Source organism: Pseudoxanthomonas sp. 97-1-1 (assembly GCF_057773125.1).
Window position 1 is genome coordinate 110,826 of record NZ_JBYMTJ010000002.1, and the last position, 56,686, is coordinate 167,511.

Annotated in this window: 51 protein-coding genes and 2 pseudogenes (2 of these 53 only partly in view); 29 read left to right on the top strand and 24 right to left on the bottom strand. The window is 66.3% G+C overall.

Features of this window, described 5'->3' with window-relative positions:
* The 8 genes from hutU to AC3DET_RS07710 form a co-directional block, all read left to right on the top strand.
* A protein-coding gene (hutU, locus tag AC3DET_RS07675) for a urocanate hydratase (RefSeq protein WP_488391232.1) crosses the window boundary here: on the top strand, positions 1-1,291 show its 3' portion. Its footprint begins 377 nt before the window's first position; the window shows 1,291 of its 1,668 coding nt (coding positions 378-1,668); its start codon lies beyond the left edge, outside the window; its stop codon occupies positions 1,289-1,291.
* Between the two features lie 193 nt (positions 1,292-1,484).
* A complete protein-coding gene (locus tag AC3DET_RS07680) occupies positions 1,485-1,856 on the top strand; it encodes a YciI family protein (protein WP_488391233.1) in 372 nt (123 codons plus the stop codon).
* Between the two features lie 246 nt (positions 1,857-2,102).
* Positions 2,103-2,720 (top strand): TetR/AcrR family transcriptional regulator, encoded by a 618-nt coding sequence (locus AC3DET_RS07685; protein WP_488391234.1) that lies wholly within the window; start codon positions 2,103-2,105, stop codon positions 2,718-2,720.
* A gap of 68 nt (positions 2,721-2,788) precedes the next feature.
* On the top strand, positions 2,789-3,892 hold the full coding sequence (locus AC3DET_RS07690; RefSeq protein WP_446538738.1) for an efflux RND transporter periplasmic adaptor subunit: 1,104 nt from the start codon (positions 2,789-2,791) through the stop codon (positions 3,890-3,892).
* Positions 3,889-6,987: an efflux RND transporter permease subunit gene (locus AC3DET_RS07695; RefSeq protein WP_488391235.1), complete on the top strand. Its 3,099-nt coding sequence runs from the start codon at positions 3,889-3,891 to the stop codon at positions 6,985-6,987. Before AC3DET_RS07690 ends, AC3DET_RS07695 begins: the two co-directional genes overlap by 4 nt.
* Before the next feature lie 43 nt (positions 6,988-7,030).
* Complete coding sequence (locus tag AC3DET_RS07700; protein WP_488391236.1) at positions 7,031-7,834, top strand: oxidoreductase; 804 nt, start codon at positions 7,031-7,033, stop codon at positions 7,832-7,834.
* Positions 7,835-7,911: 77 nt separating this feature from the next.
* Entirely contained in the window at positions 7,912-8,559 is a 648-nt protein-coding gene (locus tag AC3DET_RS07705) for a TetR/AcrR family transcriptional regulator (protein ID WP_488391237.1), read from the top strand.
* A 94-nt stretch (positions 8,560-8,653) separates the two neighbouring features.
* A complete protein-coding gene (locus tag AC3DET_RS07710; RefSeq protein ID WP_488391238.1) occupies positions 8,654-10,210 on the top strand; it encodes a GH39 family glycosyl hydrolase in 1,557 nt (518 codons plus the stop codon).
* A gap of 334 nt (positions 10,211-10,544) precedes the next feature.
* Here AC3DET_RS07710 and AC3DET_RS07715 read toward each other — a convergent pair whose 3' ends face one another.
* Positions 10,545-11,384: an SDR family oxidoreductase gene (locus AC3DET_RS07715; RefSeq protein ID WP_488391239.1), complete on the bottom strand. Its 840-nt coding sequence runs from the start codon at positions 11,382-11,384 to the stop codon at positions 10,545-10,547.
* Between the two features lie 28 nt (positions 11,385-11,412).
* On the bottom strand, positions 11,413-12,405 hold the full coding sequence (locus AC3DET_RS07720; RefSeq protein WP_488391711.1) for an aldo/keto reductase: 993 nt from the start codon (positions 12,403-12,405) through the stop codon (positions 11,413-11,415).
* A gap of 317 nt (positions 12,406-12,722) precedes the next feature.
* Between AC3DET_RS07720 and AC3DET_RS07725 the strand changes: the two genes are divergently transcribed.
* Positions 12,723-13,652 (top strand): AraC family transcriptional regulator, encoded by a 930-nt coding sequence (locus AC3DET_RS07725; RefSeq protein ID WP_488391240.1) that lies wholly within the window; start codon positions 12,723-12,725, stop codon positions 13,650-13,652.
* Positions 13,653-13,883: 231 nt separating this feature from the next.
* Here the strand turns inward: AC3DET_RS07725 and AC3DET_RS07730 are convergent, their stop codons facing one another.
* The 5 genes from AC3DET_RS07730 to AC3DET_RS07750 form a co-directional block, all read right to left on the bottom strand.
* Complete coding sequence (locus tag AC3DET_RS07730) at positions 13,884-14,885, bottom strand: NADP-dependent oxidoreductase (RefSeq protein ID WP_488391241.1); 1,002 nt, start codon at positions 14,883-14,885, stop codon at positions 13,884-13,886.
* Positions 14,882-15,082, bottom strand: a complete 201-nt coding sequence (locus AC3DET_RS07735) for a hypothetical protein (protein WP_488391242.1) — start codon at positions 15,080-15,082, stop codon at positions 14,882-14,884. Before AC3DET_RS07735 ends, AC3DET_RS07730 begins: the two co-directional genes overlap by 4 nt.
* A gap of 180 nt (positions 15,083-15,262) precedes the next feature.
* Positions 15,263-16,084 carry an SDR family NAD(P)-dependent oxidoreductase gene (locus AC3DET_RS07740; protein WP_488391243.1) on the bottom strand — a complete coding sequence of 274 codons (822 nt, stop codon included), beginning with the start codon at positions 16,082-16,084 and terminating at the stop codon, positions 15,263-15,265.
* A 1-nt stretch (position 16,085) separates the two neighbouring features.
* The gene (locus tag AC3DET_RS07745; protein ID WP_488391244.1) at positions 16,086-16,874 is read right to left on the bottom strand and encodes an SDR family NAD(P)-dependent oxidoreductase; all 789 of its coding nucleotides are present in this window, start codon (positions 16,872-16,874) and stop codon (positions 16,086-16,088) included.
* Between the two features lie 89 nt (positions 16,875-16,963).
* Positions 16,964-18,055 (bottom strand): alkene reductase, encoded by a 1,092-nt coding sequence (locus AC3DET_RS07750; RefSeq protein ID WP_488391245.1) that lies wholly within the window; start codon positions 18,053-18,055, stop codon positions 16,964-16,966.
* Between the two features lie 183 nt (positions 18,056-18,238).
* On the opposite strand from AC3DET_RS07750, the gene AC3DET_RS07755 reads away from it, so the two are divergent.
* On the top strand, positions 18,239-18,820 hold the full coding sequence (locus AC3DET_RS07755; RefSeq protein ID WP_446538733.1) for a TetR/AcrR family transcriptional regulator: 582 nt from the start codon (positions 18,239-18,241) through the stop codon (positions 18,818-18,820).
* Positions 18,821-19,512: 692 nt separating this feature from the next.
* On the opposite strand, the gene AC3DET_RS07760 is transcribed toward AC3DET_RS07755, so the two are convergent.
* Both AC3DET_RS07760 and AC3DET_RS07765 read right to left on the bottom strand, forming a co-directional pair.
* The gene (locus tag AC3DET_RS07760; protein ID WP_488391246.1) at positions 19,513-20,379 is read right to left on the bottom strand and encodes an MBL fold metallo-hydrolase; all 867 of its coding nucleotides are present in this window, start codon (positions 20,377-20,379) and stop codon (positions 19,513-19,515) included.
* On the bottom strand, positions 20,376-21,197 hold the full coding sequence (locus AC3DET_RS07765) for an MBL fold metallo-hydrolase (protein ID WP_488391247.1): 822 nt from the start codon (positions 21,195-21,197) through the stop codon (positions 20,376-20,378). Before AC3DET_RS07765 ends, AC3DET_RS07760 begins: the two co-directional genes overlap by 4 nt.
* Positions 21,198-21,329: 132 nt before the next feature.
* Here AC3DET_RS07765 and gcvA point away from each other — a divergent pair, with 132 nt between their 5' ends.
* The gene (gene gcvA / locus AC3DET_RS07770) at positions 21,330-22,250 is read left to right on the top strand and encodes a transcriptional regulator GcvA (protein WP_488391248.1); all 921 of its coding nucleotides are present in this window, start codon (positions 21,330-21,332) and stop codon (positions 22,248-22,250) included.
* Positions 22,251-22,316: 66 nt separating this feature from the next.
* Here the strand turns inward: gcvA and AC3DET_RS07775 are convergent, their stop codons facing one another.
* On the bottom strand, positions 22,317-23,213 hold the full coding sequence (locus AC3DET_RS07775) for an AraC family transcriptional regulator (protein WP_488391249.1): 897 nt from the start codon (positions 23,211-23,213) through the stop codon (positions 22,317-22,319).
* A 99-nt stretch (positions 23,214-23,312) separates the two neighbouring features.
* Between AC3DET_RS07775 and AC3DET_RS07780 the strand changes: the two genes are divergently transcribed.
* The 3 genes from AC3DET_RS07780 to AC3DET_RS07790 all read left to right on the top strand — a co-directional run bounded on the left by AC3DET_RS07780 (position 23,313) and on the right by AC3DET_RS07790 (position 25,578).
* Positions 23,313-24,053, top strand: a complete 741-nt coding sequence (locus AC3DET_RS07780) for an SDR family oxidoreductase (protein ID WP_488391250.1) — start codon at positions 23,313-23,315, stop codon at positions 24,051-24,053.
* Between the two features lie 84 nt (positions 24,054-24,137).
* Positions 24,138-24,473 carry a hypothetical protein gene (locus AC3DET_RS07785; RefSeq protein WP_488391251.1) on the top strand — a complete coding sequence of 112 codons (336 nt, stop codon included), beginning with the start codon at positions 24,138-24,140 and terminating at the stop codon, positions 24,471-24,473.
* 181 nt (positions 24,474-24,654) lie between these two features.
* Positions 24,655-25,578, top strand: a complete 924-nt coding sequence (locus tag AC3DET_RS07790) for a DUF2268 domain-containing putative Zn-dependent protease (protein WP_488391252.1) — start codon at positions 24,655-24,657, stop codon at positions 25,576-25,578.
* Between the two features lie 358 nt (positions 25,579-25,936).
* Here AC3DET_RS07790 and AC3DET_RS07795 read toward each other — a convergent pair whose 3' ends face one another.
* The 9 genes from AC3DET_RS07795 to AC3DET_RS07835 form a co-directional block, all read right to left on the bottom strand.
* Positions 25,937-26,611, bottom strand: a complete 675-nt coding sequence (locus AC3DET_RS07795; protein ID WP_488391253.1) for a class I SAM-dependent methyltransferase — start codon at positions 26,609-26,611, stop codon at positions 25,937-25,939.
* 78 nt (positions 26,612-26,689) lie between these two features.
* Complete coding sequence (locus AC3DET_RS07800; protein WP_488391712.1) at positions 26,690-27,187, bottom strand: lipocalin family protein; 498 nt, start codon at positions 27,185-27,187, stop codon at positions 26,690-26,692.
* 34 nt (positions 27,188-27,221) lie between these two features.
* Complete coding sequence (locus AC3DET_RS07805) at positions 27,222-28,304, bottom strand: cyclopropane-fatty-acyl-phospholipid synthase family protein (protein WP_488391254.1); 1,083 nt, start codon at positions 28,302-28,304, stop codon at positions 27,222-27,224.
* Positions 28,301-29,098, bottom strand: coding sequence for a DUF1295 domain-containing protein (locus AC3DET_RS07810; RefSeq protein WP_488391255.1), 798 nt, complete (start codon positions 29,096-29,098; stop codon positions 28,301-28,303). Before AC3DET_RS07810 ends, AC3DET_RS07805 begins: the two co-directional genes overlap by 4 nt.
* Positions 29,095-30,345: a class I SAM-dependent methyltransferase gene (locus AC3DET_RS07815; RefSeq protein ID WP_488391256.1), complete on the bottom strand. Its 1,251-nt coding sequence runs from the start codon at positions 30,343-30,345 to the stop codon at positions 29,095-29,097. The genes AC3DET_RS07810 and AC3DET_RS07815 overlap by 4 nt, the downstream gene beginning before the upstream one ends.
* Positions 30,342-31,118, bottom strand: a complete 777-nt coding sequence (locus AC3DET_RS07820) for a DUF1365 domain-containing protein (protein WP_488391257.1) — start codon at positions 31,116-31,118, stop codon at positions 30,342-30,344. Before AC3DET_RS07820 ends, AC3DET_RS07815 begins: the two co-directional genes overlap by 4 nt.
* Entirely contained in the window at positions 31,115-32,398 is a 1,284-nt protein-coding gene (locus AC3DET_RS07825; RefSeq protein ID WP_488391258.1) for an NAD(P)/FAD-dependent oxidoreductase, read from the bottom strand. Before AC3DET_RS07825 ends, AC3DET_RS07820 begins: the two co-directional genes overlap by 4 nt.
* Before the next feature lie 2 nt (positions 32,399-32,400).
* The gene (locus AC3DET_RS07830) at positions 32,401-33,354 is read right to left on the bottom strand and encodes an acyl-CoA desaturase (RefSeq protein ID WP_488391259.1); all 954 of its coding nucleotides are present in this window, start codon (positions 33,352-33,354) and stop codon (positions 32,401-32,403) included.
* Positions 33,355-33,423: 69 nt separating this feature from the next.
* Complete coding sequence (locus AC3DET_RS07835; protein ID WP_488391260.1) at positions 33,424-34,215, bottom strand: hypothetical protein; 792 nt, start codon at positions 34,213-34,215, stop codon at positions 33,424-33,426.
* A gap of 146 nt (positions 34,216-34,361) precedes the next feature.
* On the opposite strand from AC3DET_RS07835, the gene AC3DET_RS07840 reads away from it, so the two are divergent.
* The 9 genes and pseudogenes from AC3DET_RS07840 to AC3DET_RS07880 all read left to right on the top strand — a co-directional run.
* Positions 34,362-34,988 (top strand): sigma-70 family RNA polymerase sigma factor, encoded by a 627-nt coding sequence (locus tag AC3DET_RS07840; RefSeq protein WP_488391261.1) that lies wholly within the window; start codon positions 34,362-34,364, stop codon positions 34,986-34,988.
* Positions 34,985-35,659: a ChrR family anti-sigma-E factor gene (locus AC3DET_RS07845; protein WP_337731203.1), complete on the top strand. Its 675-nt coding sequence runs from the start codon at positions 34,985-34,987 to the stop codon at positions 35,657-35,659. The genes AC3DET_RS07840 and AC3DET_RS07845 overlap by 4 nt, the downstream gene beginning before the upstream one ends.
* Positions 35,660-35,923: 264 nt before the next feature.
* Positions 35,924-38,131 (top strand): TonB-dependent siderophore receptor, encoded by a 2,208-nt coding sequence (locus AC3DET_RS07850; RefSeq protein ID WP_488391262.1) that lies wholly within the window; start codon positions 35,924-35,926, stop codon positions 38,129-38,131.
* A gap of 37 nt (positions 38,132-38,168) precedes the next feature.
* Positions 38,169-38,480, top strand: a complete 312-nt coding sequence (locus AC3DET_RS07855) for an iron uptake protein (RefSeq protein WP_446538714.1) — start codon at positions 38,169-38,171, stop codon at positions 38,478-38,480.
* 10 nt (positions 38,481-38,490) lie between these two features.
* On the top strand, positions 38,491-40,158 hold the full coding sequence (locus tag AC3DET_RS07860; RefSeq protein ID WP_488391263.1) for a PepSY-associated TM helix domain-containing protein: 1,668 nt from the start codon (positions 38,491-38,493) through the stop codon (positions 40,156-40,158).
* Positions 40,151-40,480 (top strand): DUF3325 domain-containing protein, encoded by a 330-nt coding sequence (locus tag AC3DET_RS07865; protein ID WP_488391264.1) that lies wholly within the window; start codon positions 40,151-40,153, stop codon positions 40,478-40,480. Before AC3DET_RS07860 ends, AC3DET_RS07865 begins: the two co-directional genes overlap by 8 nt.
* A 263-nt stretch (positions 40,481-40,743) precedes the next feature.
* A complete protein-coding gene (locus AC3DET_RS07870; protein ID WP_488391265.1) occupies positions 40,744-41,526 on the top strand; it encodes a hypothetical protein in 783 nt (260 codons plus the stop codon).
* Positions 41,527-41,746: 220 nt separating this feature from the next.
* Positions 41,747-42,997 carry a putative DNA modification/repair radical SAM protein gene (locus tag AC3DET_RS07875; protein WP_488391266.1) on the top strand — a complete coding sequence of 417 codons (1,251 nt, stop codon included), beginning with the start codon at positions 41,747-41,749 and terminating at the stop codon, positions 42,995-42,997.
* Between the two features lie 9 nt (positions 42,998-43,006).
* Positions 43,007-43,819: pseudogene (locus AC3DET_RS07880) on the top strand (TIGR03915 family putative DNA repair protein); the annotation flags it as partial.
* Positions 43,820-43,906: 87 nt separating this feature from the next.
* Here the strand turns inward: AC3DET_RS07880 and AC3DET_RS07885 are convergent.
* Entirely contained in the window at positions 43,907-46,477 is a 2,571-nt protein-coding gene (locus tag AC3DET_RS07885; protein ID WP_488391267.1) for a TonB-dependent receptor plug domain-containing protein, read from the bottom strand.
* Positions 46,478-47,125: 648 nt separating this feature from the next.
* On the opposite strand from AC3DET_RS07885, the gene AC3DET_RS07890 reads away from it, so the two are divergent.
* On the top strand, positions 47,126-48,055 hold the full coding sequence (locus AC3DET_RS07890; RefSeq protein WP_446538708.1) for a TolB family protein: 930 nt from the start codon (positions 47,126-47,128) through the stop codon (positions 48,053-48,055).
* Here AC3DET_RS07890 and AC3DET_RS07895 read toward each other — a convergent pair.
* Together AC3DET_RS07895 and AC3DET_RS07900 are read right to left on the bottom strand one after the other, a co-directional pair.
* On the bottom strand, positions 48,016-48,405 hold the full coding sequence (locus AC3DET_RS07895) for a DUF1428 domain-containing protein (protein WP_337731904.1): 390 nt from the start codon (positions 48,403-48,405) through the stop codon (positions 48,016-48,018). The two genes, AC3DET_RS07890 and AC3DET_RS07895, sit on opposite strands and share 40 nt — an antisense overlap.
* Positions 48,400-48,753: pseudogene (locus AC3DET_RS07900) on the bottom strand (DUF1428 domain-containing protein); the annotation flags it as partial. The gene AC3DET_RS07895 and the pseudogene AC3DET_RS07900, both read right to left, overlap by 6 nt.
* A 139-nt stretch (positions 48,754-48,892) precedes the next feature.
* Here AC3DET_RS07900 and AC3DET_RS07905 point away from each other — a divergent pair.
* A complete protein-coding gene (locus AC3DET_RS07905; RefSeq protein ID WP_337731194.1) occupies positions 48,893-49,621 on the top strand; it encodes a hypothetical protein in 729 nt (242 codons plus the stop codon).
* A 9-nt stretch (positions 49,622-49,630) separates the two neighbouring features.
* Here the strand turns inward: AC3DET_RS07905 and AC3DET_RS07910 are convergent, their stop codons facing one another.
* Positions 49,631-50,731: a DUF1615 domain-containing protein gene (locus AC3DET_RS07910; protein WP_488391268.1), complete on the bottom strand. Its 1,101-nt coding sequence runs from the start codon at positions 50,729-50,731 to the stop codon at positions 49,631-49,633.
* Positions 50,732-50,836: 105 nt separating this feature from the next.
* On the opposite strand from AC3DET_RS07910, the gene AC3DET_RS07915 reads away from it, so the two are divergent.
* Positions 50,837-51,511: a GNAT family N-acetyltransferase gene (locus AC3DET_RS07915; protein ID WP_488391269.1), complete on the top strand. Its 675-nt coding sequence runs from the start codon at positions 50,837-50,839 to the stop codon at positions 51,509-51,511.
* 20 nt (positions 51,512-51,531) lie between these two features.
* Here the strand turns inward: AC3DET_RS07915 and AC3DET_RS07920 are convergent, their stop codons facing one another.
* Positions 51,532-52,569 (bottom strand): GlxA family transcriptional regulator, encoded by a 1,038-nt coding sequence (locus AC3DET_RS07920; protein WP_488391270.1) that lies wholly within the window; start codon positions 52,567-52,569, stop codon positions 51,532-51,534.
* 99 nt (positions 52,570-52,668) lie between these two features.
* Between AC3DET_RS07920 and AC3DET_RS07925 the strand changes: the two genes are divergently transcribed.
* From AC3DET_RS07925 to AC3DET_RS07935, 3 genes are all read left to right on the top strand, one after another.
* Complete coding sequence (locus AC3DET_RS07925) at positions 52,669-53,427, top strand: sterol desaturase family protein (RefSeq protein ID WP_488391271.1); 759 nt, start codon at positions 52,669-52,671, stop codon at positions 53,425-53,427.
* Between the two features lie 68 nt (positions 53,428-53,495).
* Positions 53,496-53,879, top strand: a complete 384-nt coding sequence (locus tag AC3DET_RS07930; RefSeq protein WP_192201622.1) for a SpoIIAA family protein — start codon at positions 53,496-53,498, stop codon at positions 53,877-53,879.
* Positions 53,880-54,136: 257 nt separating this feature from the next.
* Positions 54,137-56,686, top strand: partial view of an NHL domain-containing protein gene (locus AC3DET_RS07935; RefSeq protein ID WP_488391272.1) — the 5' portion only. The gene runs 180 nt beyond the window's last position; the window shows 2,550 of its 2,730 coding nt (coding positions 1-2,550); its start codon is at positions 54,137-54,139; the stop codon falls past the right edge of the window.

The following is a 56,686-nucleotide window of genomic DNA, read 5'->3' on the forward strand; positions in this document are numbered from 1 at the left end:
GATGATGTACGGCCAGATGACGGCCGGTTCGTGGATCTACATCGGCAGCCAGGGCATCGTGCAGGGCACGTACGAGACCTTCGTGGAAATGGGGCGCCAGCATTACGGCGGCAATCTGACGGGCAAATGGATCCTCACCGCCGGCCTCGGCGGCATGGGCGGTGCGCAGCCGCTGGCTGCGGCGCTGGCCGGTGCCAGTTCGCTCAACATCGAGTGCCGGCAGTCCAGCATCGACATGCGCCTGCGCACGCGCTACGTGGACGAGCAGGCCAGCGACCTCGATGACGCCCTCGCACGCATCGCGAAGTACACCGCGGCGGGCGAAGCGAAGTCCATCGCGCTGCTCGGCAACGCCGCGGAAATCCTCCCGGAGCTGGTGAAGCGCGGCGTGCGCCCCGATGCCGTCACCGACCAGACCAGCGCGCATGACCCCGTGCACGGCTACCTGCCGATCGGCTGGACGCTGGAACAGTGGCTGGCCGAGCAGAAGGTGGAGCCCGAGCGCGTGCGCGATGCCGCCAAGCAGTCCATGCGCGTGCACGTGGAAGCGATGCTGGCCTTCCAGAAGATGGGCGTGCCGACGTTCGACTATGGCAACAACATCCGCCAGATGGCGTTCGACCAGGGGCTGAAGAACGCGTTCGACTTCCCCGGCTTCGTGCCCGCCTATGTGCGCCCGCTGTTCTGCCGCGGCGTGGGGCCGTTCCGCTGGGTCGCGTTGAGCGGCGACCCGGAGGACATCTACAAGACCGATGCCAAGGTGAAGGAACTGATCCCCGATGATGCGCACCTGCATCGCTGGCTGGACATGGCGCGCGAGCGCATCAGCTTCCAGGGTCTGCCGGCACGCATCTGCTGGGTCGGCCTGGGCCTGCGCCACAAGCTGGGCCTGGCCTTCAACGAGATGGTGCGCAACGGCGAACTGAAGGCGCCGGTGGTGATCGGCCGCGATCATCTGGACAGCGGCAGCGTGGCCTCGCCCAACCGCGAAACCGAGGCGATGAAGGACGGCAGCGACGCGGTTTCCGACTGGCCGCTGCTCAACGCCATGCTCAACGTCGCCGGCGGCGCCACCTGGGTCTCGCTGCACCACGGTGGCGGTGTGGGCATGGGCTACTCGCAGCACTCCGGCGTGGTCATCGTCTGCGACGGCTCGGAGGAAGCCGACAAGCGCATCGCGCGCGTGCTGTGGAACGACCCGGGCACCGGCGTGATGCGGCATGCGGATGCGGGCTACGACATCGCCGTGCAGTGCGCGAAAGAGCAGGGATTGAAGCTGCCGATGGCGTGATGGCGCGATACCCATGTCGCCACCAGACGGCCCGCGATCGCGGGCCGTCTGGCATGTATCTGCTTCGGCGACGGGTCTGCTTGCGACATGAGGCTGGCGGGTTGGCCGGACCCCAGGGAGAGCCGTGTCAGAGTGCGGTCTGTTTCCGGTCATCAGCTTCGTCGCCCACATATCCCTGCCCAAAGGAACTCCAATGAAATACCTCGGCCTTGCCTACTTCACCCCCGGGAAGTTCGCCGCGATGAGCCCAGGCGACATCGAGGAACTGGTGAGCCAGTGCCCGGCACTGGACGAGAAGATGCGCGCTACCGGCAACGTGCTGGTTTCCGCGTCACTGGGAGACAGGGACGGCTGGGCGACGCTTCGCCCGCGCGATGGCAAGACCCTCGTCAGTGACGGGCCTTACACCGAATCGAAGGAAGTGGTGGGTGGTCTTTTCATCATCGAGGCGGACAGCCGTGACGAGGCGTTGCGCATCGCGTCCATGCATCCGGCTGCCATGTTGGGCGAAGAGGGTGGATGGGCCGTCGAGCTCATCCCCATGGATTTCTTCCTGGCGCGGTGACGGCCTGGGCGCGCGTGCAGGCGTGTTCTGGCGCCCGAACTCCATCCGCTCAACCTGGGTTTCACGAAGAGTCGCGGTGATGTCCGCTGCCGACTGCGGAAGCGGACAGTGGTGCATGACCGTTCTCTGGAATCCCCAATGAGGAACGGTTCGACGCTAGACGCACGAGGCTACTCTCCCGTCGGTGACCAATATCTCAACGGGTTACGCGTTGATGGTTCAGAGTGTCCCCGGTAAGCTCGCCGCATGAATACCTCCATCGCCCCAGCTGCGGCCAGTCGTGGGCCGGCCACGCATGATGTCCGCGACCAGATCGTGGTCGCGGCGACCGAGCACTTCAGCCACTACGGATACGAGAAGACCACCGTTTCGGATCTGGCCAAGGCGATCGGCTTCTCGAAAGCCTACGTCTACAAGTTCTTCGAATCGAAGCAGGCCATTGGGGAGATGATCTGCGCCAATTGCCTGGCCAAGATCGAACAGGAGATCCTGCAAGCCATTGAGGGCGTTGACCCGCCAGCAGAGAAGCTGCGCAAGCTTTTCAGGGCTTCGGTGGAGGCGAGCCAGCGGCTGTTCTTCCAGGATCGGAAGCTTTACGAGATTGCGGAGTCCGCAGCGGCCGAGCGCTGGCAATCGGTGCTGGCATACGAAGAGCGGTTGCGTGCGCTTCTCCAGCAGATTCTCCAGCAGGGCAGGGAGTGCGGTGATTTCGAGCGGAAGACGCCTCTGGACGAGGCCACCAACGCCGTCTATCTCGTGCTGCGCCCCTATCTGAACCCGCTTCTGCTGCAGCACAGCCTGGACTACACCGAGCAAGCGCCCGCGCTGCTCTCGAGTCTTGTGCTTCGGAGTCTGTCTACCTGATAGTGACTATTGACTATTTTAGTCACTAGGCCCAGAGTGCCCGTCCAGACTGGATCGACGGGACTCCTATGCGCCACGTTGTTAAAAAAACATTAGCGATTGCTCTGGTGGGCGGTCTGGCAGGCTGTGGGGCCGAAGCCCCTGCTGATCCCAGGACAAAGGCTCCCCTGGTACGCACGGCGACGGTTGTCGGAGATCGCGCTCTTTCCCGCGCATTTACCGGGACGGTGGCAGCTCGGGTCCAAAGTGACCTTGGGTTTCGCGTTCCAGGCAAGGTGGCGCAGCGGCTGGTGAATGCAGGCCAGAAGGTCCGGCGCGGTCAGATCCTGATGCGCATCGACCCGGCCGATCTGCAACTGTCGGCGCAGGCGCAGCAACAAGCCGTCGTGGCCGCGCAAGCACAGGCCAGGCAAGCGATCGCGGATGAGGCGAGGTATCGCGCTCTGCGGGGTACCGGCGCAATCTCCGCCTCGTCATACGACCAGAGCAAGGCCGCAGCCGACGCGGCTCGTGCCCAGCTCAGCGCGGCCAAAGCCCAGGCCCAGGTAGCCAACAACGCCACGCGCTACGCCGAGCTTCTCGCCGATGCGGACGGCGTAGTGATGGAAACGCTGGCCGAGCCCGGGCAGGTGGTGAGCGCCGGCCAGCCTGTTGTGCGCTTGGCTCGTACAGGAGAGCGCGAAGCCATCGTGCATCTGCCTGAGACGCTGCGCCCGGCGCTGGGCTCGGTCGGGCAGGCGATGCTCTATGGCAGTCACCAGGCTCCAGTCCCCGCCAGGCTCCGGCAGCTCTCGGATGCAGCCGATCCCCTGACTCGGACCTACGAAGCCAGATATGTCCTCGATGGTGCGCTCGCAGAGGCACCCCTGGGTGCCACTGTCACGATCGACATCGCCGATGGCACACAGTCCACGGCAGCGTTGCAGGTCCCGATCGGCGCCTTGTTCGATCCCGGGCAAGGGCCCGGCGTCTGGGCGCTGGAGGGTAAACCCGCCAAAGCCGTCTGGCGCCCCGTCCAGGTGCTGGGACTCTCGGATGACACGGCGCAGGTCAAGGGCAACCTCCGGGCAGGTCACCGGGTGGTGTCGTTGGGCACGCACCTACTCAAGGACGGCCAGATCGTTATCCCGATGGCTGGGCCGAAGGAAGCCTTCTCCGGGGCCCGGCCATGAGCGAGGGGCGCTTCAATCTTTCGTCGCTCGCCGTCCGCGAGCGTTCGATCACCGTGTTCCTTCTGTTCCTGATCTCGGCGGCGGGCGTCCTTGCGTTCTTCCAGCTGGGTCGCGCCGAGGACCCGCCCTTTACGATCAAGCAAATGACGGTCGTAACGGCATGGCCGGGAGCGACGGCGCAGGAAATGCAGGACCTGGTCGCCGAACCACTGGAAAAGCGGCTGCAGGAGCTCAGGTGGTACGACCGCTCCGAGACCTATACGCGTCCTGGCCTGGCTTTCACGATGGTGTCCTTGCGCGACGCCACGCCGCCTTCGCAGGTACAGGATGAGTTCTATCAGGCGCGCAAGAAGCTGGGCGATGAGGCCAAGAGATTGCCCGCCGGCGTCATTGGGCCGATCCTCAACGATGAATACGCGGACGTGACATTCGCACTCTTCGCCCTCAAGGCGAAGGGTGAGCCGCAACGACTGCTGGTGCGTGATGCCGAAGCGCTGCGTCAGCAGCTGCTGCACGTGTCCGGGGTCAAGAAGGTCAACATCATTGGCGAGCAGCCCGAGCGCATCTTCGTCTCGTTCTCCCACGACCGACTGGCCACCGTGGGCGTCAGCCCGCAGGAGATCTTCACCGCACTCAACAGCCAGAACGTGCTGACCCCCGCGGGCTCCATCGAGACCCGTGGACCGCAGGTCCTCGTTCGCGTCGAGGGTGCTTTCGACAGTTTGGAGAAGATCCGCCAAACACCGATCGTAGCCCAGGGACGCACGCTGAAACTCTCGGATGTGGCCACCGTCGAGCGTGGTTACGAGGATCCGGCCACCTTCCTCGTCCGCAACAACGGCGAGCCGGCGCTCCTGCTGGGGGTCGTCATGCGCGACGACTGGAACGGCCTGGATCTGGGCGAGGCACTGGAAGCGGAGGTCACCAAGATCAACGCGCAGCTGCCCTTGGGTATCTCGCTCACCAAGGTCACCGATCAGGCCGTGAACATCGGTTCAGCGGTCGACGAGTTCATGGTCAAGTTCTTTGTCGCGTTGCTCGTGGTGATGGTGGTCTGCTTCATCAGCATGGGTTGGCGCGTCGGCATCGTGGTTGCAGCTGCCGTTCCCCTCACCCTGGCCGCCGTGTTCGTCATCATGGCGGCCACTGGCAAGAACTTCGACCGCATCACCCTGGGCTCGCTGATCCTGGCATTGGGACTGTTGGTGGACGATGCCATCATCGCCATCGAGATGATGGTGGTGAAGATGGAGGAGGGATACAGCCGTGTCGCCGCCTCGGCGTACGCCTGGAGCCATACCGCCGCGCCCATGCTGTCGGGGACGCTGGTCACCGCCGTCGGGTTCATGCCTAACGGCTTCGCACGCTCCACGGCCGGCGAGTACACCGGCAACATGTTCTGGATCGTGGGTATCGCCCTGATCGTGTCCTGGGTGGTGGCGGTGGTATTCACGCCCTACCTGGGCGTGAAGCTGTTGCCGGACATCAGGAAGGTCGAAGGTGGGCACCAGGCCATCTACAACACCCGCAACTACAACCGCTTCCGCGCGTTGCTGGGGCGGGTGATCGCGCGCAAATGGGTAGTGGCGGGTGCAGTGGTCGGGTTGTTCGCGCTGGCTGTCGTCGGCATGGGCCTGGTCAAGAAGCAGTTCTTCCCCACCTCCGACCGACCGGAAGTGCTGGTCGAGGTGCAGATGCCCTATGGCACCTCCATCCAACAGACAAGTGCCGCGGCGGCGAAGGTCGAAGCCTGGCTTGCGAAGCAGGAGGAAGCCCGCATCGTCACGGCCTACATCGGGCAGGGCGCTCCGCGCTTCTTCCTGGCAATGGCGCCCGAACTGCCCGACCCGTCGTTCGCCAAGATCGTCGTCCTGGCTGGCGATGACAGGGAGCGGGAAGCCCTGAAGTTCAGGCTGCGCGAGGCGATCGCCGACGGGCTGGCACCCGAAGCGCAGGTGCGTGTCACCCAGATCGTATTCGGCCCTCCTTCACCGTTTCCTGTGGCATACCGCGTCATGGGGCCGGAAATCGGCAAGTTGCGCGAGATCGCTGAAGAGGTCAGCGGCGTCATGCGTGCCAGCCCGATGATGCGCACGGTCAATACGGATTGGGGCCCTCGTGTACCCACGCTGCATTTCGTGCTGGATCAGGACCGACTCAACGCTGTGGGCCTGACCTCCAACTCGGTGGCGCTGCAGTTGCAGTTCCTGCTCAGTGGCGCACCGCTTACCGAAGTGCGCGAGGACATCCGCTCGGTGCAGGTGGTCGGCCGTGCCGCAGGCGACACGCGCCTGGATCCGGAAAAGATCGCGGACTTCACGCTGGTCGGCGCCGCCGGCCAGCGCATCCCGCTTTCCCAGGTGGGCACCGTGGAAGTGCGCATGGAAGACCCGATCCTGCGGCGCCGCGACCGCACGCCCACCATCACGGTGCGTGGCGACATCGCCGAGGGGCTGCAACCCCCGGATGTGTCCACGGCGGTCCTGAAGCAACTGCAACCGGTGATCGAGCGGCTCCCGCCGGGCTACCGCCTTGAGCAGGCCGGTGCGATCGAGGAATCGGGCAAGGCGACTACGGCAATGCTGCCGCTTTTCCCGATCATGATCGCGCTCACGTTGCTCATCATCATCCTGCAGGTGCGATCCATCGCAGCGATGATCATGGTGTTCGCCACCAGTCCGCTGGGACTGATCGGCGTGGTGCCGACATTGATCGTCTTCCAGCAACCATTCGGCATCAATGCCCTCGTCGGACTGATCGCCTTGTCAGGCATCCTCATGCGCAACACGCTGATCCTGATCGGGCAGATCCATCACAACGAGCAGGAGGGTTTGAGCCCGTTTGATGCCCTTGTCGAAGCCACGGTACAGCGGGCGCGGCCGGTGATCCTGACCGCGCTGGCCGCGATCCTGGCCTTCATTCCACTAACGAGCTCGGTTTTCTGGGGAACGCTGGCTTACACCCTGATCGGCGGCACCCTGGCGGGAACCGTCCTGACGTTGGTTTTCCTGCCGGCCATGTACTCGATCTGGTTCAGGATCAAACCGTCCTCCTCCATCGACACGGACGAGCGCGCGCTCGCCGCTGCGCACTGACGCACCCCAAGCACGTCGCATCAAGACCACCAAGGAAGCAAGCATGGAAAAGAAGACCGTTCTCGTCACCGGCGTTTCGTCCGGCATCGGCCGTGCCAGTGCCAGGGCGCTGGCGGATGCGGGCTGCAAGGTGTATGGCAGCGTACGCCAACTCGAGCGCGCGGAGCCCATCAAGGGGGTAACGCTGGTACAGCTGGACGTTCGCGAGCAGGCAAGCATCGACCATGCCGTTGCCGGGATCGTTGCGGTTGAAGGCTGCATCGATGTGCTGGTGAACAATGCAGGTCAGAACCTGATCGGGTCCGTCGAAGAGACAGCGATCTCGGAAGTCGAGTCGCTGTTCGACACCAATGTGTTCGGCATGATGAGGACGATCCGTGCCGTGCTGCCCCATATGCGTGCGCGCCGGGCCGGGCGGATCATCAACGTCAGCTCGGTGTTGGGGTTCCTGCCGGCGCCCTACATGGGAGCCTACGCGGCGAGCAAGCACGCAGTGGAAGGCCTGTCCGAGAGTCTGGATCACGAACTGCGGCAGTTCGGCGTGCGGGTCACGCTGGTGCAGCCTTCCTTCACCAACACCGGCTTCCAGACGAACACGCAGTTGGTGCGTACGACGGTTTCCGACTATGACCGGGAGCGTGACCTTGCGCTTGCTGCAGTGATCCGGGCATCCAATGACGCCGCTGACGCGGCGCCGGTGGCCGACACCATCGTCCAGGCCGCACTCGGCAAGTGGAAGATGCGGCGTGCTCCCGCCGGACAAGCGTCGTTGCTGGCGAAGCTGCGCCGCTACATGCCTTCCGGTCCCGTCGACGCAAGCCTGCGCAAGACGTTCGGGCTCGCCTGAGCACAGGGGCGTGAGATGAGACGCCGTGCTGCAAGAGGCGCAACCGGTCCCGTCGTCGAATCGATCCGGCGATGGGCATGAGCGCATCGTCCAGGCGCTGGGAGCGCGTGCGCGCCCACACGCGGGCCTGCTTGCTGGAGGCGGCGGCTCAGGCGTTCGAGGCGTCCGGCTATGACGACACCTGCATGCATCGGGTCGCGGAGATTGCAGGGTTCACGAAGGCAACCGTCTACGCGCACTACCGGGACAAAGCCTGCCTGTTCGCGGCCGTCATGGAGCTGCACGCTTCGAACTTTCCGTTGTCCATCATTCCTTCCCAGCCACTGCCCGGCCTGAAGGATGAGTTGGCGTATGTCGCGCTCGAAATTCAGAAGCTGGCCCAGGTGAATGCTTGCCGGCGCTTCTGCGCGACGCTCCAGCGGTCCGCTGGCGGGGTAGCGTTCTATGCCGAACTCTGGAACGCGTATCTCGCCCCCTACCGGGCGTACGTCTGCGCGGCCCTGGTCCGCGAAGGCGTCGAAATGGCCGCGCACCATGCCGACCTCTATCTGCAGCTCATGCTGCAGGCGAACTCGCTGCAGGTCGCACAGCCTGCCGGGCCGAGCGCAGACGCAACGTTGACGTTGTTTCACCAGGCGTTTTCCCGGACACGCCCTGTGCGCGCGAATCCGTCTGTTGTTGGCACAGGCTCCAGCCACTGGCCAGGCAGTACCACGGAGCAATAGCGTTACCGGCATAGCTCGGGCACATATTCGAATAGCTCCCGCATGGGATGCGTCGCTATGCTCGAAAGCCCCAGAAGACTCCGGATCCTTCGACATGCGTCGAGTACTCCTTGCGATGTTCCTCGGCATCGCGATGCCCTGCGCGGCTGCCGACCAGACTTCACGCAGGATCGAGTTGGATGTCGACAAGGCCGTCGAGCCGGTGGATCGATTCTTCGCCCTTTCGGTGGGTTCGGACTACCCGGGAACATTGATCCGCGAGGACTCACAGGCCCACCTGGCGGTGGCAGCCGACGAGCTCGGGTTCGAGTACCTGCGTTTCCACGACCTGTTCCACGACACGCTGGGTACGGTCCGTCACGTTGACGGTGCGATCGTCTATGACTGGACCAGGATCGATCAGCTGTACGACGCGCTGCTGGCCAAGGGAGTCCGCCCATTCGTGGAGCTCGGCTTCACGCCCGCTGCGCTGAAGACATCCGATCAGTCGCTCTTCTACTGGAAGGCCAACACATCGCACCCCAAGCCCGCCATGTGGCGCCATCTGATCGACGCATACCTGCGGCACGTGATCGCCAGGTATGGCGTCGATGAGGTGCGCAGCTGGTATTTCGAGGTGTGGAATGAGCCCAATCTGAAGGACTTCTGGGAGGGCGCCGACCGGGATGCATATTTCGAGCTCTATGCCAATACGGCCAGAACCCTGAAGGCGGTGGACTCCCGATTGCGTGTGGGCGGTCCATCCACGGCGGGCGCGGCTTGGATCCCGGAGTTTCTGGCATTCTGCGATGAAGAAGAGGTGCCGATCGATTTCGTCACCACGCATACCTATGGCGTCGATGGCGGTTTTCTGGACGAACAGGGCGGGCAGGACACCAAACTGCTGAGTTCGCCCGGTGCGATCGTTGCGGATGTGCGCAGGGCACGGAAAGAGATCGATGCGTCGGCCTTCCCGGGCCTGCCCCTCTATTTCACGGAATGGAGCAGCAGCTACAGCCCCAGGGACGTGGTGCATGACAGCTACATCAACGCCCCCTATGTGCTGACCAAGTTGAAGCAGGCGAGGGGGCTGGCCCAGGGCATGAGCTACTGGGCCTATACCGATCTTTTCGAGGAGGCGGGCCCACCCCCGGCATCCTTCCACGGGGGATTCGGTCTCATGAATCGTGAGGGGGTGCGAAAGCCGACGTGGTTCGCCTACAAGTATTTGAATCAGCTCACGGGGCGCGAAATTCCCACGAACGATGAGTTGGCATGGGCATCCGTGGATGAAAGGAAGATCACGATACTCGCCTGGGACTGGCAACAACCCGTCCAGGACGTCAGCAACAGGCCGTTCTATACCCGCAAGCTGGTCGCCAGACCGGCGGTACCGCTCTCTATCCATCTGAAGAGCATCCAGCCGGGGAGCTACCGGTTGAAGGTGCATCGCACGGGATACCTCAAGAACGATCCTCTGTCGGCTTATATAGACATGGGCCTGCCGTCGGACGTGAGTGCAGTGCAGCTGAACGCCCTGAAGTCCGCTACTTCCGATCAAGCCGAGCAGGACAGGATGTTGCGTGTAGGCAGCGACGGACTTCTCGACCTCGATCTGGCGATGCGAAGCAACGACGTAGTCCTGGTCACTTTGGAGCCCCTGGAGAGATAGGCTGCCCCTGCGTTCATGCGCTCTTCGCCCTCATGTTGACGTTGGCTCAGATGACAACGTTGGCGCCCTTACGAAGGCGATCGAGGATTCGCTGCAAGGACCGGTAGCTCCATGTCAGCTCATGGGTCGGAGCAGACATTCGGCGTGCAAGGTCTGGCCCGAGAATCGTCACTCTTCGCGATGCAGTCGGCGCCAGTTGCCCGCGACTCCTTGAGTCCGCCCGCTTCTTCAACGCGCCGGCACAGCTCCCCCTGGAAGCTGGAAGGCCGGGCGTTCGCAGTGGGAAAGCAGAACCATGTCCGTGTCCGGCCACATGGAACGTTGGATCAGCGGGTCAGGGATCCGGGAACCCGAGGGACGACGACAATCCACGATGGGCCGCGGCCTGCGCGAGCAACGTGTTGGCCTTGGCTTCGAATACCTGGATCGCGTCCGTGCCCGCCGCAAACCTTCCCGGAGGGTCATCATGACGAGCGAGTTGCACCAGCGCCTCGGCGAGTCTCGTCGGGTCTCCGCCCTGCTTGCCATTCATGCCGGTCCAGGCGGCTACCGTCTCGGCGGTGCGCGCTGCGTAGTCGTCGATGGATCCTGCGGCGTATGTGGTCGACTCCGCCGTCAGCAGCTCGGTGCGGAAGAAGCCCGGCTCGACAAGCATCGATCGGATACCGAACGGTGCCACCTCCAGCGCCAATGACTCGATCCACCCTTCAACGCCGAACTTCGCGGCGGCATACGCCGAGCAGAACAAACCACCGGCGATGCCCGCCGTCGAGGAAATCGTCAGCAGCAAGCCCGCGCGTTGCCTGCGCATCACGGGCAGCGCCGCACGGGTCACGTTCATCGGGCCGAACAGCAGGGTCTCGATCTGGCTCCGGACCTGGGCAGAACTGAGTTCCTCGAAGAAGCCCGCAAAGAAATTGCCTGCGTTATTGACCAGCACGTCAATGCGACCAAATCGCTCCACTGCACTGGCTACTGCGTCCCGTGCCTCGGCCTCGCTGGTCACGTCGAGGCGGACGCAATGCAGATCCGGGTTCGGCCCTATCGCGACCTCGACTTTGCCAGCATCACGGCCCGTGGCGACGACGGCGTCGCCCTGCGCGAGTGCCGCCCGGGCGATCTCGAGGCCGAGGCCGCGGCCCGCCCCGGTGATGAACCAGATCCTGCTTGTCATGAGGCGCTCCAATGATTGGGTTTCGTTGTCAGATCGTGCTGGCGGGCCATCCGTCGATCGCTCGCATGTGCGCCTCGCCCATCCGGAGCCCATGCACCGTCATCAGGGCGTACGCCGATTCCAGTTCGTGGAGGTCGGCCGGCGACAGGCTGACATCCAGAGCCGCCAGGTTTTCCTTCAGGTGATCCTCGCGACGAGTGCCGGGAATCGGGACGATGAACGGCTTCTGGGCCAATAGCCACGCCAAGGCAAGCGCGGCAGGTGTCGTGCCTTTGCGCGTTGCGACGCGCTGGATCAATGCGAGCACGGGCAGGTTCTTCACCCGGTTCTCCGCCGTCAGCCGCGGGAACTGCGAGCGAAGGTCCTTGTCAGGATCGAAGCGGACGTCGGCCCCCAACTTTCCGGTCAGGTACCCTTGTCCCAGCGGACTCCACGGTACGAAGCCGATGCCCAGGTCCTCGCAGGCTTTCAGGACGCCGTTGCCCTCCGGTCCGCGGAACCAGAATGCGTACTCGCTCTGCACCGCGGTAACCGGCTGCACGGCATGCGCTCGGCGGATATGGGGGGCGCTTGCCTCCGACAGGCCGAAGTGCAGCACCTTTCCCTCGGCAATCAGATCCTTCACCGCGCCCGCGACATCCTCGATCGGCACCGACGGGTCGACGCGGTGCTGGTAGTACAGGTCGATGCGATCGGTGCGAAGGCGCGCCAACGAGCCTTCGACGACCTTGCGGATATGCTCAGGACGGCTGGTAACGCCGCCTTTCTCCAGGTCGAAGCCGAATTTGGTCGCGATGACCACTTCGTCGCGGAACGGCGCGAGCGCTTCACCGACCAGGCTCTCGTTGGTGTACGGGCCGTAGACCTCGGCGGTATCGAAGAAGGTCACGCCCTGCTCGCGCGCGGCGCGAAGCGTCGCAATGCCCTGCGTGCGGTCCGCGGGCGGTCCGTAGTTGGCGCTGATGCTCATCGCGCCGGCACCCATCGCCGAGACGTGCAAGGTCCCAAGCTTCCTCGGCATCTTCCTGGAATGCGCGGCAGCGGCCTCCGATTTGGTGGCACTGGCGCTGGCGGTGTAGGCCGTTCCGAGGGACGCAACCGCCAAACCAGCGGCAGCCAGGGTGGAGTGGGCCAGGAATTCCCGGCGGTCGAGGTTGCAGGTGGGATAGCTCATGGGGGCACCTTTGCTGACGGATGCTGGACAAGGGCCGCCAGTGTCCGCCCCCGCCATCCGGAGGGATTGCCGGATCTGCCGGCGGTATTGCCTGGAATGACGAATCCCGATCAGGACGGGCATCCGGACGACGGAGGGCATGTACGCTTGGGCGGAAGCATCGAATGACGGAGATCCGCATGAGAACGCTGGAAGCAGAGACTTCTGCGTCACTGGCCGACCCGGCACGACTGGCCAGGGCCATCGAGCGGGTTGCCCGATGCGATGGCGACCACGTGACGGCTATTCCCTGTCTTTCGCTGCACCGTCGCAGCGCGCCCACCGAGCCGCTGCATTGCGTCTATGGCCTGGGCGTCGGCGTCGTTGCCCAGGGCAGCAAGCAGGTGCTGATGGGCAGCGAGGTCATCGACTACGCCCCCGGACAATCGATGCTCACCACCATCGATTCACCCGTCGTGTCGCACGTGGCGCACGCCTCCAACCGGGAGCCGTTCCTCGGTCTGTTCCTGACCCTGGATATCAGGCTCATCACGCAGTTGGCTTCCGATTTGGAGCTGCCGCCGCGCAAGCGAGAGCGCGCCTGCCGGTCCATCTCGGTCGAAACCTTGGAGGCGGCCCTGGTCGATGCGCTGGTTCGCCTCGTAGGATTGCTGCATGAGCCTGCGCTGGTGCAGGCGCTTTCGCCACTGATCCAGCAGGAGATCACCGCCCGGCTGCTGGCCGGCCCTCATGGCGGGTACCTCCAGGATCTGGTGGCGACCGGGTCGCCCAACCAGCAGATCGCCAAGGCCGTCGCGTGGTTGAAGCGCAACTTCAAGCAGCCCTTGCAGGCCGACGCGCTAGCGAGCCGGGTGCACATGAGCCCTTCGACGTTTCGCCAGCACTTCCGTGCCATCACCGGTACCAGCCCGCTGCAGTTCCAGAAACAGCTCCGGCTGCAGGAAGCGCGGCAGTTGATGCTCAACCAGAACCTCGACGCCAGCAATGCGAGTGGGCTCGTGGGCTACGAGAGCCCGTCGCAGTTCAGTCGCGAATACAGCCGTCTCTTCGGCGAACCGCCCCAGCGCGATGTCAAGCGCATGCGTTCTGCTTGATGGAGTGTCCGCGTCTGTCCGTGGATTCGGCTGATCGATGCAACATGCGGAACGCTGCGCAGGCAGCACGAGTGTTGCAGATGACGTGCAGGAAGAGGACCTGTTGCACCGACAGCCAGAAGGCAGTGATGTGGGGCCGCAGGCCCGTGCTTTCGCCTGTGGAGGCCCTTGGATCGTTCCCCTGTCGTTTGAAGCGACAGGGAATTCCAGGGCCGGACTATTCGCGGGCCGCTACAGCATCTGCACCACGACCTTGCCCTTGGCGCGCCCGCTTTCTGAGTAGGCCAGGGCTTCGCTGGTGTCCTTGAACGGGAGCACCTTGTCGACGACGGGGCGGATCGCGCCAGATTCGATGAGCGCGGAGATCTCGCGCAACTGAGCCCCATCGGCGCGCATGAAGACGAACGTGTACTCGACATTCTTCTGCTTGGACTTCTTGCGAATGCCTCGGCTCAACAGGCGCATCACCTGCTTGAGCGGCCATGCCAGTCCGCGCGCAGTGGCGAACGCCGGGGTGGGCGGACCGGATATCGAGACGAGATGCCCGCCCGGCTTGAGAATCCGGAGGGATTTGTCCAGTTCATCGCTGCCGAGGCTGTTGAGCACCACGTCGTAGTCATGGAGCGCGGCGGCGAAATCCTGCTGCTTGTAATCGATGACGACATCCGCGCCCAGGGCCTTCACCCAGGCGACGTTGGCCGTACTCGTGGTCGTGGCGACGAATGCGCCAAGATGTTTGGCAAGCTGGATGGCGATGGTGCCAACGCCTCCAGAGCCGGCCTGGATAAAGACTTTCTGTCCTCTCTGCAGCTTCGCTGTCTCGACCAGCACCTGCCATGCCGTCAGGGCTACCAATGGCAGGGAGGCGGCCTCGACCATATTGAGATTCTGGGGTTTCAGAGCTACCGACGATGCTTTGATGGCAATGAACTCGGCGAAGGTGCCGATGCGGTCATCGTCGGGGCGTGCATAGACTTCGTCGCCCGGCCTGAACTGGTGGACACGGGCACCGACGCGCACGACCGTGCCAGCCACGTCGTTACCGAGGACCAGGGGAAAGCGGTAGGGCAGGATCAGCTTGAACTCGCCACTTTTGATCTTGGAGTCCAGCGCGTTGACACCAGCGGCATGGACCTTGATCAGGACGTCATCGTCGCGTAGATCCGGCTCCGGCATGTCGCCGATGCGGCCGGTTTCTTTCTTGCCATAACGGTCGATGATGAAGGCTTTCATGATTTTTTTCCGATGAGAAGAAAAGCCAGTGCGAGCGCGATTTCCAGCAGAGTGGCGGTGAGGATTCCGGCCCCCGCATGGCCTGCGGCCAGTTCGAACACGCCAGGCGTTGCCAGCGAGCAGGCGGTGACCATGCCTGCCGCCAGCGCCGCGAGGGCTGGCGATTGCTCGGCGCTCCTTGCCATAAGAAGCATCATCCCAAATCCCGTATACAGGGCCGCCGCGCGCCGGCCAACCAGCTCGGCTGGATGGGAACGCGCAGCGTTCCCGTTGGTCAGCATAGGGTCAGGCATAAACATCGATCTGGTCGCGAGGCCGAAGGACAGGAACGAGGCCAGGATCGCAAGCTGGCGAGATTTGAGCGATATGCCTGCTCCTCATGTGTTCAGCAGGCGCGACAGGACGGCCTGATGGAGCCAGCGTGGGGTGGCCCACATGAAGGCGACATTCAACTTGTTGGTGAGCCCCGGGACAACGCTGATCCGTCCGGCATCCAGGGCGCGGATGCCCGCTGCGACGACCGGCGGCGTCTGCATCATGAATGCCTTCAGCCGAGGCGAGATTCTTTGCTGTGCAACGCTTGCGAAGCCGGTATCCGTTAGCCCTGGGCATAGCGACGTGACCGTCACACCATCATGCTTGAACTCACGGTGCAGCGCTTCGCCCAGCCGCAGTACGTAGGCTTTGGCTGCGGAATAGGCCGCGAAGTTCTCCACGCCCTGGTAGGCCAAGAGGCTGGCAACCTGCAGTATTTTTCCGCGCTTGCGCGTCCTCATGTCCTGACCGAACAGATGGGTCATGGCCGTGAGGCTGGCAATGTCCAACTGGATCATCGACAGCGCCGACTCCAACGGGCTGTTCAGGAACGGACCTTGAAGCCCGTGCCCGGCGTTGTTGATTAGAACGTCGACTTCAATGCCGCGCTCATGGAGCCGTGCATGCAACTGGCGTACTGCGCCGATATCCGACAGGTCAACCTGCTCCACCATGATCTCGACCTGATGCTGCTTGCGCAACGATTGCGCCAACGCTTCGAGCCGATCCAGGCGGCGGGCCACGAGGATGAGCGGGTGGCCGTGTTGCGCATACTGCCGGGCAAACTCCTCGCCAAATCCGCTGGAAGCGCCGGTGATGAGTACCCATGCTCCACGAGTCTGGTTCATTGGCTTCCCTTCGACGATGTTGTGGGGCTGCGCCATCTCAGCGGGCTACCCGGTAGCGCTCGGCGGCCTGCGCCTGGCGGATGTCGGTGAGCAAGGCCTGGCGCGTGGTGTCCAGGGTGTCCCAGCGTGCGGCCACATGCAGGGGAGGAATGGTGACGGCTTCGCGGCGATCGAATCCGACCAGCGCCGCATCGACCAGTTCGCCCACATCCATCACCTCGGGCAATGTGTTGATGTCGATACCGGCACGCTCCCAGATTTCGGTGCGGGTGGCCGCAGGGAGGACTGCTTGCACGTAAACCCCTTTGGGCGCCAGTTCCAGGCTCAGCCCCTGGGACAGGAACAGCACGAAGGCCTTGGTCGCGCCGTAGACGGACATGCCGAATTCCGGTGCCAGGCCCACGACGGAGCCGATGTTCACGATCGCACCTTCGCCGGCCTCCACCAGCCGCGGGGCGACGGCGGCGGCCAAGCGTGTCAGCGCGGTCGTGTTCAAGGTCACCAGCCGCTCGATGCTGTCGGCCGACTGGTCGATGAAACCACCGGACTGCGCGACGCCTGCGTTGTTGATGAGGATGCCGATGGCGGCATCGTCGCGCAGGCGCGCTTCGACCGCGGCCAGTTCATCGCGGCGGGTGAGGTCGGCCGGCAGCACCTCGATGGCGACGCCCGTTTCCTGGCGCAGGCGAGCGGCGAGTGTTTCCAGGCGCGCGTTGTCGCGTGCGACAAGCACGAGATCGTGGCCGCGTCGCGCGAAGCGTTCGGCATAGGTGGCGCCGATGCCGCTGGAAGCGCCGGTGATGAGGGTGGTGGGAAGCACGGTCATGATGGCTGTCTCTGGGGGTAGGGATGTGGGTCAGGGGGCAATGCGCCGGGCCAATCGGATGAGGCGGCAAAGCAGCGGCGTGCGCGGCCTTACTGTGCGTGTGCGTCGGCCAGGGTCGGGTAGTCGATGTAGCCCTGGGCGCCGCCGCCGTACAACGTGGCCGGGTTCAATGCGGCAAGGGGCGCACCGGTCATCAGACGCTCGACCAGATCGGGGTTGCTGATGAAGGCACGGCCAAACGCAAACAGGTCCGCCTTGCCCTCGCCGAGGCGGGCATTGGCCAGTGGCAGGTCGTAACCGTTGTTGGCCAGATAGGTGCGCGTGAAGCGGCGGCGCAGGCCATCGAAGTCGAACGGCGCCACCTCGCGTGGACCACCCGTGGCGCCTTCCACCACGTGCAGATAGACGATGCCGAGTGCGTCGAGTTGTTCGACGATGTAGTCGTACTGCGGCTGCGGATCGCTGCTGGAAATGGCGCCGGCCGGCGACACCGGCGAGATACGTACGCCGGTGCGGTCGGCACCGATTTGCTTGACCACCGCGGCGGTGACTTCCAGCAGCAGGCGCGCGCGATTCTCGATGGAGCCTCCGTAGGCGTCGGTGCGCTGGTTGGCGCCGTCCTTGATGAACTGTTCCAGCAGGTACCCGTTGGCACCGTGGATCTCCACGCCGTCGAAGCCGGCCGCGATCGCGTTGGCGGCGGCCTGGCGGAAGTCGTCGACGATCCCCGGCAATTCGTTGATGTCCAGCGCACGCGGCTCGGAAACATCGGCAAAGCCGTTGTTGACGAAGGTCTTGGTCTGCGCGCGGATGGCGGAAGGGGCGACAGGCGCGGCGCCGCCGAGCAGATCGACATGGGAGATGCGGCCAACGTGCCACAGCTGCGCGAAGATGCGCCCGCCTTGGGCATGCACGGCATCCGTTACCTGACGCCAGCCGTCGATCTGGTCCTGCGTGTACAGGCCGGGGGTGTCCTGGTAACCCTGGGCCTGCGCCGAGACCTGGGTGGCCTCGGTGATGATCAGTCCGGCCGAGGCGCGCTGCGCGTAGTAGGTGGCGGCAAGCGCGCCGGGCACCAGGCCGGCACCGGCGCGGTTGCGCGTCAGCGGTGCCATGACGATGCGGTTGGCGAGGGTCAGCGGGCCGAGTGGGTAGGGTTGGAACAGCGTGGTGTCGGTCATGTCGTGCCTGAGGTGTGAAGGTGGATTGGATGGCCGGGTAGAGCGCCTCTCCCGGATCCCGTCCTGGTCGAAGCATCAATGATGATGACCGTAATCATTGGTGTCAATGGTTTGATTATGAGCGTCATCTATCAGTGGTATAGTGCCGACCTTCCGCAGGCGGGACATCCAGAGACACGGGTCATGAAGGTCACCAAGCAACAAGCGCAGGCAAATCGGGCGCGCATCGTCGAAACGGCGTCCACTCTGTTCAGGGAGCGGGGTTACGACGGCGTGGGCGTCGCGGACCTGATGGCCGCCGCCGGCTTCACCCATGGCGGCTTCTACAAGCATTTCGGCTCCAAGACCGACCTGATGGCAGAAGCGGCAGCCTGCGGCCTGGCGCGCTCCGCGGACGCCGCGATGAGCGGCGGTCCGGCTGACTTCATGAGCTACTACATTTCCCGGGAACACCGGGACAACCCGGGCAGTGGCTGCACGATGGCCGCGCTCTGCGCGGATGCCGCGCGCCAGCCGGAATCGGTCAAGGCGGCGTTTGCGGCAGGCATCGAGCATCAGTTGTCGGCGCCAGCGCGCCAGGAGCAGGCTCCGGGTGACAACGAGAGCGACGAGGCGCGTGCGCGCCGGATCGTCCTGATGGCCCAGGCCGTTGGAGCGGTGGTGTTGTCGAGGTCCTGTCCCGACGATTCACCGCTGGCGGACGAAATCCTGGAGGTCTGCCGGGCGCACGTCCTGGCGCGGCTGCCGACTGAACGGCCTGCCTGAGCCCCCTCCCTCGTGAAGTGCCATGAACCTCACCGAGCAGTACTGCGCTCTATGAGCGCTTGCTCGATCCGGTGGGAACCTGATGCCGCTGTGGGGCGACTGGTCGCTGCATGGCCTCCAGGCAAGCCCCGGCACGCACGGGCGCTTCGACGAACGTCCGTGTCCGGCTGAACGCGCCCGCAGCCCCACAGCGGATCGAGCCGACCCCATCCGCACCCCACGGAATGTCGCCGGCAACCTACCGCTTCCCGACGCTGACCTGCCTGCGCCTTGCACGCGACATGCAGAGACGTGCGCGCGAGTGCGGGAGCGTCGGAGGCGCAACCCTCGAACACCCGGTCGCAGAATCTGCAGGCTCGGCCGCAGGCTTCGGATATCCGCGCGTCACCCAGTGAGCCTCGTCGGCGACGGGTCGAGGCTTGCAGCGGCGCGTGTTTCTCCCTTGCCCGCGAGCCGCCGAGGGGCGTCGGCGAGTCTTTGTGCCTTGCGCGCAGGTGTTTCCGGTCCAGTGGTCATGCTGCGGACCTGGCGGGCGAGTTTCCCGGGCTTGCCGAAGGGATGAAGCGGACCGCATTGCGCTGTCGCTGACGGCCATCAGGCTTCCCGAGGGCCAACGCCGCCGTCGCGATGCTGGAAGCAGTGCGAGCGTCAGGCTGCACATGGGCATGCTGCATCGTCGCGTCGGCATCGGGTCAGGGACGCCAGGCCACCCAATCGCCGGGGGCCACCTGTTGGACGTCCATCGATCTCTCGTGCGCCGCTTCGCGCAGTCGACCCGGCGCGTCGTCCGCTTCCACGTATTCCTTCATGCCGGTGATGCCGTAGTGGATGGGCACCAGCGTGCGTGCACCCAGGATGGTGGCGGCGGCGACCGCCTGCTCGGGCGTCAGCACGCCCGGCTGGCCGCTGACGGGCTGTCGCCAGCCGAATCGCGCGCCGTTGATCGGGAGGAAGACCGCATCGAACGGCCCGAACTGGCGGCCGATGCGCCACCAGTGGCCGTGCCACAGGGTGTCGCCCCCATGGAAGATGCGGCGTCCGCCGGCAGCGACCACCCACGACACCTGGGTGTCGCCATACCCGTCCGACGCAGGTACCGGCGTGGCGGTGAAGTCACCCAGCAACTGGGGTTCCCACAGCGCGCTCGGCCTGGCGCGTGCGCCGGCCGGCATCGGCAGCGGCTGTGTCCCCGCTGGATAGGCGAGCACACCGCCACGGCCGAGCGCATCCGCCACGGCGTGTGCATCGAAGTGGTCCGAATGGGTATGGGTGATCAGCACGCTGGTTTCGCCCACGCCGTCATCCACCGGCACCAGCCGGTCGCCGAGCGCGGTTCCCCAGGCGTCCGGGTTGACCAGCGGATCGATGAACAAGGTCGCTTGCGGCAACTGCAGGCGGATGCCGGCCCACGCCAGGCGCTGGACGCGGAGCATAGGCGCGGGGCCTGACGCCAGCAGGCTGCCCGACGGCAGCAGCGCAGCGGCGGATGCGCCCACGCAACCCGCCAGGAACCGCCTGCGGCCTTCCATGGGAGGACGTGCTTCCGGATCACCGTTCATGCGTGCATCTCCCGGGATGCGAGGGAGGCATCCAGCGCGAAGATCGCCTGCGACGTGATGACCTCGAGATTATGGCCATGCCACGCGCGTTCGAACGCCGTCGGCACCACGCCCGGTGCGAGGCAATCCTCGATGCGGATCGTCGCGATCCGGTCGTCGGTTTCCACCGCCGATACCTGCATGCGGCAGCGGACCACGGCATCCCGCAGCTGGTCGAGATAGTGCAGGGCATTGTCGAGCACCACTGCGTGGAACCTGCCGATGTGTCCACCGATCACCGTTCCGCGGCCGAACTGGCGCATCCGCCCGATGGCGACGCGAAGCAGGGCGGGATCGGCCTTCGACAGGTAGACGATGTTGCCGACGATGTTGTCGCCCGCGCAGACCAGGTCCGCCGTGGGCACGTCCACACTCAGGTGGTCCATCGTCTTGCCCGGGTTGTGGAGGAAGCGCAGCGCATGCGCGCCCCAGCGGAGGGCCATGTTGTCGAACACCATGTCCGGCTCCCGGTAGAGCGCATCCACGCGGCGGTTCTGCGACAGGTAGGCATGGCGATGGTGCCGGTGGGCCATCGTCAGCGCGTCGGGAAACAGCGACATGCCGGCGATGTGATCGCTCATGAAATGGGTGGCAGCGAGCAGGCGTACGGTCTTGCCCAACTGCCCGCACAGCACGTCGCGCAGGTGGCCTGCGTCGTGCGCACTGCCCAGCGAATCGACCAGCAGCACGTCATCGCCATCGATGAACGCGGTGGCGACGGATTGCACGTCGTCGCCGACGAACATCAGCACGTCGGTATGCACTTCTTCGAATTTCACGAGGGTCGCCTTGCCGTGGGTGGCGACATGGTGGCCAACGCCCTCGGTGGCGACAAACGAGTTGTTTTGTCGTTCGCTTCAGAAAAAGTAACGCGATACGATGCCGGCCGGCCCCCCTCCGCCCAGGTGCTCGTGAAGCCCCGTCATCCCGCGCCACTCAATGCGCTCCGCACGTTCGAAGCGGCGGCACGGAACCTGAGTTTCAACACGGCCGCACAGCAGTTGTTCGTCACGCCGGCGGCGGTCAGCCATCAGGTCAAGCACCTCGAGACGTATCTGGGCGTCACCCTGTTCCATCGCGGCAATCGCTCGGTGGAACTCACCGTCGAAGGCAAGGCACTGGCGGCCGCGCTGGGCGACATCTTCGGGCAACTGGATCTGGCGCTGGACCGCGTGACATCGCACGCATCGGCGGATCTGCGCATAAGCACGCTGGAATCATTCGCCGCCAAGTGGCTGGCGCCGCGGCTGCACCGCTTCCATCACGCGTTCCCCGATATCCGCGTGCGTATCGAAACCGGCAACGAGCCGGCCGACTTCGCGCGCGGTGTCGATGTCGCCATCCGCTACGGACCCGGTGGGTATGCGGGCCTGCATGCGGAACGGCTGATGGAGGCGCCGGCATTTCCCGTCTGTGCGCCATCGTTGGCGCTGTCGCGGTTGGACGATCTGCGACAGCAGACGCTGCTGCACGACGAAAGCGCGCTGGGCCGGCCCGGCGTGCCCCAGTGGGCCGACTGGCTGGAAGCCGCCGCTGTCGAGGGTGTCGATGCAGGTCGCGGCCCGGTCTTCGCCAGCATCTACCTGGCGCAGGAAGCGGCCATCGCCGGCCACGGCATCGCGCTGGGCATCGCGCCCCTGGTGAAGGAAGACGTGCTCCACGGCCGCCTGCTCCTGCCCTTCGAGCGCAGCCTGCCCAACGCATACGCCTTCTGGCTGCTGCGACGGGACGATGCGCGCCCACGCGCCGCCGTCAACGCATTCTGCGGATGGCTGCAACAGGAAGCGGGCGACGATGCCGCATTCTGGGAAGCGCGACGCACAGGTCGGTAGGGGTGTCGCGGCGACGCGGTTCGTACGCCGGTCCGAAGCAGATGCATTTCCCTGTGCCTAGGCGCTTCATGGCCCGCCTGCATACCGGCTGGGCGGTTCGCCCACGTGCCGGCTGAAGGCCACGCTGAACGTGCTGGTCGAACCGTAGCCGACGCGCTCGGCCACTTCGGTCACGCTGAGGCCGTCGCGCCTGAGCAATTCCTTCGCGACTTCCATGCGCCACGCCAGCACGTATTCCATCGGTGGCACGCCGACGGCGCGGGTGAAACGTTCGAAGAACGTCGAGCGTGAGAGCGCGGCGGCCTTCGCCAGCTCGCCCACGGTCCACCCATGCGCGATGCGCGCATGGATCTGCTTGAGCGCCATCGCCAGCCGCTCATCGCCCAGTCCGCGCAACAGGCCGGGCGGCGCGTTGCCTGCAGTGGTCGAGCGCATGGCTTCCACCAGCAGCATCTCCACCAGCCGGGACAGCATGTATGCATTGCCCGGCTGCTGCTGCGCGTACTCTTCGCCGACCATCTGCACCAGTTGCATGAGCCGCTGCGACCCCTGCACATGGACGACCGTGGGCAGCAGCGAGACCAGCAGCGCGGCGTCCCGGGTGTCGAACAGGAACGCGCCGCCCAGCGAGCGCATGTCCGGCGGTCCGTCGGGATCGCCATGACGCAGTTCTCCTTGCCCGCCCGGTACGACGCCGGGGTCGATGAAGACCGGTGGCGCCGGCACGAAGCCGGAAAGCGTGAAGGCGGGCGTGGTCGGCAGCAGCACGAAGTCGCCCGCACTGATGGTGATGGGGGCGTGCCCATCCACGGCCAGCCGCGCGCTGCCTTCCAGCACGATGCAGAAGCCGGGCTGGCCGTAGTCGGCATACCGCACGGCCCAGTTGCCCTTGCCGCTGATCACGTTGGCAAAGACCGCCTGCGGATGCAGCAGCTGGACGACGTCGGAAAGTGGATCCGCCATTCCGGACTCCGGCTAAAACAAACAGGACGATGCGCTATCGATCATCCGGAAAGGCTGGCCTATCGTTCCCGCCGAGTCAACTCACCCTCGGAGAACGAAATGAAGACCGTCCTGATCACCGGCTGCTCGTCCGGTTACGGCCTGGAAACCGCCCGCCACTTCCTCGCGCAGGGCTGGAGCGTCATCGCCACCCAGCGGCATCCGCGCGAAGACCTGCTCCCCGCTTCACCCCATCTGCGCGTGCTCGCGCTGGACGTCACCCGGCCGGACAGCATCGCCAGCGCCGTGGAGGCCGCGGGTCCCATCGACGCGCTGGTCAACAATGCCGGCATCGGTCTGTTCGGTGCGTTCGAGGCCACGCCCATGGACACCGTGCGCGAGGTATTCGAAACCAATACGTTCGGACTGATGGCCATGTGCCAGGCCGTCATCCCGCAGTTCCGTCAGCGCAGGGCAGGTGTCATCGTGAACGTCACCTCCAGCGCGACGCTGGCGCCGTTCCCGCTGGTGGCGGCGTATACCGCCAGCAAGACCGCAGTCGAAGGTTTCACCGCATCGCTGGAGCACGAGCTCAAGGCCTTCGATGTGCGGGTCAAGCTGGTGGAGCCCGGCTATGGTCCGTCGACCCGGTTCACCGCCAATGGCCAGCAGCGCATGCAGGGCCTGATCCCCGAGGCATACGAGCCCTTCGCCCACAGCGTATTTGCCGGACTGGGCAGCATCACCGCGGTGACGGCCGAGTCCGACGTCGCCGAAGGCGTGTGGCACGCCGTGAACGACACCACCGGGCAACTGCATTTCCCGGCGGGTGCGGATGCGGTGGCACTGGCCGTGCGGTGAGGCTGGGTTGCACGCGAGGCGGACGCGCATCCAGCGCCCTGTGAGCCGACGCTAGACTGCGCCAGTGTCCAAAGGAGTGAATGCTTGCTCACGTCAGGAGCACAACGCCATCACCTTGCTGCCCGGGTCGCAGTCGTTGTGCTGCTGGCGGTGTATGGCGGCCTCAGTCTTGTGGCCTTCTTCCGACCCGACTGGCTTCCCGTCAAGACCATCTGGCACGCGGGGCTACTCGGGCCACCGGCTCTTCTGGTCTGGGGTGGGCACATGCTCGTCGCCTACAGCGCGTGCACCGTGGTCGTCGTCCTGCTGCTCGCATGGGGCGCGGTCGTCCGCTCCGACGAATTCAGGCTCATCGCGGCCATGGCAGCGTTCGCCGTGTGGACGGGAGCGGGCTTCTTCTCTGCGTTGTTGTCCGTCTAGGGATTTCGCCATCGCAGCGCGGTGACCCGTTGGCCGGAGGCGGGCCCAGCGGTCAGAATCGGCACACGAAATCGAAACGGGACGGGAACCGATGCGTGTGGCACCCCAGTGGGACTTCATCAGGATGATCCAGCGCAGTCCATTGCCAGGATTCGCCTTCACGCGTATGCGGGCCGTTGCCATGCTGTTGCTCGCAGTGCTGGGCACGCAGGCAGGCCTTTCCGCTGCAGCGGAAATGGATGCATCGACCGCCGCCACGGAAGGCGCCGTCGTGCAGACCGATGACGTGGCGCTGTTCTACCGCGTCTACGATGCGGCGGGCGGAAAGCCGACGGCTGCGCAACTGCAGCGCCATTACCTGGAGCAGGGTTCGGAAGGACTGCGCCTGTTCGCCCGTCTGCGCAACACCACGGGGCAACGCATCGCGGATGCCGTGGCCCGCGATCCCGCGCTCTATGCCGATGCGCGCCGCTGCCTGGCCGTACTGCCGCAGGCGCGCGCGCGGCTCGAGAAGGCCCTGCGCGACCTCGGCGGGCTGTATGGCGAGGCGCGCTTCCCGCCGGTGACCATCGCCATCGGTCGCGGCAAGCCGATCGCCATCGGCGCCCCTGATACCGGCATCCAGGTGGGCCTGGAGGCGCTGTGTGACGCGGACTGGCTCAATGCCGACCCCGAGGACAGGATCGTCTACGTGCTCGCGCACGAATACGTCCATGTGCAGCAGGTCAACGCGCACAAACTGAGCGACAAGCCCGCGCCGACGGTACTGGAAATCTCGCTGCTCGAGGGCATCGCCGAATTCGTCGGCGAACTGGTGGCGGGCGAGATCGCCTACGGCCGCACCGCGGCGATGGCGGCAGGTCGCGAGCAGGAAATCGAGACCCGCTTCGCCGCCGACATCGACAAGACCGAGCTCAAGGACTGGGTCTACAACACCACCCCGGAGCAGCCGGGCGATCTCGGCTACTGGGTCGGTTACCGGATCGCCAAGGCCTATTACCGCAACGCGCCCGACAAGCGCCAGGCGCTGCGCGAGATCCTGGAGATGGACGACGCCCGCGCCTTCCTGGCCCGCAGCGGCTGGCATCCCGGCATGGCGCTGTAGGCGGGCAGGAGGGTTCCCGCGCGAGCGCTATGCCTTGCGTCGGCTGACCCCATGCAGCCTCACCTCCCTGGCGCCCCGGATGTGTCATGCTCCCGGCGGTCGCAACGACCATGGGAGTACACGTGATGGCCAAGGGCCTGGACAAGAAGAAAGAGCAGAAGAAAAAGCCGGCGAAGACGATGAAGGAAAAGCGCGCCGAGAAGAGCGAGAAGAAGGCCACGCGCGGTTTCGCGCCGACCTGATCGGCTGTTGTTGCTGCAAGTGAATCCCGGGCGAGCGCCGCGAACCCGGGATACGTTCCGGAAACGCGAGCCCCGCTGGCCATGTGCCATCCCTGCCTGGGTCGCACGTGGCATGTCTAGCCAGGGTTGCGCATGACCCAGCCGCGGAACGTGAACCCGGCATAGAACAGCTCGATATCGACAAACCCCGCCTCGTCCAGCAGCGCTTCGTCCTGCGCGGGCGACAGCAGCGGCAGGCGCGCGTTGATCGCGGCGGCAGCGCTGACCATGCTCGTGGCAGGCACGCCGGATGCGACGGCAAAAGCGGCGTAACGGGAAAGCCAGCGCTCGCGCTTGTCCGTGGCGTCGTCCACGCTGTGGTGGGCGACGATGAACGGTGCGCCGGGGGCGAGCCGTCGACGCACTTCGGCCAGCGTATGCAGGCGCTGTTCCGCTGGCAGGAAGTGCAGGGTGAGCAGGCAGGTCGCGCCATCGAAGGGGCCCGTCGGCGCATCGTCGATGTAGCCTTCGACCAGCGCCGCGCGCGACGCCAGCGGCCCGAGGGTGGTGGTGGCCAGCTTCAACATCTCGGCCGACGGATCGACGCCGGTGAAACGCCAGCCGGGCTGCGCGTCGGCGAACGCTTTCAGCTCCAGCCCGCCCCCGGCACCCAGCACCAGTACGTGGCCATCGTCGGGCACGCGTTCGGCAAGCAGGATCCGCGCCATCTGTTGCATTCCCTGGAATCCGGGCACCTGCCGGATGGGACCCTGGGCGTAGCGGGCGACGGCGTCTGGATCCGAGAACGACATGCGGTGTTCCGTTGCGGCGGGGCCTCCATGCTAGCGTGCGATCCGTTCGCGAATCGTTGCAGCGGAGCCGGCGGCTGCTCAGTGCGGTACGCGCCGCAGCTTGGACACGTCGTAGCCCAGCGCTTCGATCTGGCGGACGCGCGCCTGGTAGTCCGTCTCCGGAATCCGCGGCGTACGCGCCATCAGCCACACGTAGTCGCGCTTGCTGCGCCCCACGATCGTCTGCTGGTAGTCGGCGTCCACGTACGCGATCACGTACTCGGCCTGGATCGGCCAGACGAACTGCATGTCCCACACTGCACCGCCACCGTCGGGCTTCACGGTGCCGATGGGGTGCATCGTCTTCTCCGGTCCGTCCAGCGCGCCCTTGCGGAAGCGGAACGTGGTCTGGATGCGGCCGTCCGGCTGTTTCGCGTACGACTCCACGGCGGCATAAGCCTCGCGTTCGGGGAACGACGGGATGTGCGCGATGACGTACCAGTCGCCCATGAAGCGGTCCACGTCGACCGGTGCGGCCGTGGGGATGGACGGCTTGACGTTGCCGGAGCTGCAGGCCGCGGTGGTGGTGGCGACCATCAGCGCGAGCAGCACGAAGGGCAGGGTACGCATGTCAGTGCTCCCGGGTGGGTCGCTGGAAGCGATAGTGCGCGACCAGCCATTCCTGCCCGTCGCGATAGCCGAACAGTTCGGCGCAGGCCATCCAGAACATGCGCCAGCGCTGGTTCCATAGCGGCGCGGCATCGCCATAGGCCTGGCGCAGTACGTCCATCACCTCCGCGCGATGTGCATCGTGCCGCGCCAGCCAGTGGTTGGCGGTACGCTGGTAGTGGCTGCCGTCGAGCAGCCAGCGTTCCTGCAGATGCAGATGATCCTGGAAGAACAGCAGCAGGTCGGCCGACGGCATCATGCCGCCGGTGAAGAAGTGCCGGCCCATCCAGTTGTCTTCGCCCTGCGTCTCGAACGGATACATCAGGTGGCGGTGCACGAAGATGTGCACGAACAGCCTGCCGCCCGGCCGCAGCGCGTCATGGATGCGACGCAGCAGCACGGCATGGTTGCTGACGTGTTCGAACATCTCTACCGACACGCAGCGGTCGAAGCCCTGCGGCTCCAGGTGCAGCTGGTTGACGTCGCGGGTAAGGACGCGGACGTTGCGCAACCCGCGTTCGGCGCAGCGTGCCTCGATGAACTCGCGCTGCGAATGGGAGTTGGAGACAGCGGTGATGCGCGCGTTCGGGTAACGCTCCGCCATCCACAGGGTCAGCGAACCCCAGCCACAGCCGAGTTCCAGGATGTCCTGTCCGTCGGCCAGGTCCGCGCGCTCGCCGTACAGGGCCAGCATGGCGTCTTCGGCCTGGTCCAGCGTCTCGGTGCCGGTGGCATAGAAGCAGCTGCTGTATTTCAGCCGGTGTCCAAGGCAGTGCTGGAAGAAGGCGGGCGGAAGTTCGTAGTGCTGGCGGTTCGCAGCGTCGGTATGCAGGGCGAGTGCGCCGCGCTGGAGGTCGCGCAGGCGTTGCGCCAGGCGTGCGGACTGCGCCGCCTGGCCACCTTCGCCTTCGTCGCGCAGGCGCTGCGCGCACAGGCGGCGGATGCCGGCGCGAACGAGCGCGTCGGGCAGCAGGCCGCGTTCGGCCAGGCCGAGCAGGCCGGTGGCGGGGCGGTCAACGGGAAGCTCGTCGGTCATGGTGTTCATCGCGTCGTTTCCTCGTCGCGGGGTGTCGGGAACCAGGGGAACAGCATCGGCGTGCGTCGCTGGTAGTCGCGGTAGTCCTCGCCGCGCGTGCGCAGCGCCTGCGCTTCGGTGTAGGGGATGCCGCTGATCCAGCGCAGGAACACGTACATCACCACCGGGCCCGTCCATGCCAGCCAGAACCACGGCGAACCGGCTGCCAGCGCGACGTACGCGAACCAGTGCAGCCATTCGAAGAAGTAGTTGGGGTGTCGCGAGTAACGCCACAGACCCTCGCGGCAGGTGCGCCCGCGGTTGGCGGGATCTGCGCGGAAGCGCGCGAGCTGGCGGTCGGCGACGGCCTCGCCGGCGACGCTGCCCATCCATATGGCCACCGCCAGCACGATCCACGGCCACGCCGAGTCCACGGGGCTGCGCGCCGCGGCAGCGAACGGAAGCGCGAACAGCACCACCAGCAACGCCTGCGCCATGAAGAACAGCAGGAACTTGCCCTGGTGCCCTTGCCAGTGGTCACGCAGATGGCGGTAGCGGCGGTCTTCCGGTTCGTGGCGCACGCGTCGCCACAGGTGCAGCGCGAGCCGCGCGCCCCACAGGCCACCGAGCACGGCCAGCGTCGCGCGTGCCTGCCACGCGCCATCACCGAGGACTGCAAGCAGTACGGCGCTGCCACCCACGCATGCCGACCACAGCACGTCGACGATCCCGGCGTTGTCGCGACGCCGCTGCCAGTACCAGCCGTACATCATCACGACTGCGGCCGGCAGGGCGACCAGTCCGAGTGTGGGCAGCAGGTTCATGCTGCCTCCGCGGCGTGCGCCGGGCGCGCCATCAGCAGGTGCGACACGCCGATGGAGCGCTCCAGGAAGCCGCCTTCGCAATACGCCAGGTAGAACTCCCACAGGCGGATGAAGCGCTCGTCGAAGCCCTGCGCGCGCACATCCGCCAGGCGCGTCATGAAGCGCCGCCGCCATGCGCGCAACGTGTACGCATACGACAGGCCGAAGTCCTCCTGGTGGACGACCTGCAGGTCGCTGGCGCGGGTCTTCGCGTCATACATGGCATTGAGCGAGGGGATGAAGCTGCCCGGAAAGACGAAGCGCTTGATGTAGTCCACCGAGTGGCGCGCCTGCAGGTAGCGGTGGTCCTCGATGGTGATGGCCTGCAGCAAGGCCTGCCCGCCCGGGCGCAGCAGGCTGCCCAGCTTGCCGAAGAAGGTGCCGAGGTACTGCGCGCCGATCGCTTCGATCATCTCGATCGACACCAGCTTGTCGTAAGCGCCCTGCAGGTCGCGGTAGTCCTGCAGCAACAGCGTCACCCGGTCCTGCAGGCCGGCGTCGACCACGCGCTGGCTGGCCAGTGCATGCTGTTCGCGCGAGATCGTGGTGGTGGTCACGTGCGCGCCGTAGTGGCGCGCCGCATGCAGCGCGAAGCCGCCCCAGCCGGTGCCGATCTCGACCACGCGGTCCCCCGGCGCGAGCGCCAGCTTGCGGCACACCGCATCGAGCTTGCGGTAGGAGGCTGTCTCCAGGTCGTCGTCCGGGGAGGCGAACATCGCCGAGGAGTACATCAGGTCCGACGACAGGAACAGGGCGAAGAAATCGTTGCCGAGGTCGTAGTGCGCGGCGATGTTGCGGCGGCTGCCCTCGCGCGTGTTGCGGCGGAGTGCGTGCCAGCGGCGCAGCGCCCAGCCACCGATGCGGGCCATGCCGCCCTCCATGCCATCGAGCAGTGTGCGGTTGCGCACCAGCAGCCGGACCAGCCCGACCAGGTCGTCGCAACGCCAGTGGCCGGCGATGTAGGCCTCGCCGGCGCCCACGCTGCCCTGCGCGGCGAGCGCGCGATAGAACGCGGGATCGTCGATCCACAGGTGCACGGTCGACAACCTTCCCTCGCCGGAATGGCCGAAGCGGTGTTCGCCCAGCGCGTCGCGGACCACCAGCACGCCATGGTCCAGCGCGTCCAGGCGGGCCAGCAGCTGCGAGCGCAGCAGGCGGTCGAGCGCGCCGTAGGAGGGAACAGTGGAGACGTCGGCAATCTCGTTCATGGGGTCTCGCGTGCGAGTGAAGGATGGTCGTGCACCGGCGTGCGCTTCAGCCACAGGCGCAGTGCCTGCCAGTGGATGCCGGCCACGATCTGCGTGGTCATCAGCGGGTAGCGCCACAGCACGCGCGCGAGCGAGGCGCCATCCAAGGGTCGGCGCAGCAGGGTCAGGGTGGCGTCAAAGGCGCGCCGTCCTTCGCGGTCGACCTGCATGTGCACGCGCAGGGCATCTTCGGGCGGCGTGAAGCGCCAGCGGTAGGTGCAGTCCATCGGCAGGAACGGCGACACGTGGAAGGCCTTGTCGAAGCCCCATTCCCAGCCGTCGCCGTACGGCACGCCGTCGTGTATGGGCAATACGTAGCTGTGCCGTTCGCGCCAGGGCGTGTTGGTGATTTCGGCCAGCACGGCGTCCAGCGTGGTGCCGTCCGGCTGGAAGCAGTAGTAGAAGCTGACCGGATTGAAGACGTAGCCGGCGTAGCGCAGGTGCGTCAGCAGACGAACCGGGCCTTGCGGGCGATGGCCGAGCGCGCGTTCGACGCGGTCGCGCACGGCCTCGACCAGCGGCCGGTCGTGCGGCGCCAGGTAGTCGCACCGGCGGAACTCCGCGAGGTTGCGGCGATCCGCCGACCACAGCCAGCGGCGGTCGAACACGGTATCGACTTCGTCCAGGTCCAGGTAGAGCTGCGCCATGCGATAGCGAAAGGCGTGCGCGCGCGGCGAGTGCCGGCGATGCCGCACCCAGCCCTCGTATACGGCGCTTGCCAGCGGAGCGGTCACGCGCTCACCGCTTCGGCGTCGCGCCGGCCAACCGTTCCGGCGGTCAGCGCCTCGATGGCATCCACCACGTCGCGCGCGCTGCGGATGCCGTCCTCGTGGAAGCCCCAGCCCCAGTAGGCGCCGGCGAACCACGTGCGGCGGCGGCCCTGGATCTCGGCCTTGCGTTGCTGCGCCGCGACCATGCCGTGGTCGTAGACCGGATGGCGGTAGTGCATGCGCTTGAGGATGCGCGCGGGATCGATCGCCTCGCTGCGGTTGAGGGTGACCACGAAGGGATCCGGCGACGCGACGCCCTGCAGCAGGTTCATGCAGTAGCTCACCGTGCACGGCGCCGAAGGGTCGCGGGGCACATGCGCATTCCATGCCGCCCAGGCTTTGCGTTCGCGCGGCAGCACGCTGGCGTCGGTGTGCAGCACGGTGTCGTTGGACTGGTAACGGATGGCGCCGAGGATCGCGTGCTCGCTGGCCTCCGCGTCGTGGAGCAGCGCAAGTGCCTGGTCGCTGTGGCAGGCCAGGACGACATGGTCGAAGCGCTCGCGGCCGTGGCGGGTGTCGAGCTCCACGCCTTCGTCGTCGCGGCGTATCGCCCGCACGGGCGTGGACCGTCTCTCCTGCACGCGCCAGCGACGACGCAATGCCTGTACATAGGTGCTTGAACCGCCCGTCACCACGCGCCAGGGCGATCGCGCTCCCAGCGTCAGCATGTGGTGGTTGGCCATGAACTGCACCAGGTACCGTGCCGGGAACGCCAGGATGCCCTGCGGCGGCGACGACCACAGGGCCGATGCCATCGGCACCAGGTGTTCATCGCGGAAGGCATCGCCGTAGCCGCCGGCCTGCAGGTAGTCGCCGAGTGTGGGGCCCGGCTGTCCTCCGGCCAGCAATGCGGGCGCCTCGCGGTAGAAACGCGCCAGGTCGCGGAGCATGCCCCAGAAGCGCGGCGACAGCAGGTTGCGGCGCTGGCAGAACAGCGTGTCGAACGTGGTCGCGTTGTATTCCACGCCACTGCGCGCGCTGTGCACGGAAAAACTCATCGTGGTCGGTTGCGAGGCCACGCCAAGCTGGCCGAAAAGACCGCACAGCAGGGGATAGTGGTCGGGGTTGAAGACGATGAAGCCGCTGTCGATGGCGTAGCGCCGTCCCGCCTGTTCGACATCGTGCGTGTGCGTGTGGCCGCCCAGGTAGTCGTTGGCTTCGAACAGGACCACGTCGTGCCGGCGCGACAGCCACCATGCCGAGGCCAGTCCGGCGATGCCGGAACCCACGATCGCGATGCGCATGCTCAGTGCCTCGCCTTCGCCAGCACCCAGGCGGGCACCGGCTTGAGTTCCCGCACCAGGCCGAGCATGGCGAGCAGCCGCAGTCCGTACCAGGTCAGGTCGATTTCCCACCAGCGAAAGCCTTGGCGCGCGGTGCCGGGAAAGAAGTGGTGGTTGTTGTGCCAGCCCTCGCCGAACGTCAGCAGCGCGAGCCAGACGTTGTTGCGGCTGTCGTCGTGCGTGTCGAAACGGCGGCGGCCGAAGCGGTGCGCCAGCGAATTGATGGTGACCGTGGCATGGAACAGCACCACGGTGGACACGAAGAAGCCCCACACCAGCAGCTGCGGGCCGTTCGTGCCCCATCGCGGCACCACGTACTCCAGCAGTTCCCCGACCGCATACAGGCTGGCGGCCAGCAGTACCGGCACGACGGTGTCGTAGCGATCCAGCCAGCGCAACTCCGGATAGCGTGCAAGGTCGGGGATGCGCGCCCAGTCCGTGCGGAAGCCGCCGCGGGTCAGGAACCAGCCCGCGTGGCTCCACCAGAAGCCGTGAACCGCGGGCGAATGCGGGTCCGCGGGGGTGTCGGCATGGCGATGGTGGTTGCGGTGGTGCGCGGCCCACCACAACGGCCCGCGCTGCACGCTGGCGGCACCGATCAGCGCGAACACGAACTGCAGCACGCGCGAAGTGCGGAACGTGCGGTGCGAGAAGTAGCGGTGGTAGAAGGCGGTGATCGCGAACATGCGCACGGCGTAGAGCGCCACTGCCGCGGTCACCGCGACAGGCGATACGCCGACCCACAGCACGGCCACGCACGCGAGGTGCATGCCGATGAAGGGGGCGGCACGCAGCCAGTCGATCTCCCGGGCGCGGCCTGCGTCTTCGTCATCCACTCTCTGCGTGTCGAACCAGCGACGCACGGCGGCCAGACCGCGTGCCGCCAGCGTGGAGGGGGATGAAACGCTGGCCGGCATCGCTCTGTCTCCGCTGCATTCACGGCACATACGTGTGCAGACGGTGATTGGATGCACGCGGCACGACACTCAGGGCGTGCACCGCTGCACGAGCGGCGTGGCGAGTGCGCGCTGCAGGGCACCGGCATCGGCGGGCTTGGCGGGTTCGGGGAACACGATGCGGACGTCCTGGTGCCGCCCGGCGCCGTCGCGGATGGTGGCGATGCCGGCGAACTCCAGCAGGCGCCGGTCCGCATCCGCGTAGGTCAGTTCCATCGAAGGCGCGACGAAGCCATACCAGCGGTCAAGTCGCATCGTCATGCGCTGCGCGGGAATGCCTTGCCATCGCACGGAGGGCCCGGGCTGCAGGCGTACCGGCACGAAGGACATCCGGCTGGGCAGCAGGAAGGGTTGGGTCACGTCGTCACCGGCGCGGAGGGTCGCCCAGTGCAGGCGCACACTGGCGTCGAAGCCGGCATCGATCACGCCATCGGCGGGTACGGCCAGCGCACGTTCCTTCAGTGGAGCGCGCGCACCCGACCGGACGTAGACCACGCGCCCCTGCGGCCCGCTGCGCACGCCTTCGCGATAGCCATCCCTGGCATCGTGGAAATCGAAGTCCGGTGCCTGGGCCATGGGGCGTTCGACCACGGTCTTGCGCGCGAACGCACGGCCATCGGGACACCGATACAGCACCAGCCGGCGCGCCGTTCCCTCCTGCCGGTAACGCCAGTGCGATTCGCGGTAGAGCAGCGTTTCGCCCTTGCGGGGATGGGCCCGGGCTTCCTGCTGATGGATATCGGTGTCCGCACAGGCGGGACCGGCCACACAGGCGCCGATGGCGCCCATCGACAACGCGAGCAGGTGGCTGCGTACGGACATGCGTCGGGATTCCCGGGGGTGGACCGGTTCGTCCTACGCTGTGCGGGGCAGGGTGGATGCATCCGGGCACTGGATGACGCCGCATCCAAACGGCGGTCCCGCCCGTACATACGCCCATCACGACCAGCAACGGGGCCTGGCATACCATGCCGTCCGACTTCACAAGGATTACGCCGCCCCGCGGGGCGGCACGGCCGGTGTCCACGCCCACGCCCTCCACCCGGGATACGCATGACTGGACCCGCGAGATGATCGCGGTCGCGCGCTTGCGCGACCGGGGCAGCTTCATGCGGATCTACGATCACTTCATGCCACGCCTGTGCCTGTACCTGCGCGGGCTGGGCAGTCCCGAGGCGGTGGCGGAAGAGCTCTCGCAGGAGGCGCTGCTGCGCCTGTGGCAGCGGGCGGCCATGTACGATCCGCAACAGGGCGCGGTGTCCACCTGGCTGTTCCGGATCGGCCGCAACCTGCACATCGACCGCGTGCGACGCGAACCCGGCTGGGTGCAGGTGCTGGAGGATGCGTGCCAGTGCACGGACGAGGAGTTGGCCCGGCCCTTCACGTCGGCGGAGGACTACGCCGAGCACGTTCACCTGCAACGCCGCATCGAGGAACTGCCGGCGGTGCAGGCGAGGTTGATGCGGATGTCGTATTTCGAAGCCAAGAGCCACCAGGAAATCGCCGACGAGCTGGACATGCCGCTGGGTACGGTGAAGTCGCACCTGCGGCGCGCGTTCCTGCGCCTGCAGGGCCAAGTACGAGGTCAGTCGTGAATCCGCACCATCATCTGGATCCCTCCACCCTGCTCAGCTACGCGGCGGGGGCGCTGACCGTCGAGATGGCGATCGTCGCCGCCACGCATCTGGAAACCTGTGCGCATTGCCGCGCGCGCGTGGAGGAGGCCGAGTGCATCGGCGGGCAGCTGATCGAACACCAGCAGCCCGGGCCGGGCGCCCCGGACGAAGGACACCGGGCCGTCCTGCGCGAGGCGATGCTGCGTCGCCTCGATGACGAGCCTGTCGCGGTGGCGCCGCCGCCGCGCGCCGCGCCGTACGAGGCGGACGATCGCCTGCCGGCACCGCTGCATCCCTATTTCGGCACGTCCTACCGTGCCTTGAAGTGGCGCTGGATGGCGCCCGGCGTGCATTGCATCCGGGCGGCGGGGACGCCGACAGGCACGCTGCTGATGCTGAAGATCGGCCCCGGCCGCAGCATGCCCGTGCACAGCCATGGCGGCACGGAACTCACCCAGATCCTGCGCGGCGCCTACCACGATGCGCTGGGTCACTTCGCCCCCGGTGACGTGGCCGACTTGGACAGCGACGTCGAGCACCAGCCGGTGACCGTGCCCGGCGTCGCCTGCATCTGCGTTTCCGCGCTGGATGCGCCGCTGCGCTTCCCGGGCTGGCTGGCGCAACGCCTGCAGCCGCTGTTCAAGCTCTGATCGAGGCCCTCTGGCCTGCCCGGCACCTTGCGTGCCGGGTATGCGCGTGCCCGCCACAAGCGCGGCACATCCCGCAGGCATGCGTTCCGGGCCCAAGTGCTCGCGGGCAGGTATTGCGTGCATGTTGCACGGTAACCGGTACACCTCAGTCTTGCAAAATAAGAACCATTCGCATTTAATGTCCGCATCGCGCGATGTCGCGGGCGGGGATGTCGTTGCCCGTCACGGCCGCGCCGCTTCCTTTCCCCTCCCCGATACCCCCCCATGCCCTCCACGTCCCCCATCCTGCTGTCTTCCCGTGCCCGCCGTTCCCTTGCCACCCCCGCCATGGCGGCGCGACTGCGTACCGCCATCTGCATCGCGCTGGCCTGTACGGCGGGCACGGCGATCGCCGCGCCGCAGGACGCGGTGCCTGCCGTCCAGGCGGCCGCAGATGCCTCCGCGACAGCGACCGACCTCGATGCGGTGATGGTCGTCGGTCAGCGCGCCAGCCGCGTCAGCAACGGCGCCACCAACCTCGACCTGGCGATCAAAGAGACGCCGCAGTCGATCAGCGTGGTGAGCAGCGAGCAGATGGCGCAGTTCGGCACCGACAGCCTCAACGAAGCGTTGCGCATGGCGACCGGCATCCAGGTGGAGGAGTGGGAAACGAACCGTACCAACTTCACCGCGCGCGGCTTCGACATCGCCAACACCCAGATCGATGGTGTCGGTCTGCCCAACAGCTGGGGCATCGTCACTGGCGCGCAGGACACCTTCGGCTACGAGAAGCTGGAGGTCATCCGTGGCGCCAACGGCCTGCTGACCGGCGTGGGCAATGCCGCCGGCACGATCAACTACGTGCGCAAGCGCCCCACCAACGAGCCGCAGGGGAGTGTCGGCATCAGCTATGGCTCCTGGGGCACGACGCGGGCGGAGGTCGATTACTCCACGCCGTTCACCGAGAACGGCACGTGGGCCGGACGGGTGGTGGCCGCGCACGAAGAAGGCGATTCCTGGCTGCGCGGCAAGGACGACACGCGCGACTTCCTCTATGGCGTAGTGGACGGCCAGATCGGCGAGAACGGCACGTTGACGCTGGGGTATTCCTGGCAGGAAGGAAAGACCAACGGCAACATGTGGGGCGCGCTCGGCTTCATGTACAGCGACGGCACGCAGGCCGAATGGGATCGCGGAGCCTCGACCACCCAGGACTGGACGTACTGGGACACGACCACCAAGACCGGTTTCATCGAGTACACCCACCAGCTGGGCGCAGACTGGCAGATGAAGCTGTCCTACAACCATCGCGATATCCGCAACGACGACAAGCTGTTCTACGCCACTGATTTCGCGGCCACTGGCCTGGAGCCGGGCACCAATCTGGGGCTGTATGGTTATCCGTGGGGCGGCGCCGACAAATTCACTGCCGACCTGGGCTCGGCGACGCTCAATGGTCACTTCCCCATGTTCGGCCGCGATCAGGAAGTCATGCTTGGCGTGAGCTGGTCCAAGAGCGAAAGCGTCAGCAGCCAGTACGCGGGCGCCATGTGCGGCACCGAGCTTTGCGGTTACATCGAGATGCCCGGCTTTCCGTGGGCGGGTGACGTGATCCCCGAGCCGGTGTGGGGCGATTTGTCGGTCTACAGCACGCTGGATGAGCGGCTCAAGCGCGCCTACGGCGCGACCCGACTGTCGCTGACGGACAGGCTTAAGGCCGTGGTCGGATTCAACTATGCCGAGTACCACCGCGAAGGCGTCAACTACGGCGTGGTATTCGATCAGACCGAGAGCGAGACCAGTCCTTACGCGGGTCTGACCTTCGACTTCACTCCCAACGTATTGGGCTACGTCAGCTACTCGGACATCTACCAGCCGCAGAGCCAGTCGGACGCTGACGGGCGTTACCTGGATCCGACCAAGGGGTCGAACTACGAATTGGGTGTGAAAGCCGATTGGTTGGACAAGCGCCTGCTGACCACGCTGGCCATGTTCCGGGCCGAGCAGGATGGCCTGGCAACCGGTGCCGGTTACAACGACCTTGGCCAGTTCTACTACGAAGGCGTGGACGTCGAGTCCAAGGGCGTCGAATTCGAAGCCACCGGCAAGCTGAGCGACAACGTCGACATGGTGTTCGGCTATACCGCGCTGAAGCTGACCGGACAGGACGGAGACGATACCTATCGCTGGGTGCCGCGCCGGACGGCCAACCTGTTGCTGAGCGCGCGCTTGCCGACCTACACGGCACTGTCCTTCGGCATTGGCGGGCGCTGGAAGAGCAGCATTTCGAACGTGGAATCCAGCGGCTTCACCGTTCGCCAGGACAGCTATGCGGTGCTCAATGCGTTCGCCGCGTGGGACTTCCTGCCCAACGCCACGCTGCGGCTCAACGTCAACAACCTCGGCGACGAGAAGTACATCAACACGTTGCGTTACAGCGGCTACTACGGCGCGCCGCGCAACTACACGCTCAGCCTGAACTGGCGGTTCTGAACCGCCGCTTCCCCGCACCGAGACACGAGCCATCGCCATGTCCCGCACCATCGCCGCTTCCTCCCACGCGCCGCGCCTGCACCTGGCGGCGCGCATCACCGCCGCCGTGTTCGGCGGCTATGCCTTCGCCTGGGGCATCGTCGCCACCGGCGCGAGCCTGATGTTCGCCGCCGGCATGGATTTCCACGACGCCGAGTTCCTCGCCAGCCTGCTGGGCGTGCTGGCGTTCCTGGTGGCGTTCCTCTGGGCGTTCGCGGCGCGCCGGGTGTGGGTGGTGTGGTCGGTACTGGCCGGCGGCGGTGCATTGCTGGCGGGCACGGGCTCGTTCGTGCAATCGCTGCTGGTCTGAGGAGGTCGACATGTTCCCGAGCTTCCGTCAGGCCATGGCATGGCTGCACACCTGGTTCGGCCTGGTGCTGGGTTTCGTGCTGATGGCCGCGTTCTTCTTCGGCGCGCTGTCGGTGTTCGATCGCGAGATCGACCGCTGGGCGATTCCGTCCACGCGTTTCGAGCCGCAACCGATGCCTTCGTACGAAAAGGTACTGCGTCCGGCCTTCGAGCGCATGCAGCCGCTGCCGGCGGCCGTGGACGCGATGCGTTCCCGTGTCAACGGCGAGATGCCGGCCCGCTTCGATACCGTGGTCAGCTGGAGCGCCTACACCACCCACCGCGACCCGGTGCTGCAGGTGTTCGCGGGGTACGAAGTGCCGAATGCGAAGGATCCGGAGGAAACCATCTGGGCCGACGGTACACTCGATCCGCGCGACGGCACGCCCTTGCCCAACGACAGGCTCAAGGTCGGCAGCGGCTTCTTCTATCCCATGCACTACGGTCTGACGCTGGACTGGAAGAACCTCGGCATCTGGATCGTCGGCTTCTCCGCGCTGGTGATGCTGGCCGCGCTGGTCAGCGGCGTGGTGATGCACCGCAAGATCTTCCGCGAGTTCTTCACCTTCCGTCCCGACAAGGCGCGCCTGCGCAGCGTGCTGGACCTGCACAACCTGACCGGCGTCGTCGCACTGCCGTTCCATTTCTTCTTCGCGTTCACCGGCCTGCTGATCTTCGCCGCCACGTACTACTTCCCCCTCGGCCACACGCAGCTGCACGGACTGCATGACCTGCACGCGGAAGTGGAAGCGCGCGAGACCGGCCTGCCGCATGAGCGCGCGGGCGTGCCTGCGGGCCTGGCCAATGTCGACGCGATGGTGGCCGATGCGCAACGCCGCTGGGAGGCGAAGGACAAGGCGGGTGATGTCGGCTTCCTGGTGCTGCAGCACGTGGGCGATGCCAATGGCTACGTCAGCGTCTACCGCGCGGGTACCGACCGCATCGCGCTGGTGGGCGATGGTATCCACTACAAGGCATCGACGGGCGAACTGATCCGCGAGGATCCTGCCGCCACCCCGGTGGGTCGCGTCAGCGAATTCCTCACCGGCCTGCACCTGCAGCACTTCCGCCACTGGTTGCTGCGCTGGTTCTACGTGCTGGGCGGGCTGGCGGGTGCGGTGTGCATCGCGACCGGGTTCGTGTTCTTCGTCGAGAAGCGCAAGCGCCAGCATGCCCAGCGAGGCAGCCAGGGCGCGAGGGTGGTCGATGCCCTGGCCGTCACCACGGTGACGGGCATGGTGTTGGCCGCACTCGGGATACTGGTCGCCAACCGCCTGCTGCCCGAGGAGCTGCCGGCACGCGGTGACTGGGAGCGCTACGCTTTCTGGGGAACCTGGGTGCTGGCGTTGCTGCATGCCGGCTGGCGCAGCGCACCGGTCGCGCGTGGGCTGGCCAATCCCGCATGGCGCGAGCAATCCGGGGCGATAGCGGTGCTGGCAGTGGCCGCCGTCGTGCTGAACTGGGTGACGACCGGTGACCACCTGCTCGCCACGTTGCGCGCGGGCTATTGGCCTGTCGCGGGCGTTGACCTGTCATTGCTGGTGACCGCCGTGGTGGCGTGCATCACGACGCGCATCCTCAAGCGGCGTGCCGTTGCCGCCGGGATGCGCGTGACCGGTGTGGAGGCGTCCCATGCCTGACCCCATGGCGGGATACCTCTTGCTGGCGGCGGTGCTCTCCAGCCTCGCCGGCATGGGCTGGCTGGCCCTGTCGATGCAGCCCCACGCGCAGCAGGTATGGGTGCGCGGGTGTTCCCGTCATACGCCGGGCTTGTTGCGCCTGCTGGGTGCGGCCGGCCTGGTCGTCGCGCTGGCCCTGTGTCTGGTGGTCGACCACGCTTCCATGGCGGTGCTGGTGTGGGTGATGAGCCTCGCGGCGGGCGCGCTCACCACCGCGTTCGTGCTCACCTGGCGTGCGCACTGGTTGCGCGTCCTCGCGCCGTGGGTGCGCGCTGTCCACTAGCGTCGCTCGGCACCGCACATTCCACCTGTCAACGGATTGCATCCATCCCATCCCGTGGTGACGAAACGCGGCAGTGCCTGCAGTCGTTGCGCGCAGGACGAACAGGCGATGCGTCACCCGTTCACGTGCGTGCAGGGTGGGTGAAGAAAATCCCATTGAAACCCCGCCGCATCAAGAAGTGAATCCAACCCGCGCGTATACGCGTAAGGGAGGCGTCGTGTGCATCACGCCACGGCATCCCACCCTTCATCCTGGATACCGTCATGAACACAAGGTTGGCTGGCTTGGTGTTGCTCGCTGTTTCCACTCCCGCGTTCGCGTCCGGCCCCGAGCAGGGCAAGTTCTCGATGTCGTTGTTCGGTGGTGCGGATACGCCCGTCAGTGGCGATGTGCATGATGGCGCGGTGGCGCCGGTGCCCGACCTCGGGCCGCTCAATCCGGATCTGGCCGGCATCAGTGCGGAGTTGCGCATCCAGCCGCGCACGCATGAAGACATCTACGACCAGGCGATGACGTACGGTCTCGAATTCTCGTACGGACTGAGTGATCGGGCGGAGATCTTCGGCCAGTTGCGGCGCACCGAGACCGATCCGGGCACCGTGCGCGTGGGCGGAGCCTTCGTGCCGGCGCTCACTACCGAACTGCCGGTCTACGGGACCTTCAGCGACTACAAGGCGCTGACGGTCGAAGCCGGATACCGGTACTACTTCATGCAACCGGGCTACACGCGCCCGTTCGTCGCCGGCCGCCTGGGCGCCACGCAGACCGACGACATCCGTGCCACGTTCGACATCCCTGATGCGGCCATCACCATCGAGAACGCGCCCTTCACCGAAAAGAAGTGGGCGGCCAGCGCCGGTGTGGATATCGGCGTGCTGATTCCGGTCAACGAGACCTTCAGCATCACCGCGCAGGCGGGCGTGCGCTACGTCGCCGATCTGGAAGGCGATGACAGCGCCATCGGCGGTCTGGGCCTGGGTTCGATCAACGATACCGGCAAGCGTGTATCGGTGCCGCTCTCCATCGCCGCACGCTTCGACTTCTGACGGGCGTTCCGAGGTTTCCGGTCTCCCGGCGGGGCCGGAAACCGGAACCGTCGCTGCGCATGTGCCCATGCTCGCATGCCCGTCATGTCCAAGGCCATCGCCCTCATTCAGGGCGGGCAGCGCATGGCGCTGTCCGCAGGGTGGGGGCGGGGCCGCGATTGCGTGCGCCGATGGCCCGCATCGTCTCATCGCATGAGCGTGCGCCGGATACCATGACGCCATGCAACTGAAGGACAAGCTCGCGATTCTGGCCGACGCGGCGAAGTACGACGCGTCGTGTGCCTCCAGCGGTGCAGGCAAGCGTCACTCGCTGGGCAACGGTGGCATCGGCAGCACCGAGGGCATGGGGATCTGCCATTCATACACGCCGGACGGGCGCTGCGTGTCGTTGCTGAAGATCCTGCTGACCAACTTCTGCATCTACGACTGCGCCTATTGCGTCAACCGCGTCTCCAGCAACGTGCCACGTGCGCGCTTCGCCACGGCCGAGGTGGTGCGGTTGACACTGGAGTTCTACAAGCGCAACTACATCGAAGGCCTGTTCCTCTCCAGCGGCATCATCCGCAACGGCGACTACACCATGGAGCAACTGGTGGAAGTAGCGCGCAGCCTGCGTGAAGACCATCGCTTCGCCGGTTACATCCACCTGAAGACCATCCCGGAAGCGTCGCCGGAACTGCTCGCCGCCGCCGGCCGCTACGCGGACCGGCTCAGCATCAACGTTGAGTTGCCGACGGAAGAGGGCTTGAAGCAGTTGGCGCCGCAGAAGCAGGCGCAGGGCATCCGCGATGCGATGGGCGAACTGCACACGCGCATCCTGGCTGCCAGGCCGACGAAGCAGGAAGCGCAACCCAGGCGCAGGCGTCCGCCGAAGTTCGCGCCGGCCGGGCAGAGTACCCAGATGATCGTGGGCGCCGACGCCGCGGATGACCGCGCGATCCTGGTCGCCAGCGATGCCCTGTACAACCGGTTCCGGATGCGTCGCGTGTACTACTCCGCCTTCAGCCCCATTCCCGATGCCTCCGTGCAGCTGCCGCTGCGCGCGCCGCCACTGCTCCGCGAGCACCGCCTGTACCAGGCGGACTGGCTGTTGCGGTTCTACGGTTTCGACGTGCAGGAGATCGTCGGCGACACCGGCACGCAGGGCGGCATGCTGGACCTGGATGTCGACCCCAAGCTGGCGTGGGCATTGCGACATTCGGACCGGTTCCCGGTCGACCTCAACGCCGCACCGCGCGAGATGCTGCTGCGCGTGCCCGGCCTGGGTGCACGCAACGTGCAGCGCATCGTCGATTCGCGCCGGCAGGGCCGGCTGCGCGTCGCGGACCTGGCACGGTTGCGCGCGCCGTTGCAGAAGGTGCTGCCCTTCGTAGTGCTGCTGGACCACCACCCGCGCCAGCGCCTGGACGATCCGGCGCGCCTGCGACGCGAACTGGCGCCCGCACCGCGCCAGGCCGATCTTTTCGGCTGAGTCGCGGGAATGTTCCGTGCCACGGTGACGCCTGCGTGGGATCTGGACGCCTGGCGCGTGCAGGCACGGCATGCGTGGGAAGCGGCGCTGCCACCGGACGCTGTGGAATGGCAGGCCGATGCGCAGGGCGAACTGCTGGGGAGTGCAGCCGTGATGGACCAGCCGGTGCAGCGGATGGGATTGTCGGTGCCGGCGGACTTCATGGCGTTCGCCGCCTCGGTGCTGTGCCATCGCGATGCCGGCCGGCACGCGCTGCTGTACCGCCTGCTGTGGCGCATCGGCAACGGTGAGCGCGCGCTGCTCGACCGCGCCACCGACGCCGACGTGCACCGCGCGACGCGCTGGGCACAGGCGGTACGGCGCGACACGCACAAGATGAAGGCGTTCGTGCGCTTCCGCCAGGTCGACGGCGAGGACAACCACTATCTCGCCTGGTTCGAGCCGGACCATTTCATCGTCGATCGCGTCGCACCGTTCTTCATGCGCCGCTTCGCCGGCATGCGCTGGGCCATCCTCACGCCGTATCGCAGCGTGCAATGGGATGGCGCGCAGCTGTGGGCGGGCGAGGGCGCGCAACGATCCGATGCGCCGGCAGACGATGCGGAGGATGCGCTGTGGCGCACCTACTACGCCAACATCTTCAATCCCGCACGCCTCAACACGCGGATGATGCGACAGGAAATGCCGCAGAAATACTGGAAACACCTGCCAGAGACCCACCTGCTGCCGGATCTCGTCCGCGAGGCTGGCCGGCGTGTGCGCGAGATGGACGAACGCGAGGCACAGGCACCGCGCCGCCGCATTCCCGGCCGGGCGACGCCGTCCGAATGAAGGCGCGCACCGCGGGCACGCGGCCGCACCTGGCGCGGCACGCCACCGGTGCCCCGTGCGGGGCACCGGTCCGCGCGGTCAGAACTTCCAGCCCACGCGTGCGTAGTAGAAACCGCCGTTGAAGCCGTAGGGCGAGTGCACGGGATAGGCCGCGCCCGCCACGGACGCACCCCACGGGTTGTCGTCCGGGGTTTCGTCGAACAGGTTCTGCGCACCGACGTTGACGTACAGGCCGGAGGGGAACGTCCAGCCCACTTCGGCATCCACGATCACCTTGCTGTCCTCGTAGATCGGCAGGCCGCCGTCGTCGATGCTGATGGCGCCGCTGTCCAGGTGATCCTCGTACCAGGAGCCGTAGTAGCCCAGGCGCAGGTTCGCGTGGAAGACCTCGCGCTTGTGGTTGATGCTGAAATAGCCCTTGGTCTTCGGCAGCGATTCCTCGATCTTGTAGACGCGGGCTTCGTTGATGAAGTTGGGGTCGTAGCGGTCCACCTCGGTCTTGTTCCAGTTGGCGGCGAGCGAGTAGGTGGTCGTGCCGCCAAAGTGGTCCGTTTCCACGCTGGTGACCAGGTCCACGCCGGTGGTGGTGGTGTCGAACGCGTTGCCGAAGTAGGTCACCGAACTCAGCGACGCCGCTTCCGGATTGCCGGAGGCCACCAGCGCATCGCGTTCCTCGGGCGTCAGCGCGAAGCTGGTGCTCAGGGCGATGCGGTCTTCCACCTCGATGCGGTAGCCGTCCAGGGTGACCAGCCAGTCGCCGCTGCTCCACACCATGCCCAGCGAGAGGTTCTTGGACTCTTCCGGCGTCAACGCCCGTGCGCCCTTCAGGATGGCGATGGGATTGGTCGGTGGCAGCGTGGCGATGTCCTCCAGCACGCTGCCGTTGAACGCGGTACTGATCTGGCTGATGTTGGCCTGGCCGGGGGTGGGCGCACGGAAGCCGGTGTTGTACGCGCCGCGCAGGGCGAAGGTGTCGGACACGTCGAAGCGCGCGGTCAGCTTGCCGTTGGTGGTGCTGCCGAAGTCGTCGAAATCCTCGTGGCGCACGGCGGCGGCCAGCAGCAACTGTTCGGTGAACTGCGCCTCCAGGTCCAGGTAGACCGCCCAGTTGCGCCGATCCCATTCGCCTGCGGTGCGCGGGCTGAAGCCGTTGAAGCCGTTCGAGCCCAGTGCGAAACCCTGTTCGGTCAGCGGGCCGATGCCGGTGGAGGCATCGTCACCGGCCTTCACCTCGAAACTCTCCTCGCGCCATTCCGCACCTGCGGACAGGCGCAGGGCCTCGGCGGTGAACGAGGTCTCGATGTCGCGGCCGACGTCGAAGTTCACGCCCTTCTCGGTCTGGGTATTGCCGCCGGGACTGAAGCGCAGGCCCGCGGGCTGCGCTGCGCCGAGCGACGCGTTGACCGTGTTGTAGATGACGAAGTCGATATCGTTGCGGCCGTAGGTCGCGCTGACATCCCAGTGCCATGCGCTGCCCCAGGTGCCCTTGACGCCGCCGACCACGGACATGTCTTCCAGGCTGCCGCCGAAGCGCGGCGTGAAGCCTCCGGGCAACGTGGACAGGAAGGTGAAGCAGTTGGCCGGCAACGCGGCCACTGCGGTGCTGACCGTGCTGTACGGGATGAGGTTGCCGTTCGCGTCGCGCAGGGCGATGGTCGGACAGCCGCCAGCGCCCGTGGTGTCGCCGATCAGCAGGGTCTCGCCCCCGTCGTTGGAGTACACGCCGGAGCGCGCGGTGGGGTCACGGAAGTAGAAGCCGCCATCGACCTCGCGCTGCGCGTAATTCCCGAACAGGTAGACATCGACGCTGTCGCCGGTGATGCCGAGGTTGGCGACGAACTTGAGGTCGTCGTCCACCTTCGGCGAGCCCCAGATCTGTGCCGGCACCGGCACGCCGGGATAGCCGGCCGCGATCGCCGCTGCGGCGTCGTTGCGCTGCACGCTGCGCGAGGTGTCATCGGCCTGGCGCCATTCGGCGGTCAGCGTGGCGTAGCCGCGCTCGGTCAGCGGCAGGCCGATCTGCGCGGAGTATTGGGTGGTGAAGCCATCGCCTTCGTAGTATTGGCCGGCGAAGGCTTCGAAAGCCCCGCCTTCGCTGATCTTCTTCAACCCGAAGTTCACGACGCCCGCGATGGCGTCCGAGCCGTATTGCGCGGCCGCGCCGTCGCGCAGCACTTCCACCTGCTCCAGCGCCAGCGACGGAAACACCGAGAGGTCGGGGCCTTGCGAGCCATCGGACAAGCCGTGGCCCAGGAAGGTGATCACGGCGGAGCGATGGAAGCGCTTGCCGTTGACCAGCACCAGCGTGTTGTCCGGCGGTAGGCCACGCAGGTTGGCGGGACGGATCAGGCTGGCGGCGTCATCGATCGGGATGGTGCTGACATTGAATGAAGGCACCAGCACGCGCAGCTGGTCGAGCGCATCGGTGGCGCCCTGGTTGCGGAACTCCTCGGCACTGATGATGTCGATCGGCACGGCGGAGGAGGAGACGGTGCGCGGCTGGCCACGACTGCCCAGCACCGAGACGGTGTCGAGCGTGGTGGCTTCCTCTGCCGGCGGCGTCGCCGCCGGTGCGGGTGAAGGTTCCGTCGTCTGCGCGACGGCGGTGCTGCTGCCGACCAGGGTGGCGGCGGCGAGGGCCCATTTCACTGCGGATGCCAATGGCGTGCTCGAAACACGTACGTGCGGCTTCTCTCTGTTGCCCATGCGGTGCGCCCCTTGAATGTGCTGTGTGGTGTCGAAGTTGTTCTTGCGCGAGTGCCGTCAGCGGCCACGCGGATACCGCCCGCACTCCGGGTAGTGGGCGTTACACATTGCTGTCATCGCCGTGCTACCGCCTGCACCTTAGGCGGCAGCAAACAGCTCGAAACGAGGCATGGATCACACGATGGCGCGGTGCACAACGAAAGTAATCATCGTTCCGTTTTTTGCACTCTTCGCACGCTTTTCACGCAGTCCCGTGCACGCGAACGGTGCGCGTTGCGCCAGTGTTGTGCAGCGACGCCGCGCGCATGCGTATACGTGCGCGTGGAAAACGTCGAAGTCCGCCAGGGACGCGCGATGCACCGCATGCGTGCACTCGCGATCGAGCCTTCGCACCATGCAGGTTCGCCCGCGTCTGCATGGACATCATCGAGTGGGGCCGTCGACTTCAGGCCGCAGGAATCGCGACGCGTGCCGGCGCGGATCGACGGCGTCGCATGTTGAGCGGGGCTCAAGGCTGGCTTGCGGAATGTTCGCTTCGCCCAGCGCAGCGTGCCGCGTAGCGTCGCGCCAGCCCTGCGATGAGGAACCGACATGTTGCGTGCCACGGGTCTGTTGCTGCTTTCCGGTCTCGCCATCAGCGGCATGGCGGGCGAACCCGGGAATCTCCCCATCCCTGTCCCGCAGCGATGGACGCCGCCTGCGCTGAGCAGTGACCAGTATGAATCGTCGCCCGTGTTCTCCCCGGATGGTCGCGAGGTGTTCTTCTTCCGCGCACCGCCGTCGTTCGACCGTTATCGCCTGCTGTCGTCGCGGTGCGAAGGCGGGCGATGGCGTGCGCCACGCGAGCCGACCTTCGCCGGCGCAGCCGACGCGCTGGAAACCGATCCCGCCTACAGCCACGATGGCACCTGGCTGTATTACGCCAGTGACCGCGCGAACAAGGACGATCTGGACATCTGGCGCGTGCCGCGCCACGCCGACGGCCGCTTCGGTGAACCCGAGCGGCTGCCCGCGCCGGTGAATTCGCCGCAGACCGAACTGCTGCCACGGCCACTGCCGGATGGCCGCCTGCTGTTCGGATCGCACCGGCCGGGAGGCATCGGCGGACGTGATCTTTACATCGCCACGCTGCGTGCCGACGGTCGCTGGGATGTGGCACCGCTGCCGGCGCCGGTCAACACGGCGGCCGATGAATACGAGGCCGATCTCGCGCGTGATGGCCGGGTACTGGTGGTGGTCGCCAACCGCGGCACCCGCTCGCACCTGTATGTCTACGATCGCGACGGCGACGCGTGGCGCGAACGCGGCCGCGTTCCGGCGCGCGATGATGTCTTCCAGGTGGGGCCGCTGCTGTCGCCGGATGGAAGGCGGCTGCTGTTCGCCCAGGCCGATGGCGACGCATCGGGCGAGTTCTTCCTGGTCGATCTCGCGCCGGGGGCCGACTTGGCATGGCCCCCGGCGTGCGGTGATGCGCGCGCAAGTCAGCCGCGCAATTCGACCACCGGCGAGAATCCGCCATAGACCATGCGCTGGCCGTCGAACGGCATCGGCGGATTGTCCGGATTGGACGGGTCCATGCGCGGGTCTTCCATCATCTTCTGCATGCCGGCATCGCGCGTGGCCTTGTCCGGCCACTCCACCCACGAGAACGCCACGGTTTCGTCGTCTTTCGCCTGCACTGCACGGAAGAAGTCGGTCTGCGTGCCGCGTGGCACGTCGTCGCCCCAGCCTTCGATGATCCGGGTGGCGCCGAAGCCCATGAAGATGCTGTCGAAGGTGTTGGCGTAATCGGTGAAGGCGGCCTTCTTTGCCGTGGGTGCCGCAAGGATGAATCCGTCGACATAGGACGAAGGTGCATCCGGGCTGCCCAGTTCCAGTGCCGGGGTGAAGCCGCCATAGATCAGTCGCTTGCCGTCGAACGGCATCGGATTGTTCTCCGGCGACATGCGCGGGTCTTCCATCATCTTCTTCATGCCGGCGTCGCGGGTGGGCTTGTCGGGCCACTCGATCCACGAAAACACCACGCTTTCGTCTTCCTTCGCCTGCACGGCCTTGCGGAAGTCGGTGACGGTGCCGTCGGGCACATCGTCGCCCCAACACTCGATGACACGGGTGGCGCCCTGTTCGATGAACACGGGGTCGCCATGGTTGGCATGGTCGATGAACTTCTGTTTGTTGGCGGTCGGCACGGCGGCCACGAAACCATCGATGTAAGGCATGGGAAACCTCCGGGAATGCGACGCCGGAATGGCGCCTTCATGGATGCGACGAGTGGGGCGGGCGGAATTCGACAGACGGCTGGCCGGTACCGGCCGGGCGGGGCGTTCAACCTGCCACGATCCGGACAAAGGTGGTGTGATGGTTTCTGCAACGGGCGCGGTGCCGCGCCGGGCTGGCCCATGGGGCATCGGCAGCGCGGCGTGGATCCTGGCGCTGGCGGCACTGGTGCTGGCGGGATTCTGGAAGACGTACTTCAGCCGGTTGAGCCTGGCCGATCTGGTCACGCACCTGCATGCCGGCCTCATGCTGGCATGGATGGCGATGCTGCTGGTACAGCCCTGGCTGGTGCGGACGCGGCGCATGTCGCTCCACCGGCAGGTGGGGCAGTTCTCGTACGGCGTGATGCCGGGCGTGCTGGTGACGGCGCTGTGGCTGTCGCAGCTGCGCATGGCCGCGGCACCGCCGGAGATGTTCGGCCTGCAGGCGATGCTGCTGTATCTGGGCACGGCGGCGTCGGTGATGCTGGCGTTGTTCTGGGGCCTGGCCATCCGCCATCGTCGCGATTCCGCGCTGCACGCACGCTACATGGTGGCCACGGCGCTGGTGATGATCGATCCGGCGATGGCGCGCCTGGTGCTGGCGCTGTTGCCCGAAGGCGTGCGCATCAATCCGTCGTGGGTCGGCTATGCGCTGACCTTCGCCGTGCTCGGGCTGCTCATGTGGTGCGAACGTGGCGCCCCACGTGGCCGCGGCGTGTTCCGTTTCGTCACGCTGGTGTTCGTGGTCAACTTCGTGCTGATGCACGTGGTGCCGGGCACGCAGCCGTGGCAGGCGTTCGCGCGCTGGTGGGGCGGGCTGGCCGGCTGACGCGCGTGCTCAGCGCTGCAGGCAATGCCGGTAGCGCTCGTCCACACGCGTGGCGAACCACGCGGTGGTGAGGTCGCGGGTGATCTTGGGGCTTTCCAGCTTGATGCCGGGGATCATCGCGCGCGGCAGCGGCTTGCCGGCGCGGGCCTCGGCCAGGGCATACACGCGCGCGTACAGATCGGTATCGCCGAAGTCGAGCCGGTTGCCGCGCTGGAGTGCGGCGCGGATCGCACGATCGTCCATCCGCAGCGCGTCGGCCAACCTGCGGACCGCGCGTTCGGTCTGGCCCGGCGTGTCCAGCGGTGCGCCGGGATTCAGCAGGTCGCCGTCCAGGGTGAGCGGCACCCCGGCCGCGATGCCGACGGCGCTCTGGAATGCCGCATTCCGGCTGGCGTACCAGCCGGCGTTGTAGTCGGCGAAGCGATGCACCTTGCGCGTGTACGGCGTCTGGTATCCCAGCAGGTGGGCGATGCCGAAATACAGGCCGCCGCGACGGGTGAATACTTCGTCGCGGATGCTGCCCTCGACGGGATACGGATAGTCCGATGCGTTCGATTCCGCAAACGGAATGCCCACCTGCATCGGCCCGCCGGTCTGCACCGGGTTGTAGTCGGAGAACAACCGTCTGCCCAGCGGCACGCTGCCGATCATGTCCTGGTAGATGTCGCTGAGGTCGCGCTCCGTGCGTACCGCGCGCAGCCGCTCGGCGTAGCTGCGCCCGTCGGGTGAACGCAACGCGAGCGCGGCATCCACCATGAACCCCGGTACGTGCAGGGCCGACGCGCGACGGTCGATCTCGCCGCGTGCGATCTTCGGCAGGTTGGCGACCGCCGGATTGGCGATATAGCCGGATTCCTGTTCGGTCACCGCCAGCACCGCGCAGATGTTCTCGCTGTTGGGCTCGATGCGCTGGGCCGCGAACGCGGTCTCGATGTCGGCGGCCCAGCGTTCGCGGTCGGCGACCTTGGCCGGCATGCGCCGCACGATTTCGCTGCGCGTGTCGGCCGGCGGGCGTACAGGGGTGGGCGGTGCGGTGGCGCAGGCCGCCACAAGGAGCGCAGACGCAATCGGGAGCACGCGCAGCAGGAAGCGGAGGGCAGGGGTCGTCATGCGCGCAGCATACGTAGCGCGGCGGTGGGATGCACCATGGTTCGCCGCGTCATGACCTTGCGTGTCCGGCATGGATAATCACGGTTCCGCACCTCGTGCCCGCCGATGACCGACACACTCGACAATCCATTCTGGGCCGCGCTGGATTCGATCCACCGCGACATCGCCTTGCGTGCGGGCGAGGTAGCCCGGTATCCCGCCGACCACGCGCCGTTCCTCGGGGTCGCGTCCCCTGCGGTCCGCGTGGGCGATGCCTTCGAACGCCTGGTCGCGCCGGGCGAATCGGTCTATCTGCTCGGCGTCGCGCCCACGATGCCGGCGGGCTGGGCGCTGCAGGCGTTCCGGCCGCTGGCCCAGATGGTCTGCGATGCGCCGCTGGCGTCTGTGGACGGGCCGGAGATCATGCCGTTGGGCGAAGCCCAGCGGGCCGACGTGCTGGCGTTGACGGCCCTGGTGTATCCGCACTACTTCAGGCCGTGCACGATGGACATGGGACGTTACTTCGGCATCTACGAACAGGGCCGGCTGGCCGCGATGATCGGGGAACGTCTGGGCAGCGACGCCACCCGCGAGATGAGCGCGATCTGCACGCACCCGGACTTCAATGGCCGCGGCTACGCGCGTCGCCTGACCGTGTGGCTGACCAACGACACGCTGGCGCGTGGCATGCAGCCGTTCCTGCATGTCAGCCATGAAAATCCGCGGGCCAAGCAGTTGTACGAGCAGCTTGGCTATCGCGTGCGGCGCGACATCGGCTTCTGGTCGTTGCGGCGCGCGTGAGGAGGGATGCGCAGCGGGCGCTAGGGTGCGCCCGCCTGCTGCAGCATGCGGCGCATACCGCCGAAGCGCCGGCGGTACTGCGCGGGCGACAGGCCGACCTTGCGCCGGAACAGGCGGCTGAAGTAGGCCGCGTCCTCGTAGCCCACGGCCTGCGCAATGGCTTCGACGGCGTCGTCACCGGTTTCCAGCTGCTGCTTGGCTTCTTCCAGCCGCAGCGTGTGCACATATTCGAGCGGTGACAGGCCCGTCGCCTGCTGGAACCGGCGCGCGAACGTGCGCTCGGCCAGGCCGCTGGCCTGCAACATGCCCGCGACGGGCGCCGACGTGTCGTAGTGCTGCGCGATCCACACCTGCGACCGGGTGATCGCGGTGTCCGAATTGGTACGCGTACGCGCCAGGTTGGCGAAAGGCTGCTGGCCGGTCTGGTGCCAGTCGATCAGGAACACGCGCGCCGTCTGCATGGCGCATTCGATGCCGGCCACGCGTGCGATCAGGTACAGCGACAGGTCCTGCCAGCTGGAACCCCCGCCCCCCATCACCAGGCGCTGGTCCGGTCCGGCGGTGACGACCACGCGTTGCGGATGGACCTTCACGCGGGGGTGCCGCTCGGCCATCGCGTCGCAGTACGCCCAATGCGTGGTCGCATCGCTGCCGTCGAGCAGGCCGGTTTCCGCCAGCAGCATCGCGCCGGTGCAGGCGGCGGCGATCACGCTGCCGCGGGCATGGCAGTCCCGCAGCCAGTGGGCTTCCTCTTCGTAGCCGTGCAGGGCGATGTCGCCCGGGTAGATGGCCAGGTCGGGGATGCAGATGAAATCCGGGGCGGGCAGGTCGCGCATCGCGACTTCCGGGGTCACCACGATGCCGTTGATGACCGGAATGGGCGTGGTGTCGCGGGCCACCACGATGGGACGGAACACCGAAGCACCCGGTGGCTCCCCGATCATCGCCGGCCAGTCGCGACCAGCGGAATTGAACAGGTCGTACATGCCGTACAGCACCGACGCGGCGGCACCGTGGGTGGCGAGCAGGGCGATGGTGGGGGGATCGCGGCGCGGCATGACGGAAATGTCAGGTTGGCGGCGGAAATGGCTGCGGTGCCAGGGCGTGGCGGCCCGTATCGTGCCGCCTCCCCGTAGTAGAACAGAGCTGCTGCCGTCATGCCATCGCCCCTCGAACTCCTGCTTCACCCCTTGTCGTTCGCCTTCTTCGGCATGTATGCCGTGCTGATGCTGTGGGAGGCGATCGCCCCCGCGCGCGTACTCCCGCGCGTCGCGCGCTGGCGCACGCGGGGCCTGCTGGCGGCGGTGTTCTACTTCCTGCTGTCGTCCTATCTGCCGATGCTGTGGACGCAGTACCTGCTGCCCCTGCAGCTGGTCGACCTGAGCCATCTCGCGTGGCCGGTCGGTGGACTGGTCGGCCTGCTGGTGTACCAGGCACTCGCGTACGCGTGGCACCGTGCATTGCATGCCAACGACGTGCTGTGGCGCTTCGGCCACCAGCTGCATCACAGTGCGGAGCGGCTGGATACGTTCAGCACGTTCTGGTTCAGTCCGCTCGATACGCTGGGCTGGACCGCCGTCGGCAGTCTCGCGCTGACGCTGGTCGTCGGGCTGAGTGCGGAGGCGACCACGTTTGCACTGCTGGCGGCCACGCTGCTGGCGATGCTGACCCATGCCAACGTACGTACGCCGCGCTGGCTGGGCTGGTTCGTCGAGCGCCCCGAGATGCACTCCTGGCATCACGCGCGCGGCCTGCATCGGCAGAACTATTCCGAATTGCCGGTGTTCGATCTGTTGTTCGGCACCTTCCACAATCCGCGCGGCTTCGCCCCGCAGACGGGTTTCCACGAAGGCGGTTCCGCGCGGGTCATCGAGATGATGATGGGGCGCGACGTGGCACGCGATCCAGTTTCGTGAAGCGTCCTTGACGCGCCTGCGGGCGCCGACGGGTATGGTCGGGCACTCCCTTCGACGGAGTGCCCGGCATGATCGAGATCCTGAGCAGCCCACCGCACGTGGCTGCCTACCGCTTCAGCGACCAATTGACCGGCGAGGACTATGACGCCTGCATCGCCGATATCGAAATGCGCCTGGCGCAGTTTCCGCGCATCGCCGTACTCGGCGACATCAGCGACCTGCACGGACTGTCGGTGGACGTGATCGGCAAGGATCTGCGCTACGCGTTGGCGAAGCGCGGGGAGTACGCGCGCTTCGCGCGGGCGGCGGTAGTGACGGACAAGCGATGGCTGGTGGCGGTGACCGGTGTGGTCGATCGCCTGATGCCGCAGACCGAGATGCGGACGTTCGCGCCGGAGGAGCGGGTGATTGCACTGGCCTGGGCGGCGGAACTGGACCCTTCGCTGGTCTGAGGAACCGGGTTACGGGAACAGCGCGCCACCGATCAGCGCCAAGGTCATCCCCAGGCCCATGAAGGCCAGGCGATGCATCAGCGGGAAGGTGGCAGGGGTGGCCGAACGGTGCATGGTGCTATCCAAACCCAACGGGCGCGAACGCGCCGTGAAACCCCTGTGCCTCATCCAACGCCACTACCGGTGGCCACCGGCCAGCGGGCGGATGGACGCCGCCGCAGGTACCTGCCTATAGTTCGCAAAACAGCGGAGGTGCCATGGATCTGCAAGGACGCGGGAAGAGTTCCGTGCATGGAAAGGGGTCTGCACCGGGTGGAGGATGGCGGCGCAGGCTCAAGGGTCTGATGCTGACAGGTATGCTGTTGGCGCTGTCCCAGGCATCGTCGTCGACCCCGCCCACCATCGCGACCATCGCCGGAGGCGGAGGGACGCTGGGCGATGGCGGACCGGCCGCTCAAGCGGCGCTGAACCAACCCAGGGACGTTGCCGTGGACGGGTACGGCAACGTCTACATCGCCGACTACGGGCACGCGCGCGTACGCAAGATATCCACCCACGGGATCATTACCACGGTCGCGGGCAATGGCTCGACGGTCCACAGCGGCGATGGTGGCCTCGCTACGGCGGCAGGCATGATGCCCGTCGCCATCGCAGTGGATGCGGCGGGCAATCTCTATATTGCGGACCACGCCGGTTCCCGCATCCGCAGGGTCGGGGTGAACGGGATCATTGCCACAGTCGCGGGTACGGGCATTCGTGGCTATGGGGGCGATGGCGGGCCGGGTGTGGCGGCCAGGTTGAGTGATCCAACAGATGTGGACGTCGATGCCGCAGGGAACGTGTATATCGCGGACTTCGGCAACAACCGCGTACGCAAGCTGACGCCCACCGGTACCCTCACCACCATCGCTGGCACAGGATCCAACAGTTACGGTGGCATGGGAGGGCCTGCGACACAGGCCGAGATCGCGAATCCTCTCGGCCTGGCCGTCTCGGCGCGGGGTGATGTGTACATCGTGCATAACTTTTTCGTCAGCCGTGTAGATCCGGACGGGATCATCGTGACGTTGGCCGGCAATGGCATGTTCGGTGCGGACCCGGCGGCGAACAGCAACCTGCTGAGTGGCGTGCAGGGCGTCGAGGTTGATGGTCGCGGGAATGTCTACATCTCGACGAGCCACACGATTCAGATGGTGACGCCGGAAGGTGGCATGCACCATGTCGCGGGGACGCAGAATACGCGCAATGGGCGTAGGGAGACGACGTCCGGTTTTGCTGGCGATGGTGGTCCGGCCACGCAGGCACTGCTCTATGGACCGTCGGGCATCGCGCTGGATCCCGCAGGCAACCTGTTGATCGCGGACCGGTACAACTCCCGCGTGCGTCGACTTGGTTCTGTCCCTCATCCGGAGCCGCCTCCCGGCATCGGCGCCTTCTTTGGACAGGTCAACCGGTACAGCAACTTCTACAAGGACATGGTCACGGGCGACTTCAACGGAGATGGTCGGGATGATGTCGCCTTCTCCACGTCGAAGGATGCTTCGACCGAGCAGAGCAGCAACGTGCCGAGCCGCGTGGGCATCATGCTGCAGAACACGGAAGGGAAGCTGGGTGCTCCTGTCTATGTCGATTTTCCTGCTGTCGTCCGACCGCCATCGCTCGCGGATTTCTATGGCGGCGGCCTCGCCGTCGCCGACATGGACGGTGATCGCGTGACCGACGTGCTGGTGGCGCAGGGGGACGGCATTGGGTTGATCGCCGGATCCCGAACCGGACAGTTCTGGCGTACGTCGTTCAGTGGCAGCCATGGTGTGCCCGCAGACAGAGTGCTGGTGATGGATGCCAATCGTGATGGCATCAAGGATGTGGTTGCTCGAAGCCTGGAGGCCGCAGGCAGTGCGCAAGCGGGCTTGAGTATCTATCTGGGCAATGGTCCGCAGGCTTTCCGGCGTGATTTCATCGCGTTGTCGTTCCCGTTCGGCAGCCTGGCGTCCGGCGATCTCAATGGAGATGGCCTGCCGGATCTCGCGCTCGGCTACTCCTTGTCGGGTTCGGATGAAGGTGGTGCAGCACTTCTCATCCATGATGGCCAGCACGCCTTCCTGCCTGCCCTCCATCATCCGGTGGCGGGTACCGGCAAGGCCAACGTGGCGTTGGGCGATCTGAATGGCGATGGCTGGCTGGATATCGCCGTCACGCGCAATCGCGTCAAGGTGGATGCCGACATACATATCCTCTACCAGCAGGCGTTGGCCGGTCAGTTCCACGCGGTCAGACTGGCCACGGCACCCGAGCCGGACAATCTGTTGATCGCCGACATCGATCGCGATGGCTTGAAGGACCTGGTTGTCCTTCATGTCAACAATGCCTCGGTTGGCTACTACCAGCAGAGCCGCTCGCGTGCGCTGACGATCGAGGCCCGATATGCCGGAGGCACGGCCTACAACGATGTGTTCAACCCCATTGCGCTCGGTGATGTCAACGGCGACGGACACTTGGACCTGGTGCTGCGCGAAGGCAACAGTGGCGTGTACGTGCGTACCGGTACGGGGCGCCAGGGGGGTATCCGCGTCAATGGCGGACAACCGCTATTGCCGCCAGGGCATGGCGGCAATGCGCCAGCGGCGCCGTTGGCGGTGGACGCCAGGGCATCCACTGGACTTCCCCGGCCGGCAGCAGGTGAAGCTTCTCCCGTCGGGCTACATGAAGATCGCGTCAGCGCAGGGGGCGCACGCTGGCTGCGCATCGTGCATCCGCAGGTGCGATTCCAGCGCATGTGGCAAGCCCTCCGCGCGAGGGCGGCCCAC

Excerpts from the sequence above, each read along its gene's own strand:
- AC3DET_RS07755 (WP_446538733.1), top strand. The coding sequence starts at position 18,239 with ATGAAGGTCACCAAGCAACAAGCGCAGGCAAATCGGGCGCGCATCGTC.
- AC3DET_RS07905 (WP_337731194.1), top strand. The coding sequence starts at position 48,893 with ATGGTTTCTGCAACGGGCGCGGTGCCGCGCCGGGCTGGCCCATGGGGC.
- AC3DET_RS07680 (WP_488391233.1), top strand. The coding sequence starts at position 1,485 with ATGAAATACCTCGGCCTTGCCTACTTCACCCCCGGGAAGTTCGCCGCG.
- AC3DET_RS07760 (WP_488391246.1), bottom strand. The coding sequence starts at position 20,379 with ATGAACGGTGATCCGGAAGCACGTCCTCCCATGGAAGGCCGCAGGCGG.
- AC3DET_RS07910 (WP_488391268.1), bottom strand. The coding sequence starts at position 50,731 with ATGACGACCCCTGCCCTCCGCTTCCTGCTGCGCGTGCTCCCGATTGCG.
- AC3DET_RS07725 (WP_488391240.1), top strand. The coding sequence starts at position 12,723 with ATGACGGAGATCCGCATGAGAACGCTGGAAGCAGAGACTTCTGCGTCA.
- AC3DET_RS07925 (WP_488391271.1), top strand. The coding sequence starts at position 52,669 with ATGCCATCGCCCCTCGAACTCCTGCTTCACCCCTTGTCGTTCGCCTTC.
- AC3DET_RS07860 (WP_488391263.1), top strand. The coding sequence starts at position 38,491 with ATGTTCCCGAGCTTCCGTCAGGCCATGGCATGGCTGCACACCTGGTTC.
- AC3DET_RS07825 (WP_488391258.1), bottom strand. The coding sequence starts at position 32,398 with ATGCGCATCGCGATCGTGGGTTCCGGCATCGCCGGACTGGCCTCGGCA.
- AC3DET_RS07795 (WP_488391253.1), bottom strand. The coding sequence starts at position 26,611 with ATGTCGTTCTCGGATCCAGACGCCGTCGCCCGCTACGCCCAGGGTCCC.
- AC3DET_RS07685 (WP_488391234.1), top strand. The coding sequence starts at position 2,103 with ATGAATACCTCCATCGCCCCAGCTGCGGCCAGTCGTGGGCCGGCCACG.
- AC3DET_RS07740 (WP_488391243.1), bottom strand. The coding sequence starts at position 16,084 with ATGGCGCAGCCCCACAACATCGTCGAAGGGAAGCCAATGAACCAGACT.
- AC3DET_RS07830 (WP_488391259.1), bottom strand. The coding sequence starts at position 33,354 with ATGCCGGCCAGCGTTTCATCCCCCTCCACGCTGGCGGCACGCGGTCTG.
- AC3DET_RS07835 (WP_488391260.1), bottom strand. The coding sequence starts at position 34,215 with ATGTCCGTACGCAGCCACCTGCTCGCGTTGTCGATGGGCGCCATCGGC.
- AC3DET_RS07840 (WP_488391261.1), top strand. The coding sequence starts at position 34,362 with ATGCCGTCCGACTTCACAAGGATTACGCCGCCCCGCGGGGCGGCACGG.
- AC3DET_RS07745 (WP_488391244.1), bottom strand. The coding sequence starts at position 16,874 with ATGACCGTGCTTCCCACCACCCTCATCACCGGCGCTTCCAGCGGCATC.
- AC3DET_RS07790 (WP_488391252.1), top strand. The coding sequence starts at position 24,655 with ATGCTGTTGCTCGCAGTGCTGGGCACGCAGGCAGGCCTTTCCGCTGCA.
- AC3DET_RS07750 (WP_488391245.1), bottom strand. The coding sequence starts at position 18,055 with ATGACCGACACCACGCTGTTCCAACCCTACCCACTCGGCCCGCTGACC.
- AC3DET_RS07865 (WP_488391264.1), top strand. The coding sequence starts at position 40,151 with ATGCCTGACCCCATGGCGGGATACCTCTTGCTGGCGGCGGTGCTCTCC.
- AC3DET_RS07730 (WP_488391241.1), bottom strand. The coding sequence starts at position 14,885 with ATGAAAGCCTTCATCATCGACCGTTATGGCAAGAAAGAAACCGGCCGC.
- AC3DET_RS07875 (WP_488391266.1), top strand. The coding sequence starts at position 41,747 with ATGCAACTGAAGGACAAGCTCGCGATTCTGGCCGACGCGGCGAAGTAC.
- AC3DET_RS07705 (WP_488391237.1), top strand. The coding sequence starts at position 7,912 with ATGAGCGCATCGTCCAGGCGCTGGGAGCGCGTGCGCGCCCACACGCGG.
- AC3DET_RS07715 (WP_488391239.1), bottom strand. The coding sequence starts at position 11,384 with ATGACAAGCAGGATCTGGTTCATCACCGGGGCGGGCCGCGGCCTCGGC.
- AC3DET_RS07815 (WP_488391256.1), bottom strand. The coding sequence starts at position 30,345 with ATGAACGAGATTGCCGACGTCTCCACTGTTCCCTCCTACGGCGCGCTC.
- AC3DET_RS07805 (WP_488391254.1), bottom strand. The coding sequence starts at position 28,304 with ATGAACACCATGACCGACGAGCTTCCCGTTGACCGCCCCGCCACCGGC.
- AC3DET_RS07890 (WP_446538708.1), top strand. The coding sequence starts at position 47,126 with ATGTTGCGTGCCACGGGTCTGTTGCTGCTTTCCGGTCTCGCCATCAGC.
- AC3DET_RS07735 (WP_488391242.1), bottom strand. The coding sequence starts at position 15,082 with ATGATGCTTCTTATGGCAAGGAGCGCCGAGCAATCGCCAGCCCTCGCG.
- AC3DET_RS07710 (WP_488391238.1), top strand. The coding sequence starts at position 8,654 with ATGCGTCGAGTACTCCTTGCGATGTTCCTCGGCATCGCGATGCCCTGC.
- AC3DET_RS07700 (WP_488391236.1), top strand. The coding sequence starts at position 7,031 with ATGGAAAAGAAGACCGTTCTCGTCACCGGCGTTTCGTCCGGCATCGGC.
- AC3DET_RS07915 (WP_488391269.1), top strand. The coding sequence starts at position 50,837 with ATGACCGACACACTCGACAATCCATTCTGGGCCGCGCTGGATTCGATC.
- AC3DET_RS07690 (WP_446538738.1), top strand. The coding sequence starts at position 2,789 with ATGCGCCACGTTGTTAAAAAAACATTAGCGATTGCTCTGGTGGGCGGT.
- AC3DET_RS07720 (WP_488391711.1), bottom strand. The coding sequence starts at position 12,405 with ATGCCGAGGAAGCTTGGGACCTTGCACGTCTCGGCGATGGGTGCCGGC.
- AC3DET_RS07810 (WP_488391255.1), bottom strand. The coding sequence starts at position 29,098 with ATGAACCTGCTGCCCACACTCGGACTGGTCGCCCTGCCGGCCGCAGTC.
- AC3DET_RS07850 (WP_488391262.1), top strand. The coding sequence starts at position 35,924 with ATGCCCTCCACGTCCCCCATCCTGCTGTCTTCCCGTGCCCGCCGTTCC.
- AC3DET_RS07775 (WP_488391249.1), bottom strand. The coding sequence starts at position 23,213 with ATGGCGGATCCACTTTCCGACGTCGTCCAGCTGCTGCATCCGCAGGCG.
- AC3DET_RS07930 (WP_192201622.1), top strand. The coding sequence starts at position 53,496 with ATGATCGAGATCCTGAGCAGCCCACCGCACGTGGCTGCCTACCGCTTC.
- AC3DET_RS07870 (WP_488391265.1), top strand. The coding sequence starts at position 40,744 with ATGAACACAAGGTTGGCTGGCTTGGTGTTGCTCGCTGTTTCCACTCCC.
- AC3DET_RS07920 (WP_488391270.1), bottom strand. The coding sequence starts at position 52,569 with ATGCCGCGCCGCGATCCCCCCACCATCGCCCTGCTCGCCACCCACGGT.
- AC3DET_RS07800 (WP_488391712.1), bottom strand. The coding sequence starts at position 27,187 with ATGGTCGCCACCACCACCGCGGCCTGCAGCTCCGGCAACGTCAAGCCG.
- AC3DET_RS07695 (WP_488391235.1), top strand. The coding sequence starts at position 3,889 with ATGAGCGAGGGGCGCTTCAATCTTTCGTCGCTCGCCGTCCGCGAGCGT.
- AC3DET_RS07855 (WP_446538714.1), top strand. The coding sequence starts at position 38,169 with ATGTCCCGCACCATCGCCGCTTCCTCCCACGCGCCGCGCCTGCACCTG.
- AC3DET_RS07780 (WP_488391250.1), top strand. The coding sequence starts at position 23,313 with ATGAAGACCGTCCTGATCACCGGCTGCTCGTCCGGTTACGGCCTGGAA.